48 protein-coding genes (1 of these 48 only partly in view) are annotated in these 57,671 nt (G+C 67.9%); 23 read left to right on the plus strand and 25 right to left on the minus strand.

Going from position 1 to position 57,671, the window contains the following annotated elements:
• The first annotated feature begins 81 nt into the window (after positions 1-81).
• On the plus strand, positions 82-1,731 hold the full coding sequence (locus WS62_RS29800; RefSeq protein ID WP_066578719.1) for a histidine-type phosphatase: 1,650 nt from the start codon (positions 82-84) through the stop codon (positions 1,729-1,731).
• Here the strand turns inward: WS62_RS29800 and WS62_RS29805 are convergent.
• Positions 1,722-2,852: a DmpA family aminopeptidase gene (locus WS62_RS29805; protein ID WP_066578721.1), complete on the minus strand. Its 1,131-nt coding sequence runs from the start codon at positions 2,850-2,852 to the stop codon at positions 1,722-1,724. The two genes, WS62_RS29800 and WS62_RS29805, sit on opposite strands and share 10 nt — an antisense overlap.
• 27 nt (positions 2,853-2,879) lie before the next feature.
• Positions 2,880-4,286, minus strand: a complete 1,407-nt coding sequence (locus WS62_RS29810) for an APC family permease (RefSeq protein ID WP_066578724.1) — start codon at positions 4,284-4,286, stop codon at positions 2,880-2,882.
• Positions 4,287-4,435: 149 nt separating this feature from the next.
• Between WS62_RS29810 and WS62_RS29815 the strand changes: the two genes are divergently transcribed.
• Positions 4,436-5,209 (plus strand): helix-turn-helix transcriptional regulator, encoded by a 774-nt coding sequence (locus WS62_RS29815; protein ID WP_231748454.1) that lies wholly within the window; start codon positions 4,436-4,438, stop codon positions 5,207-5,209.
• Positions 5,210-5,403: 194 nt separating this feature from the next.
• Positions 5,404-5,775: a COG4315 family predicted lipoprotein gene (locus WS62_RS29820; RefSeq protein ID WP_066578728.1), complete on the plus strand. Its 372-nt coding sequence runs from the start codon at positions 5,404-5,406 to the stop codon at positions 5,773-5,775.
• Between the two features lie 417 nt (positions 5,776-6,192).
• Here WS62_RS29820 and WS62_RS29825 read toward each other — a convergent pair whose 3' ends face one another.
• On the minus strand, positions 6,193-6,756 hold the full coding sequence (locus tag WS62_RS29825) for a murein hydrolase activator EnvC family protein (RefSeq protein WP_066578730.1): 564 nt from the start codon (positions 6,754-6,756) through the stop codon (positions 6,193-6,195).
• Here WS62_RS29825 and WS62_RS37100 point away from each other — a divergent pair.
• On the plus strand, positions 6,743-7,111 hold the full coding sequence (locus WS62_RS37100; protein WP_156441186.1) for a hypothetical protein: 369 nt from the start codon (positions 6,743-6,745) through the stop codon (positions 7,109-7,111). The two genes, WS62_RS29825 and WS62_RS37100, sit on opposite strands and share 14 nt — an antisense overlap.
• An 8-nt stretch (positions 7,112-7,119) precedes the next feature.
• On the opposite strand, the gene WS62_RS29830 is transcribed toward WS62_RS37100, so the two are convergent.
• Both WS62_RS29830 and WS62_RS29835 read right to left on the minus strand, forming a co-directional pair.
• Complete coding sequence (locus WS62_RS29830) at positions 7,120-8,637, minus strand: CoA-acylating methylmalonate-semialdehyde dehydrogenase (RefSeq protein WP_066578732.1); 1,518 nt, start codon at positions 8,635-8,637, stop codon at positions 7,120-7,122.
• Between the two features lie 219 nt (positions 8,638-8,856).
• Complete coding sequence (locus WS62_RS29835; RefSeq protein WP_066578735.1) at positions 8,857-10,257, minus strand: aspartate aminotransferase family protein; 1,401 nt, start codon at positions 10,255-10,257, stop codon at positions 8,857-8,859.
• A gap of 58 nt (positions 10,258-10,315) precedes the next feature.
• Between WS62_RS29835 and WS62_RS29840 the strand changes: the two genes are divergently transcribed.
• From WS62_RS29840 to WS62_RS35430, 3 genes are all read left to right on the plus strand, one after another.
• A complete protein-coding gene (locus WS62_RS29840; RefSeq protein WP_066578738.1) occupies positions 10,316-11,266 on the plus strand; it encodes a LysR family transcriptional regulator in 951 nt (316 codons plus the stop codon).
• Between the two features lie 722 nt (positions 11,267-11,988).
• Positions 11,989-12,483: a 2,4'-dihydroxyacetophenone dioxygenase family protein gene (locus WS62_RS29850; RefSeq protein WP_066578744.1), complete on the plus strand. Its 495-nt coding sequence runs from the start codon at positions 11,989-11,991 to the stop codon at positions 12,481-12,483.
• Between the two features lie 1,079 nt (positions 12,484-13,562).
• Complete coding sequence (locus tag WS62_RS35430) at positions 13,563-13,835, plus strand: hypothetical protein (protein WP_082721402.1); 273 nt, start codon at positions 13,563-13,565, stop codon at positions 13,833-13,835.
• A 305-nt stretch (positions 13,836-14,140) separates the two neighbouring features.
• Here WS62_RS35430 and WS62_RS37105 read toward each other — a convergent pair whose 3' ends face one another.
• The 6 genes from WS62_RS37105 to WS62_RS29875 all read right to left on the minus strand — a co-directional run bounded on the left by WS62_RS37105 (position 14,141) and on the right by WS62_RS29875 (position 17,582).
• Complete coding sequence (locus WS62_RS37105; RefSeq protein ID WP_156441187.1) at positions 14,141-14,374, minus strand: hypothetical protein; 234 nt, start codon at positions 14,372-14,374, stop codon at positions 14,141-14,143.
• 175 nt (positions 14,375-14,549) lie between these two features.
• The gene (locus WS62_RS29855) at positions 14,550-15,518 is read right to left on the minus strand and encodes an acetyl-CoA carboxylase carboxyltransferase subunit alpha (protein WP_066578829.1); all 969 of its coding nucleotides are present in this window, start codon (positions 15,516-15,518) and stop codon (positions 14,550-14,552) included.
• A gap of 402 nt (positions 15,519-15,920) precedes the next feature.
• Positions 15,921-16,391 (minus strand): hypothetical protein, encoded by a 471-nt coding sequence (locus WS62_RS37725; RefSeq protein ID WP_197422952.1) that lies wholly within the window; start codon positions 16,389-16,391, stop codon positions 15,921-15,923.
• Between the two features lie 6 nt (positions 16,392-16,397).
• A complete protein-coding gene (locus tag WS62_RS29865) occupies positions 16,398-16,727 on the minus strand; it encodes a hypothetical protein (protein ID WP_066578746.1) in 330 nt (109 codons plus the stop codon).
• A 14-nt stretch (positions 16,728-16,741) separates the two neighbouring features.
• The gene (locus WS62_RS37730; RefSeq protein ID WP_197422949.1) at positions 16,742-16,993 is read right to left on the minus strand and encodes a hypothetical protein; all 252 of its coding nucleotides are present in this window, start codon (positions 16,991-16,993) and stop codon (positions 16,742-16,744) included.
• Between the two features lie 265 nt (positions 16,994-17,258).
• Positions 17,259-17,582, minus strand: coding sequence for a DNA-binding protein (locus tag WS62_RS29875; RefSeq protein WP_066578832.1), 324 nt, complete (start codon positions 17,580-17,582; stop codon positions 17,259-17,261).
• A 292-nt stretch (positions 17,583-17,874) separates the two neighbouring features.
• On the opposite strand from WS62_RS29875, the gene WS62_RS35435 reads away from it, so the two are divergent.
• The 7 genes from WS62_RS35435 to WS62_RS29905 all read left to right on the plus strand — a co-directional run bounded on the left by WS62_RS35435 (position 17,875) and on the right by WS62_RS29905 (position 29,777).
• A complete protein-coding gene (locus WS62_RS35435; protein ID WP_231748455.1) occupies positions 17,875-18,303 on the plus strand; it encodes a hypothetical protein in 429 nt (142 codons plus the stop codon).
• 353 nt (positions 18,304-18,656) lie between these two features.
• Positions 18,657-20,165 (plus strand): HlyD family secretion protein, encoded by a 1,509-nt coding sequence (locus WS62_RS29880; protein WP_066578749.1) that lies wholly within the window; start codon positions 18,657-18,659, stop codon positions 20,163-20,165.
• Between the two features lie 37 nt (positions 20,166-20,202).
• On the plus strand, positions 20,203-21,528 hold the full coding sequence (locus WS62_RS29885) for a hypothetical protein (protein WP_442855116.1): 1,326 nt from the start codon (positions 20,203-20,205) through the stop codon (positions 21,526-21,528).
• A 2-nt stretch (positions 21,529-21,530) separates the two neighbouring features.
• The gene (locus WS62_RS29890) at positions 21,531-23,498 is read left to right on the plus strand and encodes a glycosyltransferase (RefSeq protein ID WP_066578759.1); all 1,968 of its coding nucleotides are present in this window, start codon (positions 21,531-21,533) and stop codon (positions 23,496-23,498) included.
• A 53-nt stretch (positions 23,499-23,551) separates the two neighbouring features.
• Positions 23,552-25,150 (plus strand): efflux transporter outer membrane subunit, encoded by a 1,599-nt coding sequence (locus tag WS62_RS29895; RefSeq protein WP_066578761.1) that lies wholly within the window; start codon positions 23,552-23,554, stop codon positions 25,148-25,150.
• Positions 25,151-25,490: 340 nt separating this feature from the next.
• Complete coding sequence (locus tag WS62_RS29900; protein WP_066578764.1) at positions 25,491-27,536, plus strand: methyl-accepting chemotaxis protein; 2,046 nt, start codon at positions 25,491-25,493, stop codon at positions 27,534-27,536.
• A 267-nt stretch (positions 27,537-27,803) separates the two neighbouring features.
• Entirely contained in the window at positions 27,804-29,777 is a 1,974-nt protein-coding gene (locus WS62_RS29905) for an APC family permease (RefSeq protein WP_066578835.1), read from the plus strand.
• A gap of 317 nt (positions 29,778-30,094) precedes the next feature.
• On the opposite strand, the gene WS62_RS29910 is transcribed toward WS62_RS29905, so the two are convergent.
• Positions 30,095-31,747, minus strand: a complete 1,653-nt coding sequence (locus WS62_RS29910) for an acyl-CoA synthetase (protein WP_066578765.1) — start codon at positions 31,745-31,747, stop codon at positions 30,095-30,097.
• 151 nt (positions 31,748-31,898) lie between these two features.
• On the opposite strand from WS62_RS29910, the gene WS62_RS35445 reads away from it, so the two are divergent.
• The 6 genes from WS62_RS35445 (at position 31,899) to WS62_RS29940 (ending at position 42,368) form a co-directional block, all read left to right on the plus strand.
• Positions 31,899-32,909 carry a Crp/Fnr family transcriptional regulator gene (locus tag WS62_RS35445; protein ID WP_442855115.1) on the plus strand — a complete coding sequence of 337 codons (1,011 nt, stop codon included), beginning with the start codon at positions 31,899-31,901 and terminating at the stop codon, positions 32,907-32,909.
• A gap of 587 nt (positions 32,910-33,496) precedes the next feature.
• Positions 33,497-36,706 (plus strand): efflux RND transporter permease subunit, encoded by a 3,210-nt coding sequence (locus WS62_RS29920; protein WP_066578769.1) that lies wholly within the window; start codon positions 33,497-33,499, stop codon positions 36,704-36,706.
• 15 nt (positions 36,707-36,721) lie between these two features.
• Entirely contained in the window at positions 36,722-37,972 is a 1,251-nt protein-coding gene (locus WS62_RS29925; protein WP_066578771.1) for an efflux RND transporter periplasmic adaptor subunit, read from the plus strand.
• 209 nt (positions 37,973-38,181) lie between these two features.
• Complete coding sequence (locus WS62_RS29930; protein WP_231748457.1) at positions 38,182-40,206, plus strand: efflux transporter outer membrane subunit; 2,025 nt, start codon at positions 38,182-38,184, stop codon at positions 40,204-40,206.
• Positions 40,207-40,236: 30 nt separating this feature from the next.
• Positions 40,237-40,935 (plus strand): heavy metal response regulator transcription factor, encoded by a 699-nt coding sequence (locus WS62_RS29935; RefSeq protein ID WP_066484895.1) that lies wholly within the window; start codon positions 40,237-40,239, stop codon positions 40,933-40,935.
• Positions 40,932-42,368 (plus strand): heavy metal sensor histidine kinase, encoded by a 1,437-nt coding sequence (locus WS62_RS29940; RefSeq protein ID WP_066578773.1) that lies wholly within the window; start codon positions 40,932-40,934, stop codon positions 42,366-42,368. The genes WS62_RS29935 and WS62_RS29940 overlap by 4 nt, the downstream gene beginning before the upstream one ends.
• A gap of 261 nt (positions 42,369-42,629) precedes the next feature.
• Here WS62_RS29940 and WS62_RS29945 read toward each other — a convergent pair whose 3' ends face one another.
• The gene (locus tag WS62_RS29945; protein ID WP_066578775.1) at positions 42,630-43,343 is read right to left on the minus strand and encodes a pyridoxamine 5'-phosphate oxidase family protein; all 714 of its coding nucleotides are present in this window, start codon (positions 43,341-43,343) and stop codon (positions 42,630-42,632) included.
• A 103-nt stretch (positions 43,344-43,446) separates the two neighbouring features.
• On the opposite strand from WS62_RS29945, the gene pdxR reads away from it, so the two are divergent.
• Positions 43,447-44,973 carry a MocR-like pyridoxine biosynthesis transcription factor PdxR gene (gene pdxR / locus WS62_RS29950; RefSeq protein ID WP_066578776.1) on the plus strand — a complete coding sequence of 509 codons (1,527 nt, stop codon included), beginning with the start codon at positions 43,447-43,449 and terminating at the stop codon, positions 44,971-44,973.
• Positions 44,974-44,980: 7 nt separating this feature from the next.
• Here pdxR and WS62_RS29955 read toward each other — a convergent pair whose 3' ends face one another.
• From WS62_RS29955 to WS62_RS29995, 9 genes are all read right to left on the minus strand, one after another.
• Positions 44,981-45,376: a hypothetical protein gene (locus WS62_RS29955; RefSeq protein WP_066484904.1), complete on the minus strand. Its 396-nt coding sequence runs from the start codon at positions 45,374-45,376 to the stop codon at positions 44,981-44,983.
• A 125-nt stretch (positions 45,377-45,501) separates the two neighbouring features.
• Complete coding sequence (locus WS62_RS29960) at positions 45,502-46,572, minus strand: AI-2E family transporter (protein ID WP_066578778.1); 1,071 nt, start codon at positions 46,570-46,572, stop codon at positions 45,502-45,504.
• Between the two features lie 109 nt (positions 46,573-46,681).
• Positions 46,682-47,110, minus strand: coding sequence for a GNAT family N-acetyltransferase (locus WS62_RS29965; protein ID WP_066578780.1), 429 nt, complete (start codon positions 47,108-47,110; stop codon positions 46,682-46,684).
• Between the two features lie 123 nt (positions 47,111-47,233).
• Positions 47,234-47,995 (minus strand): enoyl-ACP reductase FabI, encoded by a 762-nt coding sequence (gene fabI / locus WS62_RS29970; RefSeq protein ID WP_066578781.1) that lies wholly within the window; start codon positions 47,993-47,995, stop codon positions 47,234-47,236.
• A gap of 611 nt (positions 47,996-48,606) precedes the next feature.
• Positions 48,607-49,704 (minus strand): NADH:flavin oxidoreductase/NADH oxidase, encoded by a 1,098-nt coding sequence (locus tag WS62_RS29975; protein ID WP_066578784.1) that lies wholly within the window; start codon positions 49,702-49,704, stop codon positions 48,607-48,609.
• Between the two features lie 179 nt (positions 49,705-49,883).
• Positions 49,884-50,564, minus strand: a complete 681-nt coding sequence (locus tag WS62_RS29980; protein ID WP_066578786.1) for a type 1 glutamine amidotransferase domain-containing protein — start codon at positions 50,562-50,564, stop codon at positions 49,884-49,886.
• 232 nt (positions 50,565-50,796) lie between these two features.
• Entirely contained in the window at positions 50,797-50,982 is a 186-nt protein-coding gene (locus tag WS62_RS29985; protein WP_066578789.1) for a hypothetical protein, read from the minus strand.
• Between the two features lie 113 nt (positions 50,983-51,095).
• Positions 51,096-51,701, minus strand: coding sequence for a TetR/AcrR family transcriptional regulator (locus WS62_RS29990; protein ID WP_066578792.1), 606 nt, complete (start codon positions 51,699-51,701; stop codon positions 51,096-51,098).
• Positions 51,702-52,025: 324 nt separating this feature from the next.
• The gene (locus WS62_RS29995; protein ID WP_066578794.1) at positions 52,026-53,138 is read right to left on the minus strand and encodes a patatin-like phospholipase family protein; all 1,113 of its coding nucleotides are present in this window, start codon (positions 53,136-53,138) and stop codon (positions 52,026-52,028) included.
• Positions 53,139-53,685: 547 nt separating this feature from the next.
• Here WS62_RS29995 and WS62_RS30000 point away from each other — a divergent pair.
• The gene (locus WS62_RS30000) at positions 53,686-54,183 is read left to right on the plus strand and encodes a DUF3455 domain-containing protein (RefSeq protein WP_066578840.1); all 498 of its coding nucleotides are present in this window, start codon (positions 53,686-53,688) and stop codon (positions 54,181-54,183) included.
• A gap of 109 nt (positions 54,184-54,292) precedes the next feature.
• Here WS62_RS30000 and egtD read toward each other — a convergent pair whose 3' ends face one another.
• From egtD to WS62_RS30015, 3 genes are all read right to left on the minus strand, one after another.
• Positions 54,293-55,264 (minus strand): L-histidine N(alpha)-methyltransferase, encoded by a 972-nt coding sequence (gene egtD / locus WS62_RS30005; protein ID WP_066578797.1) that lies wholly within the window; start codon positions 55,262-55,264, stop codon positions 54,293-54,295.
• Positions 55,265-55,268: 4 nt separating this feature from the next.
• Positions 55,269-56,501 (minus strand): ergothioneine biosynthesis protein EgtB, encoded by a 1,233-nt coding sequence (egtB, locus tag WS62_RS30010; protein ID WP_066578800.1) that lies wholly within the window; start codon positions 56,499-56,501, stop codon positions 55,269-55,271.
• 170 nt (positions 56,502-56,671) lie between these two features.
• Entirely contained in the window at positions 56,672-57,052 is a 381-nt protein-coding gene (locus tag WS62_RS30015; RefSeq protein WP_066578803.1) for a DUF427 domain-containing protein, read from the minus strand.
• Positions 57,053-57,588: 536 nt separating this feature from the next.
• Between WS62_RS30015 and alr the strand changes: the two genes are divergently transcribed.
• Positions 57,589-57,671, plus strand: the 5' portion of a protein-coding gene (gene alr, locus WS62_RS30020; RefSeq protein ID WP_066578806.1) for an alanine racemase. It continues 1,042 nt past the right edge of the window; only the first 83 of its 1,125 coding nucleotides appear in the window; its start codon is at positions 57,589-57,591; its stop codon lies off the right edge, out of view.

Below are 57,671 nucleotides of genomic sequence, written 5' to 3' on the forward strand. Positions count from 1 at the left end.
GCGCGCTCGATTCACCGCCCGCGCAACGTTCCGACGAGCGGCGGTGCCTTCAAGCCGATCAGCCTTCGCGCCTCCGTGTCGATGAAACATCGTCTCTCCCGCCTTCTCGCTCCAGCCCTGCTGTGCGCCGCGCTCGCCGCTTGCGGCGCCGATGACGCGAACGACGACGGCTCGCCGCCGTCCGCGCAGCCGAACCCGACGCCCGACGCACCCGCGTCGACGCCGTCCCCGGCACCGGCGACACCCACCTACTATCAGACGAAGACGCCTTATCGTCCGCAGCAGGACGCATCGACCTACGAAGCGCCGCCTGCGGGCTACGTGCCCGTCTATACGGAGATGGTCGCGCGCCACGGCTCGCGCGGGCTGTCCGGCTTCAAGTACGACGGCGCGATTTACGACATGCTGCAGAAGGCCGACGCCGACGGCGCACTGACGCCGCTCGGCCAGCAATTGAAGGCCGACACGTTCACGATGATGAAGGCGAACGCGCTGCTCGGCTACGGCGTCGCGGGCATCTCGACGCCCGGCTACGGCAATCTCACGCAAGCCGGCATCCGCGAGCATCAGCAGCGCGCCGCGCGGCTGCTGCAGCGGCTGCCCGCGCTGTTCGACACGGTTGCGGGCACGGCGGCCGGCCGCGCGCCGCGCAGGATCGTCGTCGTCAATTCCGGCCAGGATCGCGCAGTCGACAGCTCGACGTACTTCTCCGGCGCGCTCGTCGCCGCGCGCCCCGCGCTCGCGCAGTCGATCACGCTGCCGCCCGCACCGGCCGGCTACCCGCAAGGCGCGCCCGTCGCGCAAGCCGCCGGCGTCAACCGCTTTCTCCTGTACTTCCACTCGCTGAAGCCCGCGACCGATCTCGTCACGTCGACGACCGATCCGTATTACGCGACCTATCGCGACAGCATCGCGTATCAGGCATATGGGAGCGATCCCGTCGTCGCCGCGAAGCTCGATGCGATCGCGCAGTCGCCGCAGACGGCACAGGTCGCGCAGACGGTACTCGCCGGCCTCGTGACACCCGGGTTCGTCGCGAAGCTCGGCACGACGGGCTACACGTTCTCGAACACGGGCGCCTATACGTTCGCGTCGGCGGACGGCAAGTTCGGCAACACGATCAAGGGCGACGGCAAGACGAAGATCAAGTCGGCCGCCGACGCCGCGAACGTGCTGTACAACCTGCTGCAGGTCGCGCCCGCGATGACGGCCGAGACAGGCGGCGTCGCGATGGAGCGCTACATCGCCGCGCCGCAGGCCGAGTACCTCGCCTATCTTCAGGACGCCGAGGATTTCTACGAGAAAGGCCCGGGCATCGCCGAAGCGAATCCGGTCACGTACCGGATGGCGCAGGGGCTCGTCGACGACTTCTTCAACGAGATCGACGCGATCGCGCGCGGCGACCTGACGAACGCGGCGAAGCTGCGCTTCACGCATGCCGAAGCCGTGATTCCGTTCGCGTCGATCCTGAAGCTCAAGAACGTGTTCGCGCCCGTGCCGCAGGCGCAGACCTACACGTACGCGAGCAACCCGTGGCGCGGCGAGACGGTGTCGCCGATGGCCGCGAACCTGCAGTGGGACGTTTACGGCAATGGTTCACGGCTCATCGTGAAGATGCTGTACAACGAGCGCGAGACCGATTTCCAGGCCGCATGCGACGACGCGCGCATCGCGCCCGGCAGCCGCTTCTACGACTACGCGGGCCTGAAGCGCTGCCACGGTTACAACTGAGCGTCGCCCGTGCGCGGCCGCCACCCGGTCTCGCGCATCGCATCGACGAGCCGCGCCGCACCGAGCGCGTCGACGCGCACGCCGCGCGCCGCAAGATCGGCCGCCGCGACGAGCGCGTTGACGATCGCCTCCTCGACCGCTTCCGCCGCCGCGTCGAACAACGCCGAGATGTGCGCGTCGGCGACCATCCGCACGCCGACCGTCGTCGGGCCCGAGCGCCCGTAGCTCGCGACCGGCAGGCCGGCGTTGCCGGTCGCGAACGCGACGAAGATGTCGCCGCTCGAGTTGTCCGTGCCGCCGCCGACGCGCGCAAGGCCGACGCTCGCGCGCTGCGCGAGCCGCGTGCATTGATGCGGCAGCAGCGGCGCATCGGTCGCGAGCGTCACGACGATCGAGCCCATTCCGGGCTCGCCCGCCGCGGCAGGCTCGCTGAACGGCGAATGCGCGTCGCGCAGCACTTCGCCGACCGGGTAGCCCGCGACGCGCAGCGCGGCGCGCTGCCCGTAATTCGCCTGCACGAGCGCGCCGACCGTCCAGCCGCCTGCCGCATCCGCGACGACGCGCGACGCGGTGCCGATGCCGCCCTTGAACTCGTGGCAGATCATCCCGGTGCCGCCGCCGACGCAGCCCTCCTCGACGGGCCCCGAATGCGCGACGGCGAGCGCCTGCGCAACATGTTCGGCTCGCACGTGCTGCCCCCATATGTCGTTCAGGAGTCCGTCGAAGGTCTCCATCACGACCGGCATGCACCAGTACACATGCTCGCGATCGCGCGCGCCGCCCTGCGCGCGCTCGATCGCGATCAGCGCGTCGCGCACGACGCCGACGCCATGCGTGTTCGTATAAGCGATCGGCGTCGTCAGGAGCCCCGCCTCGCGGATCCATTCGAGCCCGGTCGCATCGCCGTTGCCGTTCAGCACGTGAACGCCCGCGAAGCACGGCTCGTCGCGCGCGCGGCCGGCGCGCGGCTCGATCACCGTCACGCCCGTGTGCGCCGACTCGTCGCCCGCATCGACGTGCAGCGTGTGATGCCCGACCCGCACGCCGGCGACGTCGGTAATCGCGTTGAAGCGTCCCGGCTTGCCGCGGCCGATGCGGATGCCCAGATCTCGTGTGCGCATGCTGATGGTCCTCTCTCAGTTCGTTGGTCAGAGTTCGCGGAACGCCGTGCTGCGGCGCGCCCAGAGCGCGTAGGTCGCGAGCGAGACGACGGCGAGTCCGGCGATGATGTACAGGTCGGTCGACTTCGTCGCGGCGGCCATCGTCGTATACAGCGTATACCCGGCGCCCACGATCGCGACGACGGGCGGCAGCGGCCACCACGGCATCCGGTAATGATGATCGACGTCGCGCCGCATCACGCGGCTCGCGAGCGCCGCGACGCCGACGGCGAGATAGATGAGCAGCAGCAGATCGACGGTGAACGCAGTCAGCTCGTCGAGGCTCGACACGAACACGAGGAGCGTCGACGGCACCGCGAGCGTCAGCGTCGCGATCCACGGCGACTCGAAGCGCGGATGGATGCGCGTGAACGCGCCGTTGCACGAGCGCGCCCACAACGCGTGGCGTCCGCTGCTGTACAGGAAACGCCCGACCATGATGACGATCGCGATGATCGCGTTGAACACCGACAGGAAGATGCCGCCGCTCACGACGCGCGACACGCCCGGATTGCTGAGCGCGCCGACGACATAGCCGATCGGATCGGCGCTCTTCGCGAGCTCGACGAACGACGGCGCGCCGAGCACGATCGCGGTCAGCGGCACGAGTTCGACGACGAGGATCACCGCGAGCGAGCAGATCACGGCCTTCGCGATGTCGCGGTTGCCGCCTTCGAGATCCTCGGCGAGAAACACCGCCGCGCCGAAGCCGTTGTAGCAGAAGATCGCCGTGCCGACGGCCGGCATGATCGCGGCGAGCGTCGCGGGCACGAGCGCGGCGCCGTTCACGACGACCGGATGCACGAGCGCGAGCGCCGACCGATGCGGCTCGGAGAAGCCGAGATACGCGATCAACGCGAGCACGAGGATCTCGATCACGAGGAACGCGCCGGTGATCCACGCATTGGTCCGAATATTCAGGATTCCGAGAATATAACTCGCGAGCACGATCGCGAGCGCAACCGACTGATTGCCGAAATGCGTGCCGAGCGCGGCGTTCAGGTAAGGCGCGGCGCCGCTCGCGAGCACGGCCGGAATGAACACGTTGACGGCGAGCACCGCGACGAACGTCAGATAGCCGGGCAGCGCGCCGAACACGCGCTTGACCATCACATACTCGCCGCCCGCGCTGCGGTGCGCGGCGCTCAGTTCTGCGTAGCAAAGCGCGAACGCGAATGCGAGCAGCCCGCCCAGCACGAACGACATCACCGCGCCGCTGCCCGCCTGCTGGATCGCGAACGGCGCGATCACGAAGATCGAGCTCGCGGGCGTCACGCCCGACACCGTGATCATCACGACGTCGCGCACGCTGAGCGACCGCACGAGCGCATCCGGTGCGCGCACTTCAGCCGGCGCGGCGGACGCCACGCTCGAAGACTCCGATATCATCGCCATCTTGCACTCCTTTGCCGCGGGATTTTTGAACGCCCATACTCGGGCCACGCATGGGGCGCAGTCTAGGAAGCCAAATTGCGCGCCGCCATTCCCCCTTGGGGTTACGCCAAATCGGGTCGCACATGGACCGACTGTTCAGCGAAGTAGCGATGCATCAAGCGTTCGGACGCGCGCTCGATCACCTCGGCGAGCCGCGTTTCTGGCGCTTTCTGATTCTGTTTCTCAACGAGATCGTGCCGTTCGACAACGCGCTCGCGACCGCGCTCGGCCGCGACGGCGTGCCCGTCGTGCTCGACGAATACGACACGGGCGGCGCGAGCGGGCCGTCGCCCGTGCCGCTGTATCTCGACGGACTCTATCTGCTCGATCCGTTCCTGCAGGCCGCGCACGACGGCCTCGCGGACGGCTGCTATCGGCTCGAGGAAATCGCGCCCGACCTGTTCAGGCAAAGCGAGTATTTCCTCAGCTATTTCCGCGACGCGGTCGGCGAGGACGAGTTGCAGATCATCGTGCGCACGCGGCCCGACGAGACGCTGTCGCTGTCGCTCGGCGCGCACACGCGCTTCGGCACCGACGCGATCGGCCGGATCGCCACGTGTGCGCCGTGGCTTTTCGCGGCGATCCGCCAGCAGCGCAAGCTGCAAGGCGACGCGGCGCGCGGCCGCGCCGACGACGATCTCGCCGCACGCGTCGAGCGCGCGCTCGCGAGCTTCGGCGCGCAGTTGCTGACCGAGCGCGAGATGGCGATCGCGCGGCTCGTGCTGCGCGGCAACTCGTCGAAGGCGATCGCCGAGCGGCTCGCGATCTCGCCCGAAACCGTCAAGGTGCATCGGCGGCACTTGTATTCGAAGCTCGGGATTTCGTCGCAGCCGGAGCTGTTCTCGCTGTTCCTGCAGGCGCTCGGGCACGACGTTCCGCGTTGATGCGACGGTGCGCGCGAGCCGCGCGACCGGCGGTTTTCCCGGCCGCGCGCGCGACGATCGCCTTTCCTCCCACCGGAAAACCGCCTATGGTTTGAAAGGGCTCGGAACGCATGCGGCACGGCCGCGACGCAATAGCGCCGTCGCGTCGGTGCCGCCCGTGCGTTCGCCGCGCCCGCCAGGACAAGGAGACAGCCATGAGAACCGCTTATGTCGCTTACGCGCTCGTGCTCGGGTTCGCGCCGGTCGCCGCGCTCGCCGATGCGCCCGCGATGCCGAGCGGCGGTATGCTGGTCGCCGCCAACGGCATGACGCTTTACACGTTCGACAAGGACGCCCCGAACTCGGGCAAGAGCATGTGCAACGGCCCGTGCACGACGAACTGGCCGCCGTACAAGGCGAGCGCGACCGATCAGCCGACGGGCGGCTACACGATCATCAAGCGCGACGACGGCACGCTGCAATGGGCGTACCAGGGCAAGCCGCTCTATTTCTTCGCGAAGGACGCCGCGAAAGGCGACATGAAAGGCGACGGCTTCAAGGACGTCTGGCACGCGGTGAAGGAATAGGCGCGCCGAGGGGGCGACGCGGCGAGATGATGTAAGCGACGCGGCGCGATACTTGCGCGTTCCTGCAACTATCCCGGTCGACGATGTCGCACAGCGCCGCTACGACGCAAGTCACAAGTCACAAGTCACAAGTCACAAGTCGCAGTTCGCAGTTCGCAGTTCGCAGTTCGCAGTTCGCAGTTCGCAGTTCGCAGGTCAAGGCTCGCATGTCGCCGCTATCGCGTGGCGCGCAAGCGCATCGATGCGCGACGATCGGCCGTCTTCCGCCCGGACGCCGATGCCATGACGGCATTCGATGCGCACGCGATATCGCACCGCGACGCACCGCAAGCGTATCCGCGCATCGGAAAACCGCAACCGCGCCGCCGAAGCGCGTCGCAACGCGACGCGCTTCGGCGCGGCCCATCATCTACGCGCTCATTGAGCCGGCAGATACGTCAACGGATCGACCGCCACGCCCTTGCGGCGAATCTCGAAATGCAACATCACGCGATCCGCGTCGCTGTTGCCCATCTCCGCGATTTTCTGGCCCTTCGCGACCTTGTCGCCTTCCTTGACCAACAGCGCGCGATTGTGCGCATACGCGGAGAGATATACGTCGTCGTGCTTGATGATCACGAAGTTGCCGTAACCGCGCAGGCTGTTGCCCGCATACGCGACGACGCCCTCCGCCGCGGCCTTCACCGGCTCGCCGTCGGCGCCGCCGATATTGATGCCCGGGTGCTTCGCGTCATCGGGGGCTTTCAGGATCGGGCCGCGCACCGGCCAGGCGAAGCTCGGCGCCACGGCTTCCGACGCGGCGGATGCCGCCGGAAGTTGCGCCGTCGTGCGCTTCGCATCCGAACGGTGCGAGACGGGCGTCGAGTTCGGCTGCGAAGCGCAGGCGGCCAGCACCGCGACAGCGGCCGCGCAGGCGGCGGTGCGCAGCGCAAACGTGAACGACTGCTCCGAGAGATTGGTTGGCTTCGTGAACGACATCATCGGTATCGACTTCTCTATTGCAATTGATCAAGGCGCGTCGCGCGAAGAACAGCGCCTCGCGCAACGCCGAAAAGAGATACCACGCACCCTTCATTCAATACATTTTCCTTACGCATACTTACATCGACTGATCGCTCCGATACCACACCGCCGAAGCCGCCGATCATCGAACGTCGAACGTCGAACACCGAACGTCGACGCGACGATCGACAGCGAACGAAGAGCGACGCGGCGCCGTCCGCGCCGCACACGCAGCGGGCCGCGCACGCCCGAAAAGAAAAAGCCCGCGTCTCCGCAGGCTTCGAACAAGCCGTCGACGGAACGCGCCGCCGAACGACCTGGATGGGCCAACTAGAAAGCGGCTCAGCGGCTCGACGGGAAGCTGAACACCGTCCCCTCGCGCACGCCGGCCGACGGCCAGCGCTGCGTGATCGTCTTGCGCTTCGTGTAGAAGCGCACCGCGTCCGGGCCGTACGCGTGCAGATCGCCGAACAGCGACCGCTTCCAGCCGCCGAACGAGTGATAGGCGACGGGCACCGGCAGCGGCACGTTGATGCCGACCATCCCGACCTGGATGTTGTCGCTGAAGAAGCGCGCGGCTTCGCCGTCGCGCGTGAAGAGACACGTGCCGTTGCCGTACTCGTGCGCATCGACGAGCGCCATCGCCTCGGCGAGCGACGCGACGCGCACGACGCCGAGCACCGGCCCGAAAATCTCGTGCTGATAGATCGGCATGCCGGGCTTCACGTGGTCGAACAGGCACGGGCCGAGGTAATAGCCGCCGTCGTGGCCGTCGATCTTCACGCCGCGCCCGTCGACGACGAGCGCCGCGCCCGCGGCGATGCCCGCGTCGACGAAGCCCGTCACCTTCTCGAAGTGCTGCTGCGTGACGAGCGGGCCCATGTCGACGCCGTCGCCCGTGCCCGGGCCGACCTTCATCTTCGCGATCTCGGCCGTGAGGCCTTCGACGACCTTGTCCGCCGTCTCGCCGCCGATCGCGACGACGAGCGGAATCGCCATGCAGCGCTCGCCGCACGAGCCGTACGCGGCGCCCATCAGCGCATTGACCGCGTTGCCGATGTCGGCGTCCGGCATCACGACCGCGAAGTTCTTCGCGCCGCCCAGCGCCTGCACGCGCTTGCCGTGCGCGCAGCCCGTCGTGTAGATGTACTCGGCAATCGACGTCGAGCCGACGAAGCTCACCGCCTTCACGCGCGGATCGGTCAGGATCGTGTCGACCGCTTCCTTGTCGCCGTTGACGACGTTCAGCACGCCGGGCGGCAGGCCCGCTTCGAGCGCGAGCTCGGCCATCCTGAGCGTCGACGACGGCGTGCGCTCCGAAGGCTTCAGCACGAACGTGTTGCCGCATGCGACCGCCATCGGCCACATCCACAGCGGCACCATCACCGGGAAGTTGAACGGCGTGATCCCCGCGACGACGCCGAGCGCCTGAAACTCGCTCCACGAATCGATCGCCGGACCGACGTTCTTGCTGTGCTCGCCCTTCAGCAGCTCGGGCGCGTAGCTCGCGTATTCGACGTTCTCGATCCCGCGCTGCAACTCGCCCATCGCGTCGCCGAGCACCTTGCCGTGCTCGGCCGTGATCAGCGCGCACAGCTCGTCCGCGTGCGCCTCGAGCAGCGTCTTCAGGCGGCTCATCACGCGCGCGCGCTTCAACGGCGGCGTGTTGCGCCACGCCGGATACGCGGCCTGCGCGGCGGCGATCGCCGCTTCGACGGTCGGCTTGTCGGCGAGCTGCACGCTTTTCGTCGACGCGCCCGTCGCCGGGTCGAATACCGGCTGGATGCGGTCGCCGCCGTCGACGCGCTTGCCGCCGATCAGGTGGCCGAGGGTGGAGGTGACGTTGCTGTCGTGTTTCATCGCGATGTTTCCTGCAATCGTGTGTGTCGTTGAATCTGCGGCCGCGTGGCCGGGCGAACATGCGCCGCGTGAACATGCGCCGCGCGAGCCGGACCGCATCCGGCCGGACCCGGTCGAACCGTGCCGAGCGGCGCTCGCCGGATCGGGCAAACGCTGTCGCGCCGCCCGAGCGCGGCCGAAGACCGCCCGGCCGCCGTCCGAAGCGCGCGGCCCTGCGCGTCAGGCCGTGGCGAGCAGCGCATCGTTCAGCGCGCCGATCAGGCTGTCGATCTCGTGCTTCTCGGCGATGAACGGCGGCGCGAGCTGAATCGTGTCGCCGCCGTAGCGCACGTAGAAGCCGTTCTTCCAGCAATGCATCGCGATCTCGTACGGACGGCGCGCGGGTTCGCCCGGCGCGTGCTCGATCGTCAGGCCCGCGGCGAGCCCGCAGTTGCGGATGTCGGCGACGTGGCGCACGCCCTTCAGGCCGTGCACGGCCGCCTCGAAGTGCGGCGCGAGTTCGCGCACGCGGCCGATCGCGTCTTCCTTCTCGAGCAGGTCGAGCGCCGCGACGCCCGCCGCGCACGCGACCGGATGCGCCGAGTACGTATAGCCGTGCGGGAACTCGAGCATGTAGTCGAGACCGCCCGCGGCCATGAACGTGTCGTAGATGTCCTGCTTCGCGATCACCGCGCCGAGCGGCTGCGCGCCGTTCGTCACCTGCTTCGCGACGTTCATGATGTCCGGCACGACGCCGAACGCCTCCGCGCCCGTCATTGCGCCCGCGCGGCCGAAGCCCGTGATGACTTCGTCGAAGATCAGCAGGATGTCGTGCGCGGTGCAGATCTCGCGCAGCCGCTGCAGATAGCCCTTCGGCGGCACCACGACGCCCGCCGAGCCCGAGAACGGCTCGACGATCACCGCGGCGATGTTCGACGCGTCGTGCAGCGCGATCAGGTCGAGCAGCCGGTCGGCCAGTTCGGCGCCGTGCTCGGGCAGCCCGCGCGAGAACGTGTTCTCGGGCAGTTGCGTGTGCGGCAGGAAGTCGGCGTCGATGCCCTGGCCGAACAGCTTGCGGTTCGGCCCGATCCCGCCGACCGAGATGCCGCCGAAGTTCACGCCGTGATAGCCCTTCTCGCGGCCGATCAGGCGCGTCTTCGTGCCCTTGCCCTTCGCGCGCCAGTACGCGCGCGCCATCTTCAGCGACGTATCGGCCGCCTCCGAGCCCGAGCCCGTGAAGAACACGTAGTCGAGGCCGGCGGGCGTCAGCGCCTTGATCCTGTTGGCCAGCGCGAAAGATTGCGGATGGCCGAACTGGAACGCCGGCGAATAGTCGAGCCGCGCGACCTGGCGGGCGACCGCGTCCGAGATCTCGGCGCGGCCGTGGCCGAGGCCGCAGCACCAGAGGCCGGACAGGCCGTCGAAAATCTTGCGGCCGTCGGCGTCCGTGTAGTACGCGCCCTTGCCTTCGACGATGATCCGCGGGTCCTGCTTGAACTGGCGGTTCGCGGTAAACGGCATCCAGTGGGCGTCGAGCCACGCGGCGTCGGTGCGCAGAGGCGTGTCGGGGGTCGTCGGTTCGGTCAGAGCGTTCATGTCGGTCGGCATCGCGGCGCGCGGATGAATGAAGATGTTGCGCATTGTCGAGTCGACGAATAGTCTTTTGAATATCGCAATATCAATGTTTACTTGAGCATTCATGCAAGCAAGAAAACCGAAGAGCCGCGCGCTCCTCGGCCAGCTCACCGACATGGACCTGCGCCTGCTGCGCGTGTTCAGGAGCGTCGTTCAGTGCGGCGGGATGGCGGCGGCCGAACTGGAGCTGAACATCGGGATCTCGACGATCAGCCGGCATGTGAAGGATCTCGAAACGCGCCTCGGCCTCGTGCTGTGCCGGCGCGGCCGCGCGGGCTTCACGCTGACGCCCGAGGGCCAGACCGTCTACGAGGAGACGCTGCGGCTGATGGCGTCGGTCGAGGCGTTCAGGAGCCGCGTCGACGGGATTCACGACCGGATGGGCGGCGAGCTGCACATCGCCGTGTTCGACAAGACCGCGACGAACCCGAAGGCGCGGCTCGGCGACGCGATCGGGCGCTTTCACGACGAAGCGCCGGACGTCGCGCTGAACCTGCACGTCGCGTCCATCAACGAGGTTGAGCGCGGGATCATCGACGGCAGTTATCAGGTCGGGATCATTCCCGCGCACCGAAGCTCGGGCAGCCTCGTCTATGCGGATCTCTTCGACGAACGGATGCTGCTCTACTGCGGCAAGCGCCATCCGCTGTTCGACGCGCCGCACGGCAAGCTGACATGGAGCCAGGTGCGCGGCTTTGCGTTCGCGGGGCTCGGCTACCATTCGCCGAACATGGAGCTGAGCCACCGCGCGAAGCTGACGCGCAGCGCGACGGCGTCCGATCAGGAATCGATCGCGACGCTGATTCTGTCGGGACGGTATCTCGGGTTCCTGCCCGATCACTATGCGGAGAGCTTCGAGGCGAAGGGGCTGATGCGGCCGGTCGCGCCGCAGCGGTTTCATTATGCGTGCCGGTTCGTGAGCCTGCTGCGGCGCTCGCCGCAGCCGTCGCGGGCAGCGCTGCTGTTCCAGGCCTGCCTGGAGGTCGCGCATGCGGCGGCGCCGGCGAAAGCATGAGCGCGAGGCCCGAATCCTCCGACATTCGGTCGATGAAGCCGGCAGCTTCCATGCGGCCGCCGCGGTCGACCGGCGCCAAGCGTGAAGACCGACGATTTCTTCATAGCCGTCCGAACGCCGCGCTCGGCTTGCACCGCGACCGTCCGCTCGCTCGCGGTGCGCGCCCTCTTCCCGTATTCCGGTGCGAATGGCTCGTTCGGATTTTCGGCGAGGTCTTCGCCGCTTGCACGAACGGGCGCGTGGGCATGCCGAATACTGCGGACAGTCGGGCGGAAACCGTTCGAATCGGATGGGCTTCGACTGTGAAAACGTATTCGAGCTTTCCGACGGCACGTCACGTCACCACCACATGCACGAAGACCGGCGAGCCGACGCGCATTTTCCTGACGATGTCCGCCCGAAAGGACTACGTCATCACCAGAGCGGCGCGAATGCGATGGCGCGTGTTGCGTAGAAGATCACTCTCACTACAGGACGAGTCGTCGAAAGGGTGCGCACGCGCCAACATCGTCCAGAGAAAACCCAGCGGCATGCTCGGGTTCTTTTCCCTCGCGAAGAAAACGTGACTGACGATGCGAAAGAGCATGGTCGACTTGCTCGCCGGGCGACGATCTTGAACGGCTCCGCGGACCTTGCGCGCCAGCCGTCCACCACCGCCTGCCGCTCTGCGATAATCCCGCTTTCCCGCGTTCCTCCGCGCGCATGATGCGCCGCGCCAAGCCATGAACCCATCGTCCCCGTCTGCCTCCGCCGCGCTCCTGCCCCCGATCTCGTGCCTGCAGGACAACGACCGCCCATGGCTGCCGATGGACGCGCGCCTGCCCGGGCTCGCGATCAAGTACCTGCACATCAACGCCGCCGACGACGAGATGACCGTGCTGCTCAAGATGCCGGTCGGGCTGGCGTTGCCGCGGCATCGGCACGACGGCGCAGTGTTCGTCTACACGTTGCGGGGAGAGTGGCGCTATCGCGAATACGACTGGATCGCGCGCCCCGGCAGCACGGTGCTCGAGCCGGCCGGCTCGCACCATACGCCGGAGGCGATCGCGTCGGAGACGGGCGAAGTCGTGACGTTCAACGTGATGCGCGGCGATCTCGTGTTGCTCGACGAAGCGGGCAACGAGACGTCGCGCGAGAACTGCCGCGTCGCGCTGCTGCGCGAACGCAAGTTCGCTCGCGCGACGCCGGATGTCGCGCCGCCTTTCGTCACGCGCTGAACGCGCACAGCGCGGCTTGCCGCACCGGACCGCCGCGCCGCGACTGATCGCAACCCGTCGACGGCAGTCGGCGACGAAACGCTGCCGGCCCGGCGCAGCCGCACGCGCGGAAGGCCGCGCATTCCCGGAGGCCGGCCCTGAGCGGTCTTGAGCACGAAGCCGAATCATCACGCCGGTCGTCCGCCTGGCTTGAACGGAGCGTGGGCCCAACGGGGCGTCCAGTGCCGCAGCCCGGTCGAATCGCGGCATCGGGGCCGTCCGTGCCGACGGGCCGCAATTCATCGTCCGTCGATCGCGCGCAGCCGTTCTTGCCGCGCGTAGCCCACGCGATCGCTCCGGCGATCCGCCGATGCCGTGTCGCCGTCGCCTACCGCGCCCAAATTGATCGTATGCGATCAACGAATGACTTCTCTCTATCCGACATCCCGGCGCGCCGCCTTGGATCGCAACGGGCTTGTCGCAGCGATGGGCGGAACCGCCGCAGTCAACCGAACTGCGTCGCCGCCATGAACGAGACGCAGGCCGTCAGCCAGCGACATCTTGCGCATTGACATTCGCATGGGGAGCCGATGCGACCGGCAGATGCCGGATGACGCGAATCTGTTCAGGGATCGCGCCGAGCCGTTCGCTCGCTTCGGCGTCGATCGCGCGTGCCCCTGCGCCTCCTCAACACCATCGTCGTTCTCCGAATTCAATACCAATATCCGCCATTTACGAAACCGTCACAATCAATCGACAAAAAACTGAACAATAAGGATTGAGATTTTTTAAATCATAAAGTCATCCAACATACTTATTAATTCCAAGGATCGATAAATTAATATCATTGGAACTCCGCAATTCCAAATCATAACCTTCGTTGTGCGCCGCAATACGGGTCAAAATACCCATCACTTTCGCAGCACACCAACACCAAAGCGGCAACCATGAATGAATTTATTTCCAATCCAGCATCGCGTTAATCAACGACATATTACGGAGCACACTGGCGCCGACAGTTTCGAAAGCCCGGCAATATAGCACCGAGCATCAGCAGCACCTCAATCCAATGCATCAATACATTCCTCAAGGGAAAAGCCATGAGAAAAATCGTGATCGCTCTTTTTTCAGCGATGATGTTTGCGTCCTCTTATGCATCCGCAGATGTACTTTGCAAATCAGGACCGATCAGCAAAATCGAAACCGATACGAACGGCAACCTTCTAGCAACCATCGCCGACACCACTTATTCATTTAGCGAAAAAGAGACCTTTTCACTCATATACTCGGCCTTTTCCACGAACAGGATTTTCTACATCTACGCCAATGTGTGCGCGAATGGAACGGCAGCGAGCCGATTCGCCATTCGATAACCAGGCGGTCAATCGACCAGCGAAATTCATCGCAATGGGTTCTTTTACTTGATTTTCGGCCGACCGGCGATTGCCGATCGGCCGCCTCTTGTTTTCTTACGGTGCCGCGCCGCCGTGGCATGCAAATCCCGCCCTCCGCGCAGTGCGCTTTTCAACCTATTCCGGAAAGATGAAAAGCACGAGGCACTGGCATCGGCTCGCCGTGCACCACTCGCTTTCATTGAGGATCGGGATGCAGGAAATCCCGAACGGATTGGCGTCCGTTCAAATGACGATGCCGACAATCTCGATGTCGCCGGCGTTCGTCATAACTGGCATCGAGTAGACCGGCGGACACCGCGGCAAGACGGCCGGAGCATCGCCGCCGCCATATCGCCGGCCATGCGTCGCATTTTGGTCCAGCCGCCGACGGCAACATCCGGCTTTAAATGCTCGGCGCAGTTGACGTCCACGAGATCGCTGCATGCGCGCAGCGTATCCGGTCCGTGATCGATCGATGCGGGGCCGCGCACCGCGGGCACGAATCCGGTCACGCGCATGCGTCATCGAAGCGGCCTGGTGTGAGGGCGTCACGCGTGCCCTCGTCACGCGAGAGCGCTTCCACCCACCTCGCGTTTCCCGGATATTCGACGTGCAGATCCGATACGGAGAACACACGCACGTGACGGCCGGCCGCCTATCGCGCGCGGCGCCCGACGGCGCAGCCGAATGCGTTCATGCCGCCGTTTCGCGGAACTTGCCGTAGTGCAGGAGCCGCTCGTGACGGCGGGCGAGAAGCTGCTTCGCATCGAGCGACTCGACGTTTCGCAGGCTTTCCTGCAAGACGCGCCTGAGCATCAGCGCCATTTGTTGCGGATCGCGATGCGCGCCGCCCACCGGCTCGTTAGCGATCTTGTCGATCAAGCCCAGCGCCTTGAGCCGGTGCGCGGTCAGGCCCAGCGCGTTTGCCGCCTGCTCCGCATAATTCGGGTTCTTCCAGAGAATGGACGAGCAGCTTTCGGGCGAAATGACGGAATAAGTCGCGAACTGGAGCATGATCGACACGTCGCAGACGCCGATTGCGAGCGCGCCGCCCGAGCCGCCCTCGCCGATCACCGTCGTGATGATCGGCGTCTGGAGGCTCGCCATTTCCATCAGATTGCGACCGATTGCCTCGGACTGGTTGTGCTCCTCCGCATCGATCCCGGGCCAGGCGCCCGGCGTGTCGATGAACGTGAAGATCGGCAGCTTGAATTTCTCGGCGAGCTTGAAGAGCCGCAGCGCCTTTCTATATCCCTCGGGCCGCGGATAGCCGAAATTGCGCATCGCGCGCTCTTTCGTATTGCGCCCCTTCTGGTGGCCGACCACGACGCACGAACGGTCGTTGAAGCGCGCGAGCCCGCCGACGATCGACTGATCGTCCGCAAAGCAGCGGTCGCCGTGCAGCTCGTGGAAATCCGTGAACAGATAACTGACGTAATCGAGCGTGTACGGCCGCGCGGGATGTCGCGCCACCTGGACGATTTGCCATGGCGTCAGCCGCTCGTACAGTTCCTTCGTCAGCTTTTCGCTGCGCGCCGACAACCGGTTGATCTCCTCGGAAAGATCGATCGCCGATTCGTCCTCGGAACAACGCAGCGCGTCGATCTTCGCATCCAGCTCGCCGATCGCCTTTTCGAAGTCAAGATACGTTACGTTCGTCATGTTGTATTTCTCCGGCTGCAATGCAGACTCTCAGGTATTCGACGTGAATTATCGTCGGACTGCCCACGCTTTTCGACCGTTTTCGATATTCATTCGAGATACGCGCATTCACCGCGGTGGAGAATTGAATAATCGAATGCCGCGAATGTGCGGCCGTGCACGGCCGCGATACTATCACACCGCCCCTGGATCATCGCGCGGCGCACGTCCGTTATCGCATCGTCGGCGTTGCCCGGACGCCGCGCGTCCGCCGCGACGCACGCGCGACGCACGCGCGACACAAGCGCGACACAAGCGCGACACAAGCGCGACACAAGCGCGAACAGGCGCGAGACCGGCCGCCGGCCCCGGGGTCGCGCGGCGCGAAGATAGCGCTGGCGCGGGAAAACGGCGCGCGGCGTCTCAGGTGATTTTGTCGAAATCGGCGACGCCGCCGAGGACGTTGATGCCCATCACGTTGCACGACGCGCGTTGCACGCGATCAGCTTGGCATCGAAAGCCGGGCCTTCGAGCGCGAGAAATTCCTCGCAAAACGGCAGCAATATCCCGATTTTTCGCTGAAGTTAATTTTCCAATCATGACGTGCCATGCAATAAAAATCGATTGGAAAGGAATGGCCGTCGTACCAGAATTGCGCCGAAAGGCTGAAAACGGTTTTCGAAAAATTCCGGTTCCAGAATGAAACAGACGACATGGCTTCTTCGAGCACGGAGAAGTCACAGGCGTCTGCGCCATGCCGTCGCGTCGCATCGGGATTGCAGCATCGGCAATCGCGCAACGCGCGCCCCGATTCGATCCTTCGCGCATGCCTGGAAAAGCATCGCCATGGCGATGTGCGCGATCGCCGAACGAATGATCGCCCGCCTCGTTCATGAGGCATCACGCAACCGACATCTCGTCTCCGACCGGCGAATCGAATCGATGCAGTTGGCGCACGAGGCCGCCGATGTGGCAATCAGCCGCATACAGGGGCGATTCAAGCATCGAATCGGTTGCGTCGATACATTGCGTGCGCCATGCGGACAGGTCGGGCGCTCCATCTTCCGCACCAATCCGGCGGACAAATTCATCGGCGTTCGTCGAACTCCACGACGCCGCCGTTAAGGCCGTCTCGTCGATGCAATGCGCGCGCTCGAGGAATTCGTCCGTTGACGTCGATGGTGAAATCGCGAATCTGTGCAGCCCGTTGCCGGGCGCGTCGCGCCACATCGCATCCGATTCGGTTAGCGATCCGAATGCACTTGTCGTCGCCGGTCGCGTCCTTTCGGATGGCCGAGCGACCGCATCGTCTCAGGCGACGCCGCGGCGCTCGATCTCGCCTCGAAAGCGCAAGCCATGCGCGATCCGATCGCCACGCACTCGACGAACGCGTCGACGACGATCCGTGGACAGGCCGCCGCCCACGCGCACCCGGCACGATGCCGGTCACCGATCCAGCGAAGCGTCATGCACATCTGCGATTCGCCTTCGATCACGCGCATCGCGGCCCGACATTCGGCCCGATCGCGGAGACGACGAAGACCCCGAACGCCACCGCCGATCCGACGCCTTCCCGCGTCGACCGTTTCCAGCGAAGAGATCGTGCGACGCCGTGCGCGGCGGCGAAAGAGAGAAATAGAGAAAGAGAAAGCGCGCGCTTGTCGGTCGCGACCGATGACCAAGCGAACGGTGCGACCGCCGCGCTCGCCCCTTTTGCGCGACGCCGCCGACGAACGTCCTTCGACGCCGTTCGAATTCGGCTCACTCCGGATACGAGTCGTCGACTTTGAGTTTGGCGAGCTTGAAGATCGTGCGGAGCGTCCGGGGATGAATATCGCGGCGCGCGGCGAGCGACGACAGGATGAAATCGAGCACTTTCGCGTACTTGAGCAGCACGAGGCAGCTTTCGAGATCCGCGGCATGGGCGTGCATGCGCTCCGCGATCTGCAGCATCTCGTTGGACAGCGCACGCGCCATGTCGAGTTCGATCTGCTGCTTCTCGCCCCACGCGGGCTGCGGCTGCTCGAGCAGCTTGGCCAGGAAGGCTCGGAATTGCGTGTCGGACTGATTCGGGAGCGCGTCCATGTTTTGCTCCGTCCTATGTTTGCGCGAGCGGATCAGGTCGATGCGCCCGCCGGTTAGCACGTGTTTGCGCCGATCGGCCGGCGCAAACACATGTTTGATACGTCGCAGAATCCGTGCCAGCGTCGAGAATATGGGTCGCGAGAAAGCCGGCAGAAGCCGGCAGCCGCTCGGCGATGACCGTTCAGCCCCGTAAACAGGCGGCCCGAACACAGCGTGATCGACGACGCCCGCCTTCGCCGCGCACCCTGCCTCGGCCATCCTGACGCGAGGCCATCATTAAAATGATTCACAGATGTTACGTAACACGTATCGCCGCAATCAGGACGCGACTGTGCGTCTCGAACATGAAACGCCGCGCCGCGTCAGCCCCACCGCGCTCGCGCTGGGTTGGCAGACATCGGGCGATGGGCATGCAGCCCGCGTTCGCGCCCGCATCGAGCATACCGGCGGCGACACGCTACGCGTCCGATCCGTCACACCTCGATTGCCGCGAGTTTCATACCAGGAATCCGCGCTCGAAGCGCGGCGACGATCGAAGATCGAAGGCGAGCGCAATCCCGTCCGCAATCGCATCGCCCCCGGACAATCGGCGGCCACGCCCGCGCCCCGCCACTCTCGGCGGCTATGTATGACGAATGTCATGCGAGCCGAATTCGGCGCATACATAACATCCGCCTTTTGGGGTCCTGGTGAAATCACCTTTTACACACTTTTACAGTAGCGCACCGGCGATTTCACTAGCCTGAATCCAATCGCAGCGTCTTGGCCGCATGGGTCTTCACGGGCCGCTCGATTCTTCATTTCATTGCAAGTTCAAGGCAAGGCCGCGTGCGCATGCGTTGCGCGGTTACGGGGCTGATCTTGGGCCGGTACAGCCGGCCTTTTCATACGGTGCGTCGATCCGACGGATGCTCGGACGCGGCGCTCTGCAGGCAACCAACTAGACCGAAAAGCCGGTATCGGCGCGCTCACGCTCATGCGCGACGGAACCGGCTCGATTCGACAGCAGCGCCCCGGGCCGACGAGCGGCGCTGGGCGTGCGAGGTCCTTTGTCTCTTTGTTCGCATTTTTGCCATGCAGGAGAGCAACATGCCCGACCAGCAACTCGAGAACCGCCCGGCCGATACCCGCTCTGCACCGCTCGCGACGCGCGACGAACCGGTGACGCGCGGCCGCCGCGTACGGCGCCCGCTCTGGCATTTCGTCCCGCGCACCGCCGGTTACGGCGTGGTGCTCTTCGTCATCTGGATGGTGCTGACCATGATGTTCCCCAACATCTTCACGCGCTCGTCCGAACGCGCGGTGGTCGACAGCCAGGTGACGCTCGTCACGTCGCCGGTCGAAGGCGTCGTGACCGAGCAGCACGTCGCGATCGGCAAGTCGTTCGAAGCCAATCAGCCGCTGATGACGGTGCAGAATCCCAACATCGATCGTGCGCTGCTGATCGACCTGACCGGCAAGGCGCTCGACAATCAGCAGCACCATGACGCGGCGCGCGCCGAGCTCACCGGCGACGAGAGCCAGCTTGCCGCGACTCAGCGTGATCTGCAGCGCTATCAGGCTGCGTCGCAAAAGGAACATGCGGCCGACATCCACGCGCTGCAGGCGCGACTGGCGGCTGCGAAAGCGCAAGTCGACCAGCAGGAAGACGTGGTCAACCGCAACCAGGCGATGCAGTGGGCGGGCGCCGTGAGCGAGGCGTACACGAATGCCTCGCGCTACCAGTTGTCGATCCTGTCCAACGCCAAGGCCGCCGCGGCCGCCGAGCTCGAACACGCGATCGCCAATGGCGACGCGTCGCGGAGCAAAGTCTACGCTTCCGCTACCGACGGCCCGGTCGCGTCGCTCGCGCAGCGCAGCCGGCTGCTCAGCGCAGACATCGTGCAGCGCAAGGCCGAGATGACGCAGTTCGACGCCTACGGCCAATCGGTGGACAAACTGATCGACGCCGAGAAGGAGCGGCTCGAGCGCCTGACCCATCTCGAGATCCGCTCGAGCGAGCCGGGCGTGGTGGAGGACGTGCTCGCGCCGCCCGGCACCCGCGTAGCCGCCGGCGCGACCTTGATCCGCGCGAGCAATTGCGCGCAATCGCGCGTAGTGGCCGTGTTCCCGCGCAGCCTGAGCGACGACCTGCTGCCCGGCACGCACCTGAACGTGCGCATGGACGGCGTGCCGTTCCTGCTGCCCGCCTCGGTGGCCGAGGTGCTGCCGCGTGCGTCCGAAGGCGAGCAGGCGCGCTACTTCGTGCCCTTCCCGCCCATCGAGAAGAACGAGATCTACGTGATCGCCAAGCTGGACCGGCCGCTCTCGTCGCTGCCCCACGGCGCGAGCGCCGATCCGACGAAGCGCTGCGCGATGGGCCACTGGGCCAAAGTGAGCCTCGACCAGAGCTGGCTCGTCAGCAACGTCTCCGATCTGGGCCACCTCGACCCGAACTGGCTGGACGGCTTCAAGTCGACTCTCGACCGCGGCCGGCACTCGCTCGACGAGTTCAAGCCAACCGGCCGACACTGGCTGAACGACTTGAAGACAACCGTCGATCGCGGCCGCCACTGGCTGGAAAACCTCAAGTCGCTCGCCTGAGCGCGCCTGCGGACAAGCGCCGATGAAACTTCACATCATGCACCGCTTGCGCAAAGCGGCATGGCTGGCGATATTGCCGATGGCGCCCGTCATGCTCGCCCCCCGCCATGCCCACGGCGCGGAGCGCCCGCCGCAGCGCGCCGAACTGCTGGCCGCCGGATGCAAGACGCTGGCCGAGCGCGTCGCGGCCGTGCCCGGCTCCGGGCCCGTCTTTCTCGGCAGCTACGAGCCCGCGCCCGGCGGCGCGGCGCTGGCGCCGGCACTGACGCAGGCGGCGTTCGTCTACGACAACGCACTCGCCAGCGTCGCGCTCGTGGCCTGTCGCCGCCCCGACGAGGCGCGCCGCATTGCCGACGCGATACTGCAGGCCAGCAGGCAGGACCGCCATTACCACGACGCGCGCGTGCGCAACGCTTACCGGGCCGGCGCGCTGCCGCCCGGTGCGGCGCCGCTGCCCGGCTGGTGGGACGCGCCGAGCAAACGGTGGTTCGAAGATGCGTATCAGGCCGGCACCGCCACCGGCAACGTCGCCTGGGCCGCGCTGTCGCTGCTCGCCGTGCACGAAGCGACGCACGACGAGCGCTATCTCGACGGCGCCGCCGCGCTGATGCGCTGGGTCGATCCGGGCCGGCTCGATGCCACCGCGCCGGCCGGCTACGTCGGCGGCGAGTTCGGACACGAACCTCGCCCGATCCGCCAGGGGTGGAAATCCACCGAGCACAACGTCGATGCGTACGCGGTCTTCCATTGGCTCGCGGAGCGCACGGGCGAGGCCCGCTGGCGCGCCGCCGCGGAGCGTTCGCGAGGCTTCGTCGCCGCCATGTGGGATGCGCGCGAAGGCCGCTTCCTGATCGGCACGCGCGACGACGGCCACAGCCCCAACATCGGTCCGTCGGCGCTCGACGCGTCGCTATGGCCGCTGCTCGCGATACCGGACGCGCCGGCCGACTGGCGCCGCAGCCTCGCATGGGTCGAGCGAGCGCACCGCATCGACGGCGGCTACGGCTTCAACGCCCATCCGGACGGCATATGGACGGAAGGCACCGGCCAGGCGGCGCTCACACTGCAAGCGGTCGGCGACGACGACAAGGCGCGGCCGCTGTGGGCGCTGCTGCTCGCGCAGCGCGCGCCTTCCGGCCTGCTCTATGCGACGCCCGAGCCACGCATCCGCACCGGCCTGCCGATCGGCCCGACGTCGACCACCGAGGACTTCTATTACTTCCATCTCCCGCACCTGGGCGCCACCGCGTGGGCCGTGCTCGCGGCAGCGGGCTGGAATCCGTTTCGCCCCGGCGGCTGCCTGCCCGCCGGCTGCCCAGGCCCACGCACCGCCCCCCCCAATGCCCGGAACGCTCAGGAGTGACGATGTTCGATCTCTTTCTCGAAAACCAGTCATTGCTCGACATCAACGGCGGCGTGCTGCTGGTCGTGCTGCTGCTGACGCTGCTCGGCAAGCGCGAGCGCGCCGTCGATCGCATCCTGTTCGGCGGCATCACCGTCGTGCTGCTGGTCGTCTATCTGATCTGGCGCGCGACCCAGACGCTGCCCGAGCCTCGCATGGACTTCCCGAGCGTGTGGTCGCACGTCTTCTTCGGCTTCGAGTGCGCGGCGCTCGCCTACACGCTCATCTCCGTCGTCGTGCTGTCCCGCGCCACCGACCACACGCCCGAGGCCGATGCCGGCGAAGCCGCGCTGCGGCGCGCCGCGAAGGGGCCGCGCGTCGACATCTTCATCGCCACGTACAACGAAGGGCTGGACATCCTGGAGAAGACCATCGTCTCGGCGCTCGCGATCGACTATCCGGACTTCCGCGTCTGGGTGCTGGACGACACGCGCCGCGACTGGCTCAAGGCATTCTGCGAGCAGGTGGGCGCGCACTACGTCACGCGCGCGGACAACACGCACGCGAAGGCCGGCAATCTCAACAACGGGCTGCACCGGAGCGCGCAGAGCGAAGACGGCGGCGCACCCTACATCATGGTGCTCGACGCCGATTTCGCGCCTCACCGGAAGATCCTGCTGCGCACGATCGGCCTGTTCTGCGATCCGACAGTCGGCGTCGTGCAAACGCCGCAGTTCTACTACAACGCCGATCCCGTGCAGTACAACCTGCGCTCGACCGAATGCTGGGTCGACGAGCAGCGTGCGTTCTTCGACGTCATGCAGCCCGCCAAGGATGCGTGGGGCACGGCATTCTGCATCGGCACCTCGTTCGTCGTGCGGCGCGATCTGGTCGAGCTGATCGGCGGCTTCCCCACCGGCACGGTCACCGAAGACATCCACCTGACCTATCGGCTGATGCCGCACGGCTATGTGACGCGCTGGCTCAACGAGCGGCTCTCGGTCGGGCTGTCGGCCGAAGGGCTGCCGGAGTACATCAGCCAGCGCAGCCGCTGGGGACTCGGCACGATCCAGGTCGCCCTCACGCGGGACGGCCCGTTGCGCGGTCGCGGCTACACGTTCACCGAGCGGCTGCACTACGTGCACGGGATGCTGCACTGGCTGAGCCGCCCCTTCACGCTGATGCTGCTGCTCGGGCCGCTGCTGTACTGGTACTTCGACGTCCCCACGCTGTACGGCGAGCCGATGCAGTTCCTCGCCTACGGCCTGCCCGCGCTGATCGGCTACTGGGGCTACAGCATGTGGATCACCGGACGGCGCGCGCTGCCGATCTTCACCGAGGTCACGCAGATCGTCTGTGCGCTGGCGGTCAGCGCGTCGCTCGCGAGCGCGATCGTCCGGCCGTTCGGGCGGCCCTTCAAGGTGACGAACAAAGGACTGGACCGCTCGAAGCTCATCATCCACGGCAAGTTCGTGGCGCTCTATGCGAGCCTGATCGGGCTGTCGGCGCTCGGGCTGGGGCGCGCGCTGCTGGTCGATCCGGCGTCGCCGGGACTGGTGTTCAACTCGGTGTGGACCAGCATTGCGCTCGCGCTCTACCTCACGTCGCTGCTGGTGTGCGTGGAATTGCCGCGACCGCGCAAGGAGGAGCGCTTCCCGTATCGCGTGCGCGCGCTGCTGCGCTTGGGCGAACGGGAATATTCCGTCACCACGCGCGATCTGTCGTGCAACGGCGCGGCCGTGACGACCCCGCTCGCGTCGTCCTTGCCCGTAGGCAGCGAAGGCGCGCTGTGGCTCGAGCAGACCGGCTGGGTACCGTGCCGCATCGCGCGCCGCCAGGGCTCGCTCGTCGGCGTCGCGCTCCATGCGGACATCGCGGCGCGGCACAGCCTGATCCGCATGCTGTTCGGCGATCCGCCGCACAACGTTGCCGCGCAGGGCCAGCCCCGGCTCGCCCTCTCGCGCCTGATGCAGCGCGCGCTGTCGGGCTGAGCCCGGCCGTCGCCGTCCCGCCCAACCGTCTTCTCGTCCTGGAACCGCCGACCATGCGAAGCCCTCCGTTTCCCTCGCCTCCGTTGCGCGTGCTGCCCATCGTGCTCGCGCTCGGAATAGCCGCCTGCTCGATGGAGCCCACCTACAGGCGGCCCGATGCGCCCATCCCGTCCGCGTATCCGAGCGGCCCGGCCTATTCCGCACCGGGCGGCCCGGCGGCGACTCAGAGCGGCCCGGCGGCGCCCGATCTCGGCTGGCGGAATTTCTTCGTCGACGCCCAATTGCAGCAGTTGATCGCGCAGGCGCTCGCCCATAACCGCGACCTGCGCATCGCGACGCTCAACATCGACGAAGCGCGCGCGCTGTATCGGATCCAGCGCGCCGCCCAGTTTCCCGCGATCGACGCCAACGTCGGGCTCACCAGTCAGCGCCTGAGCCCCGCGTTGCGCGCGCCGGGGCAGTCCACGCTGATCAACACGTATGCCGCGAGCGTCGGCCTCACCAGTTTCGAGATCGACGTATTCGGCCGCGTGCGCAGCCTGAGCCATGCCGCGCAGGAGCAATACCTGGCGACGGAGGAGGCGCGGCGAAGCGTCCACATCAGTCTGGTGGCCGAAGTGGCGAACACCTATCTGACCTTGCTGGCCGACCGCGCGCTGCTCAAGCTCGCGCAGGACACGCTCAAGAGCCAGCAGGATGCGGCCGAGATGATCCATCGCGGCAAGCAGGCGGGCGCGATGGCGCAGCTCGACGAACACCGCGCCGATACCCAGGTGCAAACGGCGCAGGTCGCCGTCGAGCAATTCACGCGGCAGCTCGCGCAGGACGAGAACGCGCTGACCCTGCTGACCGGCGGACCGTTGCCGAGCGGGGTGTCGAGTGCGGCGCCGCTCGACAACCAGACGCTGCTGGCGGAGTTTCCGGCCGGCCTGCCGTCGACGCTGCTCGAGCGCCGCCCCGACGTCATGGCCGCCGAGCACCAGCTCATCGCCGCGAATGCGAACATCGGCGCGGCGCGCGCGGCGTTCTTCCCGAGAATCTCGCTCACGGGCGCGCTGGGCGTCGCAAGCGCGAGCCTGGCCGGGCTGTTCTCCGGCGGCGTGGCCTGGCTGTTCGCCCCGCAGTTGACCCTGCCGATCTTCAACGCGGGCAGCAACCGGGCGAACCTCGATCTGGCGACGGTGCGCCGCGACATCAACGTCGCCAATTACGAGCGCACGATCCAGAGCGCGTTCCGCGAAGTCTCCGACAGCATGGCCGCGCGCGGCACCTACGAGCGGGAAGCGAAAGCGCAGGAGACGATGATCCGGGATTTGAGCGAGACCAGGCGCCTCGCCGAAATGCGGTTCCGCAACGGCGTCGACGATTACTTCGGCGTGTTCGATGCGCAACGCCAGCTCTTTGGCGCGCAGCAGTCGCTCGTGACCTACAAGCTCGCCGGCCTGACGAGCCGCGTGACGCTATACAAGGCGCTGGGCGGAGGCTGGCTCGAATCGACCGGCGCGGTGGCGGCGCAATCGCAATCGCAGTCGCAATCGCAGCCACAACCACAACCACAACCACAACCACAACCACAAACGCAACCACAAACGCAACCACAAACGCAACCGCAAACGACGGGCGACACGACGGTGCGGCGCGTGCCGCAATAGATTCGGCATCGCGTGTCGTACGCGGCACGCGAGCGGCGAGATTCGCGAACGTCCGATTCGATCTCAAGCTCAACGCCGGCGCGCATCCGATCCGGCCAAACGACAAGAACCGCCGCCGGCGCAGCCTTGCGCGGCGGAAACGCAAACGTCCGCCGGGCACGCGACGAACGCGCGCCGAAGCGGCCGGACCGCACACAGCGCGCCTGTCTCCCCCTCGTCAGCCCCGCCGCGCCCTTGCAAATCCTAAAGAATCTGTCCCAACCTGCCGACAACCACGCCATCAGAGAGCGGTGACGCGTGCGTTCCGCCAACGCCCCAGTTCCCGCACTCCGGAGTCATCATGAACGTGCCCTTCTTCCGGCGCGCGAGCGTCGGCGCACGCCTCGCGGCGCTGTCCAGCGCACTCTTCGCCCTCCTCTTCGCCGCGTTCGTCTGGGCGCTGACCCACGCCGCCGGCGGCCAGGTCGCCGACCAGGTCCACGCGCGGATCGACGAGAAAGACCGCTCGATCGCCGCGATGATCGCGCTCTTCGACGAGGCGCTGACCGCCGAGGCGAGCCGCGCGATGACGCTCTTCGCCAGCTTCCTGCCGGCGAGCTACGCGCTCGATCCCGCACGGACGATCGACATCGCGGGCGTCGCGACGCCCGCGCTCACCGCCGGCGGCCAGACGCTGAACCTCGATTTCTCGATCCCCGACCAGTTCCTGCAGAAGAGCGGCGCGATCGCGACGGTCTTCGCGCGCAACGGCGACGATTTCGTTCGCGTGACGACGTCGCTGAAAAAGCAGGACGGCAGCCGCGCGATCGGCACGCTGCTCGACCGCAAGGGCCCCGCGTATGCGCCGCTGATGGCCGGCCGGACTTACACCGGTCTCGCGACGCTGTTCGGCAAACGTTACATCACCCAATACAAGCCGGTCACGGATGCGAGCGGCGCGATCGTCGGCGCGCTCTTCGTCGGGATCGACGTCGGCGCGGAGATGCGGCTCGTCGAGAACGGCATCCGCCAACTGAAGATCGGCGAGCGCGGCTATTACTTCGTGCTCGACGCGTCGAGCGGCCCGACGCGCGGCAATCTGATCGTCCATCCGGAGCGCGCCGGCCAGCGCGCCGACGACGCGGCCGCGCCGTACGCGCAGATGCTCGCCGCGAAGGAAGGCCGACTGTCGTACACGTCGACCGACAGCGCCGCGGGCGACGACGCGCCGCGCGCGAAGTTCGTGTCGTTCGTCACGATCCCGCAGTGGCAATGGCTCGTCGGCGGCATCGCGATCGACGACGAAGTGATGGCCGACATGCGCGCGACCCGCAACCGCTTCGCCGCGATCGGCTGCGTGTTCGTGCTTGCGTTCGCGGCCGTGTTCGTCGCGGTCGTCAAGCGCGTCGTCAGCGAGCCGCTCGACGCGGCCGCGCACGCGTCCGAGCGCTTCGCGGCGGGCGACCTGAGCGCGCGGATCGCCGCGCGCGGCGCGCACGACGGCGCAGACGCGCCGCACGCGAGCGGCCGCGGCGACGAGATCGGCCGGCTCGTGCGCGCGGTCGACGGCATCGGCGACGGCCTCGCGCGGATCGTCGCGCAGGTGCGGCGCGGCGCGGCCGACATCGCGCACGGCACCGTGACGATCGCGGCCGGCAGCAGCGACATGGCCGCGCGGATCGCGACGCAGGCGAGCAGCGTCGAGCAGACCGCCGCGAGCATGGAGCAGATCACGGCGGCCGTTCAGCAGAACGCCGACCACGCGGCGCAGGCGAACGCGCTCGCGACGGGCGCGTCGTCCGCCGCGACGACGGGCGGCGCGGCCGTGCAGCGCGTCGTCGCGACGATGGGCGACATCCAGGGCGTCGCGCGCAAGATCGCGGAAATTACCGGCGTGATCGAAGGCATCGCGTTCCAGACCAACATCCTCGCGCTGAACGCGGCCGTCGAGGCGGCGCGCGCGGGCGAGCACGGCAAGGGCTTCGCGGTCGTCGCGTCCGAGGTGCGCGCACTCGCGCAGCGCAGCGCGTCGGCGGCCAAGGAGATCGACGCGCTCGTCGGCGAATCGGCGTCGACGGTCGAGCACGGCTTCCGGATCGCCGAGGACGCGCGCGCGGCGATGCAGGACATCGTCGCGCGCGTCGATCAGGTGCGCGCGATCATCGCCGAAATCAGCGCGGCGTCGCGCGAGCAGTCGAGCGGGATCGAGCAGGTGAATCTCGCGGTCACGCAGATCGGCGCGGCGACGCAGCAGAACGCGACGCTGATCGCCGACGCCGAGCATGCGGCCGCCGCGCTGCGCGACGAGGCCGCGCAGCTCGCGCACGCGGTCAGCGTGTTCAGGCTCGCGACGGATGAAGGCGCGCAGCACGCGCCCGAAGCGCGCGCGCACGCCGGCACGCACTGAGTAATCGTCTGCCGAGTCAAGTGCGATGAAGCGAATTGTCCCAAGGGGTGTTGGATCTGACCATGGCATCGAGCGTGGTCAGGCGCTTGCGCATGCAGGCGACCAGGGCGCGTACGCCTTCGTTGGCTTTCGGACGCATCGTCAGGCATCCGAAAGCTTCCGTTTCCGTCTCATGGATAACGCCGACTGACAAACGGCGCGCGGCTCCCTTACCTTGTGCTCGCGGCATGGGTGCATGGCCAGCCGCGCTCGCTCCGGAGGGAATCGATGACTGCGCTCGACAAGATGTGGCAGTTCCTGTTCGGCAAGCCGCTCGATCCGCTCGACCCGCGCACCCGGCATGCGATCGCGGTGACGCCGATCCTCGCGTGGGTCGGGCTCGGCGCCGACGGGCTGTCGTCGTCGTGCTACGGCCCGGAGGAAGCGTTCCTCGCGCTCGGCCAGCACACGCCGCTCGCCCTCTTCCTCGCGCTCGCGACCGCCGCGACCGTGTTCATCATCGCGCTCGGCTACAACCAGGTCATCGAGCTGTTCCCGACGGGCGGCGGCGGCTACCGCGTCGCGACCGCGCTGCTCGGCCCGAAGCCCGGGCTCGTGTCGGGCGCGACGCTCCTCGTCGACTATGTGCTGACCGTCGCGACGTCGCTCGCGAGCGGCGTCGATGCGTTCTTCAGCCTGCTGCCCGTCGGCGCGCAAGCGTTCAAGCTCACGACCGAGCTCACGCTGATCGTGCTGATGACGGGCCTCAACTTCCGCGGGATGAAGGAATCGATCATGGTGCTGCTGCCGATCTTCGTCGGCTTCGTCGTGCTGCACTTCTGCCTCATCGTCTACGGCGTCGCGGTGCACGGCGACCACCTCGCCGCCGTCGTGCCCGACGCGCTGGGCGAAGCGCACGGGATGTCGCACACGCTCGGCCCGATCGTGATGATCGCGCTGCTGATGCGCGCGTTCTCGCTCGGCGGCGGCACTTACACGGGCCTCGAAGCGGTGTCGAACAACGTCAACATGCTCGCCGAGCCGCGCGTGCCGAGCGGCAAGGTGACGATGTTCTACATGGCGACGTCGCTCGCGTTTACCGCGGGCGGCATCATCCTGCTCTACATGCTGTGGCATGCGAAGCCCGTCGAAGGGCAGACGCTCAACGCGGTCGTGTTCGGCAACGTGATCGACCATCTCGGGCTCGGCTCGTCGTTCGCGCGGCATGCGCTCCTCGCGGTCGTGCTCGCGTTCGAGGCGGGGCTTCTGCTCGTCGGCGCGCAGACCGGTTTTCTCGACGGCCCGGCCGTGCTGTCGAACATGGCGTCCGATTCGTGGGTGCCGCGCCATTTCCGCGATCTGTCGACGCGGCTCGTCCGGCAGAACGGGATCGTCGTGATGGGCGTCGCGAGCCTGCTGATCCTCTGGTGGACGCACGGCAACGTCGACATCCTCGTCGTGCTGTACAGCATCAACGTGTTCCTGACGTTCAGCATGTCGCTGCTCGGCCTCTGCACGTACTGGTGGCGACGCCGCCGCGACGACGCCGGCTGGCTCGAGCATTTCGCGCTGTCGGCGCTCGGGCTGTCGGTGACGAGCGTCGTGCTCGTGATCACGCTCGTCGAGAAATTCACGGCGGGCGGCTGGCTGACGGTGCTCGTGACGAGCGCGGTGATCGCCGCGTGCCTGCTGGTCAAGCGGCACTATTCGGATACGCGCGCGCAACTCGCGAAGGAAGATGCGCTGTTCGGCGGCGCGCCGCCCGCCGTCGACGACGCCACGGCGCCCGGCAAACCCGATCCGGCGCAGCCGACCGCGGTGCTGCTCGTCGGCAAGCATCGCGGCGCGAGCATGCATGCGCTCTTGTGGGTGAACCGGCTGTTCCCCGGGCATTTCCGCAACGTGATTTTTCTCGCGGTCGGCGAAGTCGACGCGAAGAGCTACGACGGCGAAGAGCATCTCGAGCGGCTGCGGCGCACGATCACGTCGTCGCTCGACTACTACGTCGCGCACTGCCGCCGCCACGGCATCGCGGCCGATTACCGGATCGCGTTCGGCACGCATCCGATCGTGGAATTCATGCGGCTCGCCGAGGAAACGATGGACGCGTTTCCGAACAGCGTCTGCTTCGCGAGCAAGCTGATCTTCAGGCGCGTGAACTTCCTGACCGCGTGGCTGCACAACCAGACGCCCGTCGAACTGCAGGCGCGGCTGCATCAGCAAGGGCGGCAGATGGTGTTGTTGCCGATGAACGTCGGGTAGCGCCGGGGCGTCGGGCAAACGCCCGCCGCGATCGATCGGCAGCGACGACGACGGGGGAATCATTGAACGACTGACCGAGGATCGGTCGAGGCAGCCCATGCACAGCGCGCGCGACGGAACCTCCGGCACCCAGCGCAGCCGCGCCGACCCGACCCGGCGCCCGATGAGACCGGCAGGTCCGCCGGCGCGCCACGTCCGTCGAACTCGCGTGTCCGACGACAATCCGCCCGCGTGGCGAACGCGATCGTCGCCACGCGCCACGCGGCAGGATCGCGGGATGCCGAACGATCGATACTTTCCGGCCGCCTCCGCGCCGCTCAGCCCTTCTTCCCCGCCAGATCGATCGCGGAACGCGACCCGACCTGCGCGCGCAACTGGAATTTCTGGATCTTCCCGGTCGATGTCTTCGGCAGTTCGCCGAACCGCACCGTCTTCGGAATCTTGTACGCGGCGAGCAGCAGCCGGCAGTGCGCGATGATCTCCTCCTCGGTCGCCGTCATGCCGTCGCGCAGCTCGACGAACGCGCACGGCACCTCGCCCCACTTCGGGTCCGGCAGCGCGACGACCGCCGCGACCGCGACGGCCGGATGCCGGTACAGCGCGTCCTCGACCTCGATGCTCGAGATGTTCTCGCCGCCCGAGATGATGATGTCCTTGCGGCGATCCTTGATGCGGATGTAGCCGTCGGGCGTCAGCACGCCCAGGTCGCCCGTGTGAAACCAGCCGCCCGCGAACGCCTCGTCGGTCGCATGCGGGTTCTTCAGGTAGCCCTTCATGCAGATGTTGCCGCGGAACATGATCTCGCCGATCGTCTCGCCGTCGGCCGGCACCGGCATCATCGTGTCGGGATCGAGCACCGTCGCGCCCGCCTGCAGGTGGTAGCGCACGCCCTGCCGCGCGTTGAGCTGCGCGACTTCGTCGTCGGGCAGCGCATTCCAGTGCGACTGCTTCGCGCAGACGGTCGCGGGTCCGTACACTTCGGTAAGCCCGTAGACGTGCGTGAGGTCGAAGCCGATCTCCTTCATTTTCGCGATCACCGCGGGCGCGGGCGCCGCGCCCGCGACGAACGCATGCACCTCGTGCGCGATCCCCGCGCGCCATTCGGCCGGCGCGTTCGCGATCGCGCTCTGCACGATCGGCGCGCCGCTGTAGTGCGTGACGCGCTCGCGGCGAATCAGGTCAAGCACGCGCTTCGCGTCGAACTTGCGCAGGCACACGTTCACGCCCGCGCGCGCCGCGACCGCCCACGGAAAGCACCAGCCGTTGCAGTGGAACATCGGCAGCGTCCACAGGTAGACCGCGTGCTTCGGCATGTCCCATTCGAGGATGTTGCTGATCGCGGCCAGATACGCGCCGCGATGGTGGTAGACGACGCCCTTCGGATCGCCCGTCGTCCCCGACGTGTAGTTCAGCGCGATCGCATCCCATTCGTCGGACGGCAGCGCCCATGCGTATCCCGGATCGCCGCCTGCGAGAAACGCCTCGTAGTCGGTCGCGCCGTGAAAGCGCGCCGGGTCGGCGGGCATCGCGTCGGCGACGCTGACGATCGTGAGTCCCGGCACCTCGAGCGCCGCGCGGTGCGCGAACTCCGCGAATTCGGTGTCGACGATCAGCGCCTTCGCCTCGCCGTGACGCAGCATGAACAGCATCGACGGGATGTCGAGCCGCGTGTTCAGCGCGTTGAGGACGGCGCCCGCCATCGGCACGCCGAAGTGCGCCTCGATCATCTGCGGGATGTTCGGCAGCAGCGCGGCCACCGTGTCGCCGCGCCCGACGCCCGCGCGTTCGAGCGCGCTCGCGAGCCGCCGCGCGCGCGCATAGGTCTCGCTCCACGTGCGGCGCACGTCGCCGTGCACGACGGCGAGGCGGTCGCCGTATACTTCGGCCGCGCGCGCGATGAAATCGATCGGCGTGAGCGGCACGTAATTCGCATCGCGCCTGCCCAGCCCCTCCTCGAACCTCTGCGTCATGATGTCGTCTCCTGCAAGGCGTGCGCCTCGATATCGTTGGTTTGTGGTCCAATTGCACAAGCCTACTCGCGGCCATTGTGAGCCGTCTGTCACCCAAGCGACAGACACGCCCGCGACGATCCCGCGTATTCCCTATCCTCGCAAACCCTGTGTGATGCCCGACGACGTCCAAGCCCCGCGCCGCCCGCCGACACGCGACGCGCGGACCGATCCGCCATTCGATGCGCATGCCGGCGCGCGGCCGGTTGCGCGCGCCGCCGTGCCGTCCGGCGAGCCGCTGCGCGGGCGCGCGACGGTCCCGCCGGATGCGCATGCCGGCGGCGCGGCGTCGAACGCGTCTGCGGCCGCGCAGACGCGGACGCGGACGCTGGCGCAAACGCAAACGCGAGCGCAGACGCAACGCCAGCCGCAGACGGCGACACCACCGCCCCCCCTGCCGACGCCCGCCGGCGCCGAGCCGCCAATCGAGCCGATCGACACCGGCGATCTCCGCGCGCTCTTCTCCCGCTGCGGCTGGTTCAAGGCGCTCGCGCCCGGGCATCAGGCGCTCGTCGTCGCGCAATCGCATGCCGAGCATCGCGACGCGGGCGACTGGGTCGCGCGCCGGCAGGCGCCGTCCGAATACTGGATCGGCGTGCATCGCGGGCTCGTGAAGCTCGCGATCTACAACGCGTCCGGGCGCGGCTGCACGTTTTCCGGCGTGCCGTCGGGCGGCTGGTTCGGCGAAGGCAGCGTGATCAAGCGCGAGCTGCGCAAGTACGACGTGATCGCGATCCAGCGCTCGCTCGTGCTGTTCGTGCCTACTACGACGTTCCACGCGCTCCTCGGCAGCAGCCTGCCGTTCACGGGCTTCGTGATCCGCCAGTTGAACAACCGGATGGGCGAGTTCATCGCGTCGATCCAGAACAGCCGGCTGCTCGACGTGAACGCGCGCGTCGCGCAGTCGCTCGCGCAGCTCTTCAATCCGGATCTGTATCCGGACACCGGCGCGACGCTCGCGATCTCGCAAGAGGAGCTCGGGATGCTGGTCGGCGTGTCGCGGCAGCGGATCAATCAGGCGCTTCAGCATCTCGAACGGCTCGGCGTGCTGAGTGTCGCGTACAACCAGATCACGGTGGTCGATCTGCCGGGGCTCGCGGCGTTCGGGATGGAGCAGATCTGACGGCTGTCGGCAGCGACGCCAAGTCGCGCATGTCAGGCAAGTATCGACGGCTCTGCGCGACGCCCGCGACCGCCCGGCTCGCCGCTCACTGATTTCCGAACACGCGGCTCTCGGCTCGCAACCGACGCCTGCAATCAGCGCCTGCAATCGAGAGGCGGCAGCGCGCGGGCCGCCACCCACGACCCACGTTCCACGCGGGCGCTGAAGCTCGCATCACGCGATCGGCGCCCGATCGTCGACCCTCACGCGCAACGCGCGAAGAAACCGCCGCGAAAGCCGTCGAGCAGATAGGGAACGCCTGCCGCCGGCACACGCCTCGAACCGGCGTCATATGGTTGCGTACGGTTGCGTACGCGCCAATCGTCAGCCGAATACCCGAATACCCGATTGCCCGATTACCGCATTCGAATCGCCCGCCCGGTCGCCGCGGCCAAGCGTCGGCATCGCACCCGCCCCGCCCGATTCCTCCGACGATCCGTTCCCTGACCATTCCGCCATCTTCACGTCAGCCATGTGTCCGGGGCGGTCTTCTATCATTCGATCCCGTCCGCCGATGCGACGCCCGCCCGTCACCGTCCCCGCTTTCCATGTGGATCGTCAATCTCGCGCTCAAGCGCCCATACACGTTCATCGTGATGGCCATCATGATCCTGCTGGCCACGCCCCTCGCGCTGATGCGAACGCCGACCGACGTGCTGCCGTCGATCGACATCCCGGTCATCAGCGTGATCTGGAGTTACAACGGCCTGTCCGCGCAGGAGATGACCAGCCGGATCACGTCGGTCCATGAGCGCACGCTGACGACGACCGTCGGCAACATCCAGCACATCGAATCGCAGACGCTGCCCGGCATCGCGATCATCAAGATCTTCCTGCAGCCGGGCGCGAGCACGCAGACCGCGATCGCGCAGACCGTGTCGGCCGCGCAGGCGATCGTCCGGCAGATGCCGCAGGGCGCGACGCCGCCCCTCATCATCAGCTACTCGGCGTCGAGCATTCCGGTGATCCAGCTCGGCTTGTCCAGCCAGTCGATGAGCGAGCAGCAGCTCGCCGACGTCGCGATGAACTTCCTGCGCCCGCAACTGATCACGATCCCCGGCGCGCAGGTGCCCTACCCGTACGGCGGCCGCACGCGCGTGATCTCGGTCGATCTCGACACGCAGGCGCTGATGGCGAAGGGCCTGACGCCCGCCGACATCGTCAACGCGGTCAACGTGCAGAACCTCGTGCTGCCGACCGGCACCGCGAAAATCGGCCAGACCGAATACCGGGTCGGCACGAACGCATCGCCCGACACGCTCGCCGAGCTGAACCGGCTGCCCGTGCAGACGACGGGCGGCGCGACGATCTACCTGTCCGACGTCGCGCACGTGCGCGACGGCTTCACGCCGCAGACGAACATCGTGCGCAAGGACGGCCAGCGCGGCGTGCTGGTGTCGGTGCTCAAAAGCGGCGACGCATCGACGCTCGCCGTCGTCAATACGCTGAAGGCGCTGCTGCCGTCGGTCGAGAACACGCTGCCCGAGGATCTGAAGATCACGCCGCTCTTCGATCAATCGGTGTTCGTCGACGCCGCGATCCAGGGCGTGATCCACGAGGCGCTGATCGCCGCCGTGCTGACCGCGATGATGATCCTGCTGTTCCTCGGCAACTGGCGCAGCACGCTGATCATCGCGATCTCGATTCCGCTGTCCATCTTCACGTCGCTGCTCGCGCTGTCGGCGCTCGGCGAGACGATCAACATCATGACGCTGGGCGGCCTCGCGCTCGCGGTCGGGATTCTCGTCGACGACGCGACGGTCACGATCGAGAACATCGAGCGCCACCTGCATCTCGGCGCGGGCTTGCGCGAGGCGATCCTCGAAGGCGCGGGCGAGATCGCGGTGCCCGCGCTCGTGTCGACGCTGTGCATCTGCATCGTGTTCGTGCCGATGTTCTTCCTGACGGGCGTCGCGCGCTACCTGTTCGTGCCGCTCGCCGAAGCGGTCGTGTTCGCGATGCTCGCGTCGTACGTGCTGTCGCGCACGCTCGTGCCGACGCTCGCGATGCTGCTGTTCAGGCAGCACCGGCCCGACGCCGACGCGGCCGCGTCCGCCGCGAAGCCGTCGCGCTTCGCGCGCTTTCATCATGCGTTCGAGCACGCGTTCGAGCGGCTGCGCGCCGGCTACATCGTGCTCCTGAGCGTGCTGCTCGTGCGCCGGCGCTTTTACGCGTCGCTGTTCCTCGGCTTCTGCATGCTGTCGACGGGCCTCGTGTTCGCGCTCGGCCGCGACTTCTTCCCGACCGTCGATGCGGGCAACATCCGCCTGCACATGCGCGCGCCGACCGGCTACCGGATCGAGGAGACCGCTCGCCTCGCCGATCAGGTCGAGCAGGCGATCCGCGAAGCGGTGCCGACAGCCGAGCTCGGCACGATCGTCGACAACCTCGGCCTGCCGGTGAGCGGCATCAATCTGTCGTACAGCAACGCCGGCACGATCGGCACGCTCGACGGCGAGATCCTGATCGCGCTCAAGCCCGGCCACGCGAGCGCGCGGCGCTACGTCGACCCGTTGCGCGGCCTGTTGCCCGCGCGCTTTCCGGGCGTCGAGTTCTTCTTTCAGCCGTCGGACATCGTCACGCAGATCCTGAACTTCGGCCAGCCGGCCGCGATCGACGTGCAGGTGCAAGGCGCCGATCCCGCATCCAACATGGCGATCGCGAGCCGGCTGATGAAGCGCGTGCGCACGATTCCGGGCGCCGTCGACGCGCACGTCCTGCAGCGCAACGACGAGCCGCTCCTCACGGCCGACATGGACCGCACGCGGATGCAGCAGCTCGACCTCTCCGCGCAGAACGTCGCGCAGAACCTGCTGATCTCGCTCGCCGGCACGTCGCAGACGACGCCGTCGTTCTGGGTGAATCCGAAAACGGGCGTCCAATATCCGCTGACGATCCAGACGCCGCAATACCAGGTCGGCTCGGTCGGCGACCTGCTGTCGACGCCCGTGTCGGCGAACGGCCGCGCGGGCGCGCCGTACCAGTTGCTCGGCAATCTCGTCGACATCGTGCCGGGCGTGTCGCCCGCGGTCGTCACGCACTACAACATCCGGCCCGTGATCGATCTGCTCGTGAGCGTCGAGGGCCGCGACCTCGGCTCGGTCGCGACCGGGATCGGCCGCGTGATCGACGACGCGCGCGCGACGCTGCCGCGCGGCACGACGATCACGATGCGCGGCCAGGTCGAGACGATGCGCACGTCGTACCTCGGGCTCGGCGCGGGCGTCGCGATGGCGATCGTGCTCGTCTATCTGCTGATCGTCGTGAACTTCCAGTCGTGGCTCGATCCGCTCATCATCGTGAGCGCGATGCCCGCCGCGCTCGCCGGAATCGCGTGGATACTGTTCATCACCGGCACGCACCTCTCCGTGCCGGCGCTGACGGGCGCGATCATGACAGTCGGCGTCGCGACCGCGAACAGCATTCTCGTCGTCGCGTTCGCGCGCCAGCGGCTCGAAGCCGGCGCGCCGCCGCTCACCGCCGCGCTCGAGGCGGGCGCGACGCGCATCCGCCCGGTGCTGATGACCGCGCTCGCGATGATCATCGGCATGATCCCGATGGCGCTCGGCTTGGGCGTCGGCGCCGAGCAGAACGCGCCGCTCGGCCGCGCGGTGATCGGCGGCCTCTTGTTCGCGACTGTCTCGACGCTGCTGTTCGTGCCGCTCGTGTTCGCGGGCGTCCACCAGCGGCTCGCGAAGCGCCGCGCGCGCCGCGCCGCCGCCGACGGGGACCCGTCCCGTTCCGTTGACTCGAATTGATGACCGGTTGAATCCATGGAAGAGAAACATCACAGCTCTGTCGGCATACACGTAGACGATTCGGGCCTCGACCTGCCCGCGCGCGCGCAGGTGTGGAAGCGCGCGCAATGGGCGCTCGCCGTCGTCGGGCTGCTGCTCGCGGCGGGCGGGGTCCGCACGCTCGTCGCCGACTGGCGCAACGCGAACCGGCTCGATGCGCTGACCGCGCAGCACGCGCGCCAGTACGTGAGCATCGCGCAGCCGGGCCCGGCGACGGGCGCGAGCCGCCTCACGCTGCCCGGCACGCTGCGCGGCTATGTCGAGGCGCCGATCTACGCGCGCGCGAGCGGCTACGTGCTGCGCTGGCGCGCGGACATCGGCGCGCACGTGAAGCAGGGCCAGTTGCTCGCCGAGCTCGACACGCCCGAGCTCGACCAGGAACTCGCGCAGGCGGTCGCGCAGCGGCAGCAGGTCGAATCGACGCTCGCGCTCGCGAAGACGTCGCGCGATCGCGCACGGCAGTTGCGCGAGCGCGATGCGGTATCGCAGCAGGAGCTCGACGACCGCCAGGGCGCGTACAGCCAGGGCGTCGCGAACCTCGCCGCCGCCGACGCGAACATGCGGCGGCTGTCGGAGCTGAAATCGTTCCAGAAGATCGTCGCGCCGATCGACGGGATCGTCACGCAGCGCAACATCGACGTCGGCGACCTCGTCAACGCGGGCAACAGCGGCACGGGCCGCGCGCTCTTCACGGTGGTCCAGGCGGACCGGCTGCGGCTCTACGTGCAAGTGCCGCAGGCGTACGCGCAGCAGGTCCAGCCCGGCCAGCACGTGAGCGTCGCGCAGCCCGAGCTGCCCGGGCAGGCGTTCGACGGGACGATCACGCACACCGCGCAGGCGATCGACGTCGCGACGCGCACGCTGCAGATCGAGATCACGCTGCCGAACGCCGACGGCCGGCTGATGCCGGGCGCGTACGTGAAGGCGACGCTGCCGATGGCGCCCGCCGGCAACCTGACGATTCCGGCGAACACGCTGCTGTTCCGCGCGGAAGGGCCGAGCGTCGCGGTCGTCGAGGCGAACGGGCAGATCCGGCTGCATCGCGTGACGATCGCGCGCACGCTCGGACAGACGCTCGAAATCGACAGCGGAATCGCACCGACCGACCGGATCGTGCTGAATCCGAGCGATTCGCTCGCGAACGGCGACGCGGTGATCGTCGCGCAGCCGCCGAAGCGCGGGCCGGCCGCACCGAAGCCCGCGCAGGCGGCGGGGGCGCGGACGTGAGCGCGCGTGTTGTGTTCGGCGTGTTTCGTCGGTGCCGCTGGTGCGGCTGGTGTCGCCGGTTCGGGCCGTCGGGCGGAGTCCGGGCGATCACGGCTTCCGGCGCGGTCGGGGCGGTCGGTTCGGCTATCGCGATCCAGCCGCGCGGATCGATCGCAGCGCAAGGCGCTTCGAGGCCGCTCGGCTCCGCCGGATCCGCCGGAACGTCCGATTTGCTCGGATCGCTCGAGTCGCAATCACGCCGTCCACGCCGTCCACGCCGCCCGCTCCTCCCGCTCCTCCCGCTCGCGCTCGCCGCCGTCGCGCTCGCCGGCTGCGCGGTCGGCCCGGACTATCGCCGCCCGCCCGTCGACACGCCCGCCGCATGGCAGATCGCCCCGGCCGAGTCGTACTGGCACCCGGCCGCACCCGCGCGCGCATCGCTCGCGCCCGACTGGTGGAGGGCGTTCGGCGATCCGCTCCTCGACGACCTCGAGATCCGCGCGCTCGCGAACAATCAGAGCGTCCAGGCGATCGCCGCGCGCTACGACCAGGCGAAGGCGACGCTCGCGTCGGTCGCGTCCGCGCAATGGCCGAGCGTCGGCCTGACGGCGGGCGCGGCGCGCGCGCGGATCTCCGCCGACCGGCCGCTCACGAACTACGCGCAATCGAACCATTCGACCGTGCAGAACGACGCGCAGATCGGCGCGACGGTCAGCTACGAGCCGGACCTGTTCGGCCGGATTCGCCGCTCGGTCGAATCCGCGCAGGCGTCGACCGATCAGGCGCGCGACGACCTCGCGAACGCGCGCCTCGTGATGACGGCAAGCCTCGCGACGAGCTACCTCGCGCTGCGCGAGACCGACGCGGAGATCGACGTGCTGGACCGCTCGGTCGCGCTGCAGCAGAAGGCGCTCGATTTCGTGTCCGCGCAGCACGAGCTCGGCGCCGTGTCCGGCCTCAATCTGATGCAGCAGAAGGCGCAGCTCGACGCAACGCGCACGCAGGCGCAACTGCTGCTGAACCAGCGCGCGCAGCTCGAGCACGCGATCGCGACGCTCGTCGGCACGCCCGCGCCGACGTTCTCGATCCCGCCGCGCGTGCAGACGCTCGCCGCGCCGATGCTGCCCGCCGGGCTGCCGAGCGACCTGCTGCAGCGCCGGCCGGACGTCGCGTCGGCCGAGCGCGCGATGGCGGCGGCCAATGCGCAGATCGGCGTCGCGCGCGCCGCGTATTTTCCGCGGATCGCGCTGTCGCCGACGCTCGGCTGGGACGCGACCCGCTTTGCCAGCCTCTTCACGGTGCCGAGCCTGTTGTGGTCGGTCGGCGCATCGCTCGCGCAGCCGCTGTTCGAGGGCGGTCGGCTCGCGGCGGGCGTCGCGTATGCGCAGGCGGGCTATACGGCCGCGCAGGCGAATTACCGGCAGACCGTGCTGACCGCGTTCGAGGAAGTACAGAATGCGGTCACGGGGCTCGCGGTGCTCGACGAGGCCGAGCGCCGCGCGCAGGCGGCCGTCGACGACGCGCAGCGGCTCGTCGGCCTCGCGCAGGACCGCTATGCGGGCGGCCTGACCGCGTACATCGACGTGATCAGCGCGCAACAGCAGTTGCTGACGAGCGAGCGCCAGGAAGTGCAGATCCGCGGGCAGCGCGCGGCGCTCGTCGTGTATCTCGCGAAGGCGCTCGGCGGCGGGTGGAGCGCGGCCGAGACGGAGGAGGCGCAGCGGCCCGCCGGCGTCGCTCCGATGCCGGCCGATGGGTCGCGGGATGCCGCACCGCGCGCGGCGGCGAACGGAGTCGGAGTCGGAGTCGGAGTCGGAGTCGGAGCCGGAGCCGGAGCCGGAGCCGGAGCCGAAGCCGGAGCCGAAGCCGAAGCCGGAGCCGGAGCCGGAGCCGGAGCCGGAGCCGGAGCCGGGAACGAGGCTGGAACGGGCAAAGCCGTCGCGCCGACAGGCGCCCCGGTGGCCTCGACGTCGGGCACCGCCACGTCGACCGCCATCGTGCCGACCACCGCCGCGCTGACCGCTGCCACGTCGGCCGTACCCACGTCGGCCGTACCCACGTCGGCCGTATCCACGTCGGCCATATCCACGTCGGCCATATCCACGTCGGCCGTATCCACGTCGGCCATATCCGCACGGCTCGCCGTCACGCCAGCCGAATCTGCACGATCCGCGGGGATGGGCGCACAATTTATGGCGAACGCCGGGACGACGCGGGCCGCCGCCCCGCCCAGGCGGTCGGCCGACGCGTCATAGCGGCACACGACCGGCACAACGGGACAGAACATGAAAGTACTGATCGTCGAAGATGAAGCGAAAGTAGTCGATTACCTGAAGAGCGGCCTCGCCGACGAGGGCTGGATCGTCGACGCCGCGACCGACGGCGAGGAAGGCGCATGGATGGCGGTCGAGTACGACTACGACGTCGTCGTCCTCGACGTGATGCTGCCGAAAGTCGACGGCTTCGGCGTGCTGCGGGCGCTGCGCGCGCACAAGGACACGCCCGTCATCATGCTGACCGCGCGCGACCGTGTCGACGACCGCGTGCGCGGCCTGCGCGGCGGCGCCGACGACTACCTGACGAAGCCGTTCTCGTTCCTCGAGCTCGTCGAGCGGCTGCGCGCGCTGACGCGGCGCGCGCGCGTGCAGGAATCGACGCTGATTTCGATCGGCGACCTGCGCGTCGACCTGATCAGTCGCCGCGCGACGCGCAACGGCGTGCGCCTCGACCTCACCGCGCAGGAGTTCCAGCTGCTCGGCGTGCTCGCGCGCCGGCGCGGCGAAGTGCTGTCGAAGACGACGATCACCGAGCTCGTCTGGGACGTGAACTTCGACAGCAACGCGAACGTCGTCGAGACCGCGATCAAGCGGCTGCGCGCCAAGCTCGACGGCCCGTTCGCGGACAAGCTGCTGCATACGATCCGCGGGATGGGCTACGTGCTCGAGGAACGCGCGGACGCCGACGCGGAGGCCAAACGATCATGACGCGCTCGATTTCGCGGCGGCTGTCGGTCCTGTTCGGCGCCGCGTCGCTGTTCGTCTTCACGCTCGTCGGCGTCGGCCTGTTCGCGATGATGGAGCGGCAGTTGTTCGCCGAGCTGCGCGCGACGCTCGACACGCGCACGAAAATCGCCGCGATGATCGTGTCGCACGGCACGACGGCCGCGCGCTTCAAGCTCACGCAGGACAAGCTCGCGGATCTCGAACCGCCCGACGGCTCGACCCGCTATCACGTCGACAGCGCCGATCCCGCGTTCCGCTTCGGCAAGGCCGTCGAGGGCGAGCCCGACGGCCCGGCCGCCGACGGCTTCCTGCGGCTGCGCCCGCGCGGCAGCGAGTACGACGTGATGACGAAGACCGTCGTGCTGCCCGCGAGCGGCGAGCGGCCGACGCTCACGCTCGTCGTGTCGACCGCGTGCGAGCGCACGCAGAAGATGCTGCGCCACATCATGATGACGCTCGCCGCGCTGATCGCGGCCGCGACGCTCGCGACACTGCTATTGAGCCGCGCGGTCACGCGCGTGGGGCTCGCGCCGCTCGTACAGCTATCGCGCGAGGCGGCATCGCTCGGCCCCGCGAACCGGCGGCAGCGGCTGCACACCGACGCGCTGCCGCGCGAGCTGCACGATCTCGCGACGTCGTTCAACGGCGCGCTCGAACGGATCGAGCACGCGCACGAGCGGCTCGAATCGTTCAACGCGGACGTCGCGCACGAGCTGCGCACGCCCGTCAGCATCCTGATCGGCCAGACGCAGGTCGCGCTCGCGCGCGAGCGCTCGGCCGACCGGCTGCGCGAGACGCTCGAATCGAATCTCGAGGAGTTCGAACGGCTGCGGATCATCGTCAACGACATGCTGTTCCTCGCGCGCTGCGACCGCGGCGAGCGCGCGACCGATCTCGCCGACGTGTCGCTCGCGGCCGAGGTCACGCGCATGCTCGCGTTCCTCGAGATGTCGTTCGACGACGCGCAGCTGCGCTCGACGCTCGCGGGCGATGCGCGCGCGAGCGTCGACCCGTCGCTGTTCGGCCGCGCGATGACGAACCTGCTGATCAACGCGATCCAGCATACGCGGCCGGACAACACGATCCGCGTGACGATCGCGCCGCGCGGCGAGACGGTCGAGATCGCGGTGTCGAATCCGGGCGAGCCGATCGATGCGACCGCGCGCGCACATCTGTTCGAGCGCTTCTACCGGCTAGAGGAAGCGCGCGCGAACAGCGACGAGAACCACGGGCTGGGGCTTTCGATCGTGAAGGCGGTCGCCGAGATGCACGGCGGCACCGGGTTCGTCACATGCGCGCACGGATGGAACACGATCGGGTTCTCGGTCGCCGCGCGGCCGGCCGACGCCGAGCCGCAGGCGCGCGACGTGCGGACGGCGGCGGCCACGCGGCGGCCGACGCTGAAGGCGACTTGAGCGGCGGGCGACGGGCGACGGGCGACGGGCGACGGACAGCGGACAGCGGACAGCGGGCGACGGGCGACGGGCAGCGGACAGCGGGCAGCGGGCAGCGGGCAGCGGGCAGCGGGCGACGGACAGCGGACAGCGGACAGCGGACAGCGGACAGCGGGCGACAATCGACGCAGGCCATCCGCTGCGCGATGGCCAGCGCGATGCCCACGGCGTCGCTTCGCTCATCCAAACCATCGCGCGAAACCGCCGTCGACAGCCCGCCGCTCAACGCACCGCGACCCGCCTCGCCTCTTCGTCCTCCGTCTCGCCGAGCGGCACCGCATCCTGCCAGCGCCGCACGTAATCGGGCACGCCTGCCGGCGCGGCGTCGGTGATCGGCGCGAAATGCGCGTCGCGCATCGGCAGCACGCCCGCCCACACCGGCAGGCCGAGATCCGCTTCGTCGTCCTTCGGGCCGCCCGTGCGGATCTTCGTCGCGGCTTCGTCGAGCGCGATGCGCAACACGGTCGTCGCCGCGAGCTCGTTCGCGTCGCCCGGCCGCGCTTCGCGGCTGCGGCCCGGCGCGATCCGCTCGACGAACGTGTCGAGCACGGCCGCCTTGCGCGAATCGGGCACGACCTCGAACTCGCCGTAGATCACCGCCGATCGATAGTTCATCGAATGATTGAACGCCGAGCGCGCGAGCACGAGGCCGTCGAGATGCGTAACCGTCACGCACACCTGCGCGCCCGCCGCCGCGAGCTTCAGCATCCGGCTTCCGTTCGAGCCGTGGATGTACAGATGATCGTCCTCGCGCCAGCACGCGGTCGGGATGCAATGCACGCCCGACTCGTCGGCGAACGCGACGTGGCACACGTAGGCGGCGTCGAGAATCGCTTCGAGGGTCGCACGGTCGTAGTGGCCGCGATAGGCGACGCGGCGCAAGCGGGTGCGCGCGGTCGGTGCGGGGGGCGAGGAATCGGCTGCAGTCGAGGTCATCGGCGTGGCTCCTGCATGGGCATGTTCGTTTCAACGGACTCGACGATAAAAAATCTGTGGCACCATGAATAGATCCATGTGATTACTAATTTTTGGAGCCACGATGGACTACGGCGTATTGCTGTCGAATTTCGAGCGGGACAACGCACACGATGCGCTCGCGCGCGCGTCGCAGCAGCATCGGCTCTATGCATGCCTGCGCACGGCGATCCTGAACGGCACGCTCGAGCCCGGCACGTATCTGCTGTCGTCGCGCGCGCTCGCCGAAACGCTGCGCATCGCGCGCAACACGGTGCTCTATGCGTACGAGCGGCTTGCCGTCGAGGGCTTCGTCGTCGCGCGGCGGCAAGGCACGATGGTCGCGCGCGTCGGCCTGCCCGCCACGGGGGCGTCCGCATCGTCCACTCGCGCAAGGCCCGCGCTGTCGCGGCACATCGCGGATCTGCCGGACACCGACATCGACGACGAGCAAGCGCCGCTGCCGTTCCTTCCGGGGATGCCGGCGCTCGACCAGTTTCCGCTCGCGTCGTGGCGGCGCGCGGTCGAGCGCGCGTGGCGGCGGATCGGCCCCGCGCAGCTCGGGCATGCGCCGCTCGGCGGCAACCTGCGGCTGCGGCAGGCGATCGCCGAATATCTGCGCGTGTCGCGCGGGATCGGCTGCGACGCGGACCAGGTGTTCGTCACCGACGGCACGCAGCACGGCCTCGACCTGTGCGCGCGCACACTCGCCGACGCGGGCGATACCGTCTGGATCGAGAACCCCGGCTATGCAGGCGCGCGCGCGGCGTTCGAGGCGGCCGACCTGCGGCTCGTGCCGATCCCCGTCGACGCCGACGGCCTCGCGCCGACCGCCGACCACTGGCACACGCATCCGCCTCGGCTCGTCTACATCACGCCGTCGCACCAGTACCCGCTCGGCGCGGTGATGAGCGTCGAGCGGCGCGTCGCGCTCGTCGCGGATGCGCGCGCGGCGGGCGCATGGATCGTCGAAGACGACTACGACAGCGAGTTCCGCCATTTCGGCGCGCCGCTCGCCGCGCTGCAGAGCCTCGGCGACGACGCGCCCGTCGTCTATCTCGGCACGTTCAGCAAGACGATGTTTCCGACGCTGCGGATCGGCTTCGTCGTTGCGTCCGCGGCGCTCGCGCCGGAGCTGCGCCGCACGATCGGCGCGCTGACGCCGCGCGGCCGCCTCGCCGAGCAGCTCGCGCTCGCGGATTTCATCGAAGCGGGACATTTCACGCGGCATCTGCGCCGGATGCGCCGGCTCTACGAGGAGCGGCGCGACGTGCTGCAGGACGCGCTCGCGCGCCATCTCGGCGGCGCGCTGACGGTGTCGGGCGGCGCGGGCGGCATGCATCTGTCCGCGCGGCTCGACGCGCCCGTCGCCGATGTGGACGTCGCGCGCGCGGCGATGGCCCGCTCGATCACGGTGCGGCCGCTGTCGCGCTTCTGCCTGCCGCGCACCGATCACGCCGCGTACAACGGCCTCGTGCTCGGCTACGGCGCGGTGCCGACCGAGCGGATCGACGCGTGCGTGCGGCGCCTAGGCGTCGCGATAGACGATGCGCTGCGCGATGCGCGGGCCGCGCGCCGCAACGACGGCGGCGTCGCCGACGCGATCGCGTAGCGGCCGCTCACGCGCGCGGCTCGTCGCGCGTCGAGCGCGCGCTGCCGCGCAACAGTCCGTTGCGGTCGGCTTCCGCGCAGGTCGCGAAGCCGTGCCGCGAGACGACGCCGCGCCGGTCGAACACGACGTAGTACGGCCGATGGTCGTTGCCGTGGCGCAGATCGTAGTTGTAGCAGACGCCCGCGCCGTTGCGGACCATCCAGACGCTCGCCGGATTGCCGCCCGCCGCCACGATCTGCACCTGCGTCGCGCCCGGCTGCGCGGCCGCCTTCGGCAGCGGCAGCCTCGCATACGAGAACGCGTCGAACCAGCCGCTGAACCACGAACAGCCGCTCATCAGCAACGCGGCGGCGAGCGGAAAAGCGAGTACGGGAACGGTGCGGTTCGTCGTCTGAAATGGCATGCTGCTCAGCCGTGCGGCACGAAGCCGTCGCAGTGGAAAACTGCATGCTAATCGACGTTTCGCTCTCTTTTTGTTGAATTTTCTAAAAACAATCGGAAAAACAACGCATCGTTCGATGCGCGCCGTCAATCGACCCACTCCGTCCACAACACGGTCAGCACCGTCATCAGCGCCGGACCGATGAAAAGGCCGAGCAGCCCGAACGTCTCCGCGCCGCCGAGAATGCCGAACAAAACGAGCAGGAACGGCAGCCGCGCCGAGCTGCCGATCAGCACCGGGCGCACGAAGTGCTCGGCGACGAACACGACGACGGAGCCGAACGCCGCGAGCCCGATCGCCCAGCCGAGCGCCCCTTGCACGAAAAGCCACAATGCCGCGCCGCAGAACACGAGCGGCGCGCAGAACGGCAGCATCGCGGCGACGGCCGTCACGAGGCCGAGCAGCGCCGCGTGCGGCAGGCCGGCGAACGCATACGCAACGCCGAGCAGCACGCCTTCGCCGAAGCCGACGACGACGAGCCCCGTCACCGTCCCGTACACGGCCGCCGCCATCCGCTGCAGCAGCGCGGCGCCGTTGTCGCCGAACGCGCGCCGCACGCCGGTGAGCAGCGCGCCCGACAGGCGCGGGCCTGCCTGGAAGATCACGAACAGCGTGACGAGCATGAAGCCGAACAGCACCGCCGCGTGCGCGACCCGCGAGCCGAAGTGCCGGCCGAACGTGACGACGGTCCCGCCGTCGACGCCCTTGACGGCCGCTTCCGGATGCAGCGGCTTCGCGAGATAAGCCTGCCACCACGCGCTCGCCTGCTGCGAGCCGAACGGCAGATGCGCGAGCGCGTCGGGCGCGGGAATGCCGGTCTGCTCGGCGCGATGCAGCCAGCCGAGCAGTTCGTGGCTCTGATCGACCGCCTCGACGAGCCCGGCCGCGATGGGCACGACGACGAACAGCGCGACCGCCGTCGTCAGCGCGGCGGCGACGAGCGTCGCGCGGCCGTGGAAGCCGGGATGCGCATCGATGCGGCGCAGCGCCGGCCACAGCGCGATCGCGACGACGCATGCCCATGCAATCGCGGGAATGAAATCGCGGATCACCCACAACGCGAGCGCGACGAGCGCCGCATACAGCGCGCCGAGCGCGATCGACTGGGCCTTCGGACGGCCGGACGGCTCCGGCGGGACAGACGCGTTCTGAATCATGAGGACTCTTGGCGAAATGAGAAAGCGCGGCAAGCGCCGCGACACCGCCATCTTAATGGACGCGCGCGCCGCCGCCGGTGCGGCGGCCGACCGTCGCGCGCGTGCGCCTTCAGCGCAGCGTTTTCGTCATGAACACGCGGCTCGCGCCGGGCGGATCGCACGGCACTTCGCCGAACCGTCGCCAGCCGAGCTTCTCGTAGAACGCAGGCGCCTGGAAGCTGATCGTGTACAGCACGGCCGCCCCGCAGCCGCGCCCGCGCCCTTCCTCCTCGGCGAGCCGCAGGATCTCGCGGCCGATGCCGTCGCCGCGCAGCGTGTCGGTCAGATAGAACAGGTCGACGAACATCAGGCCGAGCGACGTGCGGCCCGTCAGGCCGCCGAGCAGCTCGCCCGTGTCCGGATCTTTCGCGAACACGGCGAGCGGACGTTCGTCGTTGACGCCGGCGCGTTCGACGTTGTACGCGGTCAGGCCCGCGCCGATGAATTCGATCTCCGCAGGTTCGGGGCGGTCGGTGACGACGAGCGTGACGGGCGGCATGGCGGTCCTTCGGGGCGTGGCGGATGTCGAGTCGATGCGCACTGAGACGGCCATCTTAGCGTGCGCGCGCCGTTGGCTCAAACGCGCGTGCTCCGTCACGCGCCTTCGTCGCGCCCATCGGCATCAGCCGACGACGTGATAGCCGCCGTCGACGTATTCGACGTTGCCCGTCAGCGCAGCCGCATCGTCGCTCGCGAGAAACGCGGCGACGTGGCCGACGTCGTCGATGTCGACGAGGCGATGCCCCGGCGTGCGCGCGCGGACGCGCTCGAGCAGCGCGTCGAAGCGGTCGATGCCGGACGCGGCGCGCGTCTTCAGCGGCCCGGGCGACAACGCGTGCACGCGAATGCGCCGCGGCCCGAGCTCCGCGGCGAGGTAGCGCACCGAGCTCTCGAGCGCCGCCTTCACCGGCCCCATCAGGTTGTAGTCCTCGACCACCCGTTCGGCGCCGTAGAACGTGACGGTCATCAGGCAGCCGCCGCTCGCCATCAGCGGCTCGGCAAGACGCGCGACGCGGATGAACGAGTGGCACGACACGTCCATCGCCATCGCGAAGCCCGCCTGCGAGCAGTCCGTCACGCGGCGATGCAGGTCTTCCGTCGGCGCGAACGCGATCGAATGCAGCACGAAGTCGAGCCGCCCCCATTCGCGCTCGATGCGCGCGAACACGTCTTCGAGCTGGCCGGGCTCGCGCACGTCGCACGGCACGACGAGCTGGCTTTCGAGGCGCTGCGCGAGCGGCCGGACGTAAGGCTCGGCCTTCGCGTTCAAGTAAGTGATCGCGAGCTCGGCGCCCTGCTCGCGCATGACCTTCGCGCAGCCGAACGCGATGCTGCTTTCGTTTGCAATGCCGATGATCAAGCCACGCTTCTGCTGAAGACGCATAGGGATCTCCTTCGACGATCGTTCGATGGCGTGCGGGCGACGCGCGGGACCGCATCGCGAAGATCGGCGTGTCGATGCGAATCGACACATTCACGTCACGCATGCCGTGCCGCCGTCCGCGCTCGCGCGGCACACGGCCGCGCGTCGCTCGCCTGTCGACTGTCGGCGATCGATGCGGGCCGAGTGTTGATCGACATCAACGGGACACGGGTCGGCAGATCTCGTTTCGCCTGCGGGAAGCGGCTCGCTTCATCGCGAACAGGCACTGCGCGGCGGCGCGATGCAAACGCCACATGCCGCGTGCAGGGCGGCATCGTGGCGGGCAAGCGTCGAGGGCGAACGATATCGGACGATGCCGCACATGAGCGCCCAAAGAAAACGGGCGGACGACGTGACGTCGCCCGCCCGCGGCCGGGTCATACCGCCCGCCGCCACAATGTGCGACGCGCTGCGCCGTGAACGCCCGTTAGGGCGGCAGCGCGAGCGCCGTTTCGCACGCGTGCGGCGCCGAATCGCCGAATCGCCGAATCGTCGATGGCGCAGCGGCCGGCGCGAACGCATCGTCGCCGCTCGGCCCGACGCGCGCGCGCCCGATTCGCCGCCCGATCCCGTCAAGCCGCGCGATAGCGCTCGAGCCAGTGCGCGTACGGCGCGGGCAGTGTCCACGCGGCGCGATCGACGCCGAGCTCGAGCGCCGCGCGGTACGGCCAGTGCGGATCGGCGAGATGCGCGCGGCCGACCATCACGAGATCGAGCTGCCCGTCCTTGACGACGCGCTCCGCGAGCGCCGGCGTATCGATCCCCCAAGCGGACGCGACGGGCAACCGCGCTTCGCGGCGCACGCGCTCGGCGACCGGCGCGAGAAACGCGGGGCCCCAGGGAATCCGCGCGTCGGGCGTCGAGAAGCCGACCGTCACGCTCAGCAGATCGAGCCCTTCCTGCTTGAAGCGCTTCGCGAGCTCGATCGATTCGGCGAGCGTCTCCTCGTCGCGACCGTCGTACTCGATCACGCCGAAGCGCGCGGTGAGCGGCAGACGCTCGGGCCACACTTCGCGCACCGCCGCGAGCGTCTCGACGAGAAAGCGCCCGCGATTCTCCGCGCAGCCGCCGTACGCGTCGGTGCGGCGGTTCGAATGTACCGAGAAGAAGCTCTGCGCGAGATAACCGTGCGCGAAATGCAGCTCGAGCCACTCGAAGCCCGCGTCGAGCGCGCGCTTCGCGGCCGCGACGTAATCGGCCTTCACGCGCGCGATGTCGCCCACCGTCATCTCGCGCGGCACCTTCGGCAGATGCGCGCCGTACGGCGCCGCCGACGGCGCGATCGTCCGCCAGCCGCGCGGATCGCCATCGGCGATGTGGTCGTCGCCTTCCCACGGACGGTTCGCGCTCGCCTTGCGGCCCGCATGCGCGAGCTGGATGCCGGGCACCGCGCCCGCCGCCTTGATCGCGTCGACCGAGCGTTCGAACGCGGCCGCCTGCTCGTCGTTCCAGAGGCCGGTGCAGCCCGGCGTGATGCGGCCTTCCGGAGATACCGCGGTCGCCTCGGCGATCACGAGCCCCGCGCCGCCGCGCGCGACGCCCGCGAGATGCACGTGATGCCATTCGTTGGCGACGCCGTCCTCGGCGACGTACTGACACATCGGCGGCACCGCGATGCGGTTGCGCAGCTTGACGTCCTTCAACTGAAGCGGTTCGAACAATGCAGCCATCTGCTACTCCTTCGGTGTGCGTGTTGCGGGTCGGTGAAGTGATGCGGTGATGCGGTGATGAGAAGGGATGCGGTGATGCGAAGGGATGCGATGCAATGACGTCGTTCGCCGATGCACGGGCATCGCGACGCGGCGCATGCGCCGCGGGCGGCGCGCCGGATGGCCGCCCGCACGGCGCGTTACTTCTCGAGCAGCTCGAGCAGCGCTTCGGCGACGGGCTCCGACGACGCCGGGTTCTGCCCGGTGACGAGCCGCCCGTCGACGACGACGTGCGGCGCCCAGTCGGCCGCGCGCGAATAGTCGCCGCCGTTCGTCTTCAGCATGTCCTCGACGAGGAACGGCACGACTTCGGTGAGCTCAACGGCCGCTTCCTCGCTGTTCGTGAAGCCCGTAACCTTGCGGCCCTTGACAAGCGGCGCGCCGGACGCGTCCTTCACGTGGCGCAGCACGCCAGGCGCGTGACAGACGGCTGCGACCGGCTTGTTCGTCGCGACCGCGCGCTCGATCAGCGCGATCGAATGACGGTCCTCGGCGAGATCCCACAGCGGACCGTGGCCGCCCGGATAGAACACGGCGTCGTAATCGTCGATCGACACGTCGGCGAGCTTGCGCGTCGACGCGAGCGCGGACTGTGCTTCGGGGTCCTTGTCGAAGCGGCGAGTCGCATCGCTCTGCGCCGCCGGATCGCTGCTCTTCGGATCGACGGGCGGCAGCCCGCCGCGCGGCGACGCGAGCGTCAGCTCGACGCCCGCGTCCTTCAGCGCGTAGTACGGCGCGGCCAGTTCCTCGAGCCAGAAACCGGTTTTCTTGCCGGTCGCGCCGAGTTCGTCGTGCGAAGTCAGGACTACGAGAATCTTCATTTGGATGCCCTCCTTGAAGCGTTGAAATCAAGCGGCGCGGCCCGCCCGGACCCGCCGGTCCTGCATCCTCGAACCGCTCGAACGCGCGCTCGCGGCGAGCGCGCGGCGATCCGCGTCGCGCGCCGCATCGTCGTCACGGCGCATCACGTCACGTCACGTCACGTCACGTCACGTCACGTCACATCGCATCACGTCACATCGCGTCTCGTCACGTCACGTCGCTGCGCGGCGTTCAGCCATCGAGCGCCGCCGTCGCATGCATGACCCGTCGCGCAACATCGCCGGCGAGCATGTCGAAGGCGATGCCATGGTCGAACGGGCGCGGCATCGCGTCGAGGCTTTCGTCGCCCGCGCGGGTGCGCGTCATTGCCGCTTCGGTCCGTTCGCCGAACCCGATTCGCACAAGCATCGCGATCATCGAAATGCGGCATGTCACGCCCCGCTATTAGACCAGTCGTCTAGAAAATGACGGTAAAAAAACGCGGCGGCGCGACGTTCATCGTACGCGCCGCCGCGCATTGAATTTCGTGCTCAGCGCGCCCCTGGCAGACCGAGGATGCGGCGGGTGGTCGCCATCGCGGTCGCGAGCGGCTCGCCGTTGCGCCGGATCTTTTCGATCAGCGTCGCACCGACCCACAGTTCGTAAAGCGTCGCGGCGGTCTGCTGCGCATCGAGATCGACCTTCAGCGAACCATCCTCGAAGGCCGCCGCGATGCACGCGGCGAGCCGCGCGACGATCTGCGTCGTGCCGCGATCGAGCGCCGCACGCATCGCCTCCGACAGATCGCAAACCTCCGCGCCGAGCTTGACGACGAGGCACTTGCCCTCGGGATCGTTACCCGCCTGGATGTCCTGCCACTGGCTCCAATAGCGCATCAGCCGACCGGCCGCGGGGCCGGAGCCGCGCACGAGCAGCGCGTCGAGATGCGCGAGGTAGTCGGCGAAGTACGACTCGAGGATCGATTCGCCGAATGCTTCTTTCGACCCGAAATAATGGTAGAACGACCCTTTCGGCACGCCGGCCGCCGCCAGAATCTCGTTCAGACCGACGCCCGTGAAGCCCTTGCAGAGCATGATGGGCTTGGCGGTGTCGAGGATGTGCTGCCGCACGTCGGCGGTGGTGGCTGCTGCGTTCATGAGGGCGGATGATAGCGCGGGATTAGACCAGTCGTCTAGAAGGCGTTGAATGCCCCTGCCGCGCGTGTGGAACGGCTCCGAAAGCGAAACAGCCAACGAGCGGCGGGCGACGGCGACGGGCAACAGGCAACAGGCAACAGGCGACGGGCGACGGGCGACGGGCGACGGGCAACGAGCAACGAGCAACGAGCAACAGGCAACGAGCGACGAGCGACGAGCAACGAGCAACAGGCAACGAGCAACGGACGACGGACGACGGCGTTCGATCACCGCTCCCCGTGCTTTCGCCGCGCAGCGTCAAGCGCATCTTTCACCCGATACGGCTCAGTCCGCGCTGTAGACGGTCAATCCTTCCATCGGATTCATTGCCGCCTCCCACGGACGCGCCGCGATGGCTCGCATCGCTTCTTCATAGCCCGCACGCTGGCGGGCAGCGATGCCGGCCGGGGTGAAATCGATGTCCTTCAACTGGTTGTCCCCGTCGAGCCGAGGCGCGGCGAGCTTGATGAGACGCATGCTGGTATGGCAGCCCCAGGCGGCCAGTTCCCTGACCTCGGCCGTCGCACGCTCGGCTTCGGGCAAGCGCTTGACCAGTTCGCGGATCACATGGCGCAGACGGTGTATCTGCTGCTGGCGCGCGATATGACTGTCGGTGCGGCTCGCGTACTGGATGTCTTTTTGTCGTTCCGATATCTGCCACAGGCTTTCCGGTTCGGGGCCGGTCGGATTCCACATCTGCACCGAGAAGATGACCGAACTCTTGCGAGGGTTATCGTCCAGCACCACTTCTACCGGCGTATTGGAATAGACGCCGCCATCCCAATAGGGCTCGCCATCGATGCGCACCGCCGGAAAAGCGGGCGGCAGCGCCCCCGAACTCATGACGTGCTCGACGGTCAGGCGCTGCTCGCGCGAGTCGAAATAGCGCATCGCGCCCGTGCACGCGTTCACTGCGCCGACGGTCAGGCGCGGATGCCCGGCGTTCAGCAGGTCGAAGTCGACGAGAGCGGTCAGCGTTTCGCGGAGCGGCGCCACCAGATAATACGACGCGCGATCCACGCCCAATCGGGCCAGCGGCCCGAGCCAGGAAGCCGGATTGGGCAGGAAGAATCCCGCTATGCCGCCGCCGATGATCATCAGCTCGGCAAGCGTCTTGTCCCAGCCGAGCCATGCGGCGGATACGTCCAGGCGGGTCTGGTCGGTGACCCGATTCCAGAACTCCGCTAAGCGCCGATAGCGGCGCTCCGGCGGATTCCCGACGATCAACGCGGCGTTGATCGCGCCGATGGAGGTACCGACCACCCAATCCGGCCGTATTCGGGATTCATCCAGCGCCTGGTAGACGCCGAGTTGGTAGGCGCCCAATGCGCCGCCGCCCTGAAATACGAGAACGACTTGCCCTGGCAATTCCATTCGTGCCGGCTGGCTCACGGTCATGGCTCGCCCCGCTGAATTGTTCCGCCGATGCGCCGTCGATGATGCGGTCCACGCGCCGTTGCGCCGGCGCCGGCGCCCCGGACTGGGCCGGCCACCGATCGATTGCCCGCGTTGCGTCGCGCTTTCAACGCATTGCTTCGCCGAGCGCGGCGTCTGGTCGGACCTGAATACCATGATCAAGTGTAGGCGATGGACGCATTCACGCCGCTGCTTGCCGCCCATGGCCTCGAGCACACGTGACCGCGTGCCGATCGATGAACTGGCCGGGCGACAACGCCATGTCGCTTCCACACGTCAACTGCGCGTGCAGCATGCAAACGGGCATTCGCGGTCTGAGCTTGCGGCGCGCGACGGTTTCGAATATCCACACGGGCCGATATTGCGACATGCGCCGCAGTGCGCGCCTTGCATGCCACGAGACGTCCGCTATGCTTCATTCGACCGACCTATCCCGACGAGGATCGTCATCGTGCACGAAAGCGCCCAATCCGATCGCCATCCCCTCCTGTCCACGACAGGCCTCGCTCAAAGACGAAACCGGCGGTGCATCACGCTACGGCTACGGCTTGCGACCGCGCTTGCTGCATGGGCAAGCGCGGTCGCCGCCGACGCGGCCCCGCCTCCGTCGAACCTGATTCCCAAGGACGCCGAACAAGCATTCGCCACGACCGCCACCGGCCTTCAAATCTATTCCTGCGAATACGACGGCAACCACCGTATCGCATGGGTGTTCCAGCACCCCGAAGCCACGCTTTACGACGCGTCCGGCGTCGCCGTGATCCGGCACGGCGCCGGCCCGTCGTGGGAAGCGCGGGACGGCAGCCGCATCGTCGGCGAGAAAATCGCCGATGCGCCGAGTCCGAACGCGGGCAGCATTCCTCAACTGCTCCTGTCGACGCACGCGGCCGCGAACGGCTCGCTCGCGTCCGTGCGCTACGTGCAGCGGCTCGACACGACGGGCGGCGCCGCGCCCGCGACGCCGTGCTCGGCCGAGCATCAAGTCGGCAGCTCGCCGTATTACGCGCATTACGTCTTCTGGAAGTAAGCGTAAGCCGGCTCACCCCACGGCGATGTCGGCGTGCGCGCATCCGACGATGCGCGCCGCCATCGCCGCCCTTTCGTCCGGCCTCGCGTCGATGCGGCCGGTTATCCGCTCACCCGCGACTCTCGAGCCAATGCAGGCTGAACAATCGTGCGTCATCGACCCAAACCGTCCCCGGCGTAAACCCCGCCGATCGCGCCAGTTCGCGAAACCCGTCGACCGTGAACTTGTGCGAGTTCTCCGTATGCAGCGTCTCGCCGGCCTCGAACCGGAACGCATACCCGGCGACGCGCACCGTCTGCGCACGCAGGCTCACGAGGTGCATTTCGATGCGCTGACGCTCGTCGTCGTAGAACGCACGATGCGCCCACGCATCGTGCGCGAAATCGGCGCCCAACTCGGCATTCGCGCGCGCGAGCAGATTCAGATTGAATGCGGCCGTCACGCCCGCCGAGTCGTTGTACGCGCGATGCAGGATCGACACGTCCTTCACGAGATCGACGCCGATCAGAAGGCCGCCGCCCTCCAGCAACGAAGCGGCGCGGCGCAAGAACGCCGAAGCCTCGTCGGGCGAGAAATTGCCGATCGTCGAGCCGAGAAAGCACCCGACGCGCCTGCCCTTCACACGCTCGAGCGCGCGCAATTGATCGGACTGCAGATAATCGGCGACGACCGGCTGCACGTCGAGCCACGAATACGCGTCGCGCAGCGCGGCGGCCGCGTGCGCGAGATGATCGGCCGAGATGTCGACGGGCAGGTAGCGCGCGGGCGGATTCGACACCGCGCACGCATCGAGCAGCACGCGGATCTTCGACAGCGACCCCGCGCCGAACTCGATCAGGTTCGCGTCGCGGCCGATCTGCGCGGCGATCTCGGCTGCGCGACGTTTCAGGATCGCGAGCTCGGTGCGCGTCGGATAGTACTCGGGCAGCTCGCAGATCCGATCGAACAACGCGGAACCCGCCGCGTCGTAGAAATATTTCGGCGCGATGCTGCGCGGCGAGCGGCGCAGTCCGGCGATCAGGTCGCGGCCGAACGCGCTGTCGCGCGTCGCTTCGATCGCCACGCCCGCGGCGGCTTCCATCCCTTCAGATATCTCTCGCAAGACGCACTCCCGTGAATTGCCAGCGCGCGGCCGGCGGAAAAAAATTGCGGTACGTCGCGCGCGCGTGTCCCGGCGGCGTCGCGACACTGCTGCCGCGCAGCACCTGCTGCCCGACCATGAACTTGCCGTTGTATTCCGCCGCCACGCCCGCCATCGGACGAAAGCCCGGATACGGGTCGTACGACGAGCGCGTCCACTGCCACACACGGCCCGTCATCTGCGCGATGCCCGGTGCGTCGAACGCCGCCTCCCATTCGGCTTCGGTCGGCAAGCGCGCACGCGCCCATTCCGCGTACGCGGCCGCTTCGTAGAAGCTCACGTGCGAGACGGGCGCGTCGCGCACGAGCGGCCGCAGCCCTTCGAATCCGAACTCGCGCCAGCCGAGCCCTTCGCCGCCGTCGGACGCGATCCAGTACAGCGGCGCCTTCAATCCGTCGCGCTGGACCATCGCCCAGCCGTCGGACAGCCAGCACTCCGGACGCGAGTAGCCGTCGTCGTCGATGAACGCCGCGTAATCGCCGTTCGTCACGAGCCGGTCGGCGATCTCGTACGGCCGCAGGATCGTCCGATGACGCGGCCGCTCGTTGTCGAACGAGAAACCGCCGCCGTCGTGGCCGATCTCGACGATGCCGCCCTGCTGCGGCAGCCAGCGCGCGGCGCCGTTCGCGCGCGGCGCGTCGTCGGCCGGCGTCGCGTCGCTTCGATAGGCGGGCAGCATCGGATTCAGCGAGAACGCATGCAGGATGTCGGTGAGGATCAGCTCCTGATGCTGCTGTTCGTGATGCAGGCCGAGCGTGATCTCCGGCTCCATCGCGACCAGCGAAGAAAGATCGGCCGTGCGCAGCAGATCGAGCAGCGCGTCGTCGACGTGGCGTCGATAGCGATGCACGTCGTCGAGCGACGGGCGCGACAGCATCCCGCGCTGCGGCCGCGCATGCCGCGGGCCGAGCGCTTCGTAATACGAATTGAAGAGATACGGATAGCGCGAATCGAACAGCTTGTAGCCGCGTGCATGCCGCGCAAGGATCACGGTCTCGAAGAACCATGTCGTATGCGCGAGATGCCACTTCGTCGGACTCGCGTCCGGCATCGACTGCAACGCCTGATCCTCCGCGGACAGCGGTTTCGCGAGTTCGACGCTGTAACTGCGCACGTCCGTGAAGCCGCGCGCGAGGTCCGACGCGAGACTGCGCGTCGATTCTTCGTTCTTCGTCATCTGCACCGTCCCGACTGGATGGTTCGCTCGCGCGCGTCACGCCTCGCCTGCGAACCCATGCAACAAAGAATAGGACACGCGCGCGGCATCGCGACCTGAATCGCGACGTCGCGCGCGACAAGCACCGCTTTCGCGGCGCGCCCCGTTTGTGTGGATGAATGGCGTCGGTGTCAGCCGATCGTGATCGAGTCGATGCGATCGGGATAAAACGCGAGATGGCCGGCGATCTGCTTCATCGCATCGTGCGGCGTTTCATACGACCAAACCGCATCGACGCCGCGCTCGCCGGCGCCCTTGATGCTGTAGTACGACGCGTCGCCCTTGTACGGGCAATGGCTCGTGTGCGTCGTGCGTTCGAGCCGCGACATGTCGACGTCCTTGCGCGGCACGTACTGCACGGGCGGATATGACGCCTCGCGCAGCGTGAGCGCGTCGCGCGTATCGGCGAGCGCGTGGCCGCCCGCGTTGACGACGACACGCTCGCCCGTTGCTTCGATCGTGATCGGATGGTCCGGGCCAGGAATCTTGACGGTATGGCTTGACTGGGTCATGAAAGCTCCTCCGGTTGCGAAACATGCCGAACTTCGGCGACATCCTACGCCGCTCGGGCGCGGCGGGTGACGCGCGAGCCGCGAATTCTGAAGTTGAAGCGAACGAACAATCACCGTTGCGAACGCCGTTAATTGCGGCTCGTGCGAAGATCGGACGGCGATGCGCGCGGTTCGCTCTGAGGCTCGTCTGCGCAGATTTCATTCCTGCGTGCGCGGCGACAGTCGATCGATGGCCGATGCGCATCGCCCTTTCCGCATAGACCGTCGCGCTCGCCGAGGTTCCCTTCCGCACCATCGCGCGCAACGAACCGTTCACGAGCGCCGCCGCGCATCGCGCGTGCGCCGCACCCGCGAGTTTTTACTGAAAATACGACAAATACATTAAATAAAACCATCGATCTGCAAATACCATAGCGGCCGACACTGGCAATGACGTTTCGCACGGTGGATATGCACCGAACGCGCGCCCTCGATCGACCATCGCGGCGAACCGCATCAAAGCGCGGACCGCCTTCCTTCACTTCGCAGAGAGATTCATGCCCCGCCCCATCGTCGCCCGCATTCATCCCGACGCCGTCGCGCACAACCTTGCAATCGTCCGGCAAAAAGCGCCGCGCTC

It is taken from the genome of Burkholderia sp. ABCPW 14 (genome assembly GCF_001523835.1).
Taxonomy (GTDB): Bacteria; Pseudomonadota; Gammaproteobacteria; order Burkholderiales; family Burkholderiaceae; genus Burkholderia; species Burkholderia mayonis.

Bases quoted from the DNA above. Each gene is read 5' to 3' on its own strand.
- WS62_RS29885 (WP_442855116.1), top strand. From the start codon at position 20,203: ATGCACCGCTTGCGCAAAGCGGCATGGCTGGCGATATTGCCGATGGCG.
- WS62_RS29900 (WP_066578764.1), top strand. From the start codon at position 25,491: ATGAACGTGCCCTTCTTCCGGCGCGCGAGCGTCGGCGCACGCCTCGCG.
- WS62_RS29810 (WP_066578724.1), bottom strand. From the start codon at position 4,286: ATGGCGATGATATCGGAGTCTTCGAGCGTGGCGTCCGCCGCGCCGGCT.
- WS62_RS30015 (WP_066578803.1), bottom strand. From the start codon at position 57,052: ATGACCCAGTCAAGCCATACCGTCAAGATTCCTGGCCCGGACCATCCG.
- egtD (WP_066578797.1), bottom strand. From the start codon at position 55,264: ATGGAAGCCGCCGCGGGCGTGGCGATCGAAGCGACGCGCGACAGCGCG.
- WS62_RS29960 (WP_066578778.1), bottom strand. From the start codon at position 46,572: ATGATTCAGAACGCGTCTGTCCCGCCGGAGCCGTCCGGCCGTCCGAAG.
- WS62_RS37725 (WP_197422952.1), bottom strand. From the start codon at position 16,391: ATGAACGAGGCGGGCGATCATTCGTTCGGCGATCGCGCACATCGCCAT.
- WS62_RS29955 (WP_066484904.1), bottom strand. From the start codon at position 45,376: ATGCCATTTCAGACGACGAACCGCACCGTTCCCGTACTCGCTTTTCCG.
- WS62_RS35435 (WP_231748455.1), top strand. From the start codon at position 17,875: ATGTTACGTAACACGTATCGCCGCAATCAGGACGCGACTGTGCGTCTC.
- WS62_RS29865 (WP_066578746.1), bottom strand. From the start codon at position 16,727: ATGTGGCGCGACGCGCCCGGCAACGGGCTGCACAGATTCGCGATTTCA.
- WS62_RS29820 (WP_066578728.1), top strand. From the start codon at position 5,404: ATGAGAACCGCTTATGTCGCTTACGCGCTCGTGCTCGGGTTCGCGCCG.
- WS62_RS29935 (WP_066484895.1), top strand. From the start codon at position 40,237: ATGAAAGTACTGATCGTCGAAGATGAAGCGAAAGTAGTCGATTACCTG.
- pdxR (WP_066578776.1), top strand. From the start codon at position 43,447: ATGGACTACGGCGTATTGCTGTCGAATTTCGAGCGGGACAACGCACAC.
- WS62_RS29910 (WP_066578765.1), bottom strand. From the start codon at position 31,747: ATGACGCAGAGGTTCGAGGAGGGGCTGGGCAGGCGCGATGCGAATTAC.
- WS62_RS29965 (WP_066578780.1), bottom strand. From the start codon at position 47,110: ATGCCGCCCGTCACGCTCGTCGTCACCGACCGCCCCGAACCTGCGGAG.
- WS62_RS29880 (WP_066578749.1), top strand. From the start codon at position 18,657: ATGCAGGAGAGCAACATGCCCGACCAGCAACTCGAGAACCGCCCGGCC.
- egtB (WP_066578800.1), bottom strand. From the start codon at position 56,501: ATGACGAAGAACGAAGAATCGACGCGCAGTCTCGCGTCGGACCTCGCG.
- WS62_RS29905 (WP_066578835.1), top strand. From the start codon at position 27,804: ATGACTGCGCTCGACAAGATGTGGCAGTTCCTGTTCGGCAAGCCGCTC.
- WS62_RS29995 (WP_066578794.1), bottom strand. From the start codon at position 53,138: ATGACCGTGAGCCAGCCGGCACGAATGGAATTGCCAGGGCAAGTCGTT.
- WS62_RS29875 (WP_066578832.1), bottom strand. From the start codon at position 17,582: ATGGACGCGCTCCCGAATCAGTCCGACACGCAATTCCGAGCCTTCCTG.
- WS62_RS35430 (WP_082721402.1), top strand. From the start codon at position 13,563: ATGAGAAAAATCGTGATCGCTCTTTTTTCAGCGATGATGTTTGCGTCC.
- WS62_RS29825 (WP_066578730.1), bottom strand. From the start codon at position 6,756: ATGATGTCGTTCACGAAGCCAACCAATCTCTCGGAGCAGTCGTTCACG.
- WS62_RS29855 (WP_066578829.1), bottom strand. From the start codon at position 15,518: ATGACGAACGTAACGTATCTTGACTTCGAAAAGGCGATCGGCGAGCTG.
- WS62_RS29990 (WP_066578792.1), bottom strand. From the start codon at position 51,701: ATGAACGCAGCAGCCACCACCGCCGACGTGCGGCAGCACATCCTCGAC.
- WS62_RS37105 (WP_156441187.1), bottom strand. From the start codon at position 14,374: ATGCGCGTGACCGGATTCGTGCCCGCGGTGCGCGGCCCCGCATCGATC.
- WS62_RS29815 (WP_231748454.1), top strand. From the start codon at position 4,436: ATGCATCAAGCGTTCGGACGCGCGCTCGATCACCTCGGCGAGCCGCGT.
- fabI (WP_066578781.1), bottom strand. From the start codon at position 47,995: ATGCGTCTTCAGCAGAAGCGTGGCTTGATCATCGGCATTGCAAACGAA.
- WS62_RS29840 (WP_066578738.1), top strand. From the start codon at position 10,316: ATGCAAGCAAGAAAACCGAAGAGCCGCGCGCTCCTCGGCCAGCTCACC.
- WS62_RS29830 (WP_066578732.1), bottom strand. From the start codon at position 8,637: ATGAAACACGACAGCAACGTCACCTCCACCCTCGGCCACCTGATCGGC.
- WS62_RS29920 (WP_066578769.1), top strand. From the start codon at position 33,497: ATGTGGATCGTCAATCTCGCGCTCAAGCGCCCATACACGTTCATCGTG.
- WS62_RS29975 (WP_066578784.1), bottom strand. From the start codon at position 49,704: ATGGCTGCATTGTTCGAACCGCTTCAGTTGAAGGACGTCAAGCTGCGC.
- WS62_RS29850 (WP_066578744.1), top strand. From the start codon at position 11,989: ATGAACCCATCGTCCCCGTCTGCCTCCGCCGCGCTCCTGCCCCCGATC.
- WS62_RS29800 (WP_066578719.1), top strand. From the start codon at position 82: ATGAAACATCGTCTCTCCCGCCTTCTCGCTCCAGCCCTGCTGTGCGCC.
- WS62_RS29980 (WP_066578786.1), bottom strand. From the start codon at position 50,564: ATGAAGATTCTCGTAGTCCTGACTTCGCACGACGAACTCGGCGCGACC.
- WS62_RS29940 (WP_066578773.1), top strand. From the start codon at position 40,932: ATGACGCGCTCGATTTCGCGGCGGCTGTCGGTCCTGTTCGGCGCCGCG.
- WS62_RS29925 (WP_066578771.1), top strand. From the start codon at position 36,722: ATGGAAGAGAAACATCACAGCTCTGTCGGCATACACGTAGACGATTCG.
- WS62_RS29895 (WP_066578761.1), top strand. From the start codon at position 23,552: ATGCGAAGCCCTCCGTTTCCCTCGCCTCCGTTGCGCGTGCTGCCCATC.
- WS62_RS29945 (WP_066578775.1), bottom strand. From the start codon at position 43,343: ATGACCTCGACTGCAGCCGATTCCTCGCCCCCCGCACCGACCGCGCGC.
- WS62_RS29835 (WP_066578735.1), bottom strand. From the start codon at position 10,257: ATGCGCAACATCTTCATTCATCCGCGCGCCGCGATGCCGACCGACATG.
- WS62_RS29985 (WP_066578789.1), bottom strand. From the start codon at position 50,982: ATGATCGCGATGCTTGTGCGAATCGGGTTCGGCGAACGGACCGAAGCG.
- WS62_RS29890 (WP_066578759.1), top strand. From the start codon at position 21,531: ATGTTCGATCTCTTTCTCGAAAACCAGTCATTGCTCGACATCAACGGC.
- WS62_RS29805 (WP_066578721.1), bottom strand. From the start codon at position 2,852: ATGCGCACACGAGATCTGGGCATCCGCATCGGCCGCGGCAAGCCGGGA.